The organism is Histophilus somni (assembly GCF_014202395.1).
In the GTDB taxonomy this organism is placed as follows: Bacteria; Pseudomonadota; Gammaproteobacteria; order Enterobacterales; family Pasteurellaceae; genus Histophilus; species Histophilus somni.
In genome coordinates this window covers 115,343-173,013 of sequence record NZ_JACHGQ010000003.1, presented here as the reverse complement: position 1 = coordinate 173,013, position 57,671 = coordinate 115,343, and the positions used below count along the sequence as shown (strand labels likewise).

General features: G+C 36.3%; 52 protein-coding genes (2 of these 52 running past the window's edge). 16 read left to right on the top strand and 36 right to left on the bottom strand.

Features of this window, described 5'->3' with window-relative positions:
- Positions 1 to 691 carry the 3' portion of a pyridoxal phosphatase gene (locus HNR69_RS03080; protein WP_075293798.1) on the top strand. Its footprint begins 131 nt before the window's first position, so the window shows 691 of its 822 coding nt (coding positions 132-822); the start codon falls outside the window, past its left edge; the stop codon is at positions 689 to 691.
- Between the two features lie 42 nt (positions 692 to 733).
- On the opposite strand, the gene araD is transcribed toward HNR69_RS03080, so the two are convergent.
- From araD to HNR69_RS03050, 6 genes are all read right to left on the bottom strand, one after another.
- A complete protein-coding gene (gene araD / locus HNR69_RS03075; protein ID WP_011608926.1) occupies positions 734 to 1,429 on the bottom strand; it encodes an L-ribulose-5-phosphate 4-epimerase in 696 nt (231 codons plus the stop codon).
- Positions 1,423 to 2,283, bottom strand: coding sequence for an L-ribulose-5-phosphate 3-epimerase (locus tag HNR69_RS03070; protein ID WP_041605287.1), 861 nt, complete (start codon positions 2,281 to 2,283; stop codon positions 1,423 to 1,425). The genes araD and HNR69_RS03070 overlap by 7 nt, the downstream gene beginning before the upstream one ends.
- A 28-nt stretch (positions 2,284 to 2,311) precedes the next feature.
- Positions 2,312 to 2,959, bottom strand: a complete 648-nt coding sequence (locus HNR69_RS03065) for a 3-keto-L-gulonate-6-phosphate decarboxylase UlaD (protein WP_011608924.1) — start codon at positions 2,957 to 2,959, stop codon at positions 2,312 to 2,314.
- A gap of 10 nt (positions 2,960 to 2,969) precedes the next feature.
- Complete coding sequence (locus HNR69_RS03060; RefSeq protein WP_012340407.1) at positions 2,970 to 4,424, bottom strand: FGGY-family carbohydrate kinase; 1,455 nt, start codon at positions 4,422 to 4,424, stop codon at positions 2,970 to 2,972.
- 101 nt (positions 4,425 to 4,525) lie between these two features.
- Entirely contained in the window at positions 4,526 to 5,554 is a 1,029-nt protein-coding gene (locus HNR69_RS03055; protein WP_075293797.1) for an ABC transporter permease, read from the bottom strand.
- Between the two features lie 8 nt (positions 5,555 to 5,562).
- Entirely contained in the window at positions 5,563 to 7,053 is a 1,491-nt protein-coding gene (locus HNR69_RS03050) for a sugar ABC transporter ATP-binding protein (protein WP_075293796.1), read from the bottom strand.
- A 214-nt stretch (positions 7,054 to 7,267) separates the two neighbouring features.
- On the opposite strand from HNR69_RS03050, the gene HNR69_RS03045 reads away from it, so the two are divergent.
- Positions 7,268 to 8,206, top strand: a complete 939-nt coding sequence (locus tag HNR69_RS03045; protein ID WP_075293795.1) for a sugar ABC transporter substrate-binding protein — start codon at positions 7,268 to 7,270, stop codon at positions 8,204 to 8,206.
- A gap of 66 nt (positions 8,207 to 8,272) precedes the next feature.
- Here HNR69_RS03045 and HNR69_RS03040 read toward each other — a convergent pair whose 3' ends face one another.
- The 8 genes from HNR69_RS03040 to yiaK form a co-directional block, all read right to left on the bottom strand.
- Positions 8,273 to 9,160 (bottom strand): SMP-30/gluconolactonase/LRE family protein, encoded by an 888-nt coding sequence (locus HNR69_RS03040; RefSeq protein ID WP_075293794.1) that lies wholly within the window; start codon positions 9,158 to 9,160, stop codon positions 8,273 to 8,275.
- A 62-nt stretch (positions 9,161 to 9,222) separates the two neighbouring features.
- Positions 9,223 to 10,332 (bottom strand): ABC transporter substrate-binding protein, encoded by a 1,110-nt coding sequence (locus HNR69_RS03035; RefSeq protein ID WP_075293793.1) that lies wholly within the window; start codon positions 10,330 to 10,332, stop codon positions 9,223 to 9,225.
- A gap of 40 nt (positions 10,333 to 10,372) precedes the next feature.
- On the bottom strand, positions 10,373 to 11,422 hold the full coding sequence (locus HNR69_RS03030) for an ABC transporter permease (RefSeq protein WP_075293792.1): 1,050 nt from the start codon (positions 11,420 to 11,422) through the stop codon (positions 10,373 to 10,375).
- 42 nt (positions 11,423 to 11,464) lie between these two features.
- Positions 11,465 to 12,982 carry a sugar ABC transporter ATP-binding protein gene (locus HNR69_RS03025; RefSeq protein WP_075293791.1) on the bottom strand — a complete coding sequence of 506 codons (1,518 nt, stop codon included), beginning with the start codon at positions 12,980 to 12,982 and terminating at the stop codon, positions 11,465 to 11,467.
- Positions 12,983 to 13,061: 79 nt separating this feature from the next.
- A complete protein-coding gene (locus HNR69_RS03020; protein ID WP_011608915.1) occupies positions 13,062 to 14,048 on the bottom strand; it encodes a TRAP transporter substrate-binding protein in 987 nt (328 codons plus the stop codon).
- 19 nt (positions 14,049 to 14,067) lie between these two features.
- Positions 14,068 to 15,348, bottom strand: coding sequence for a TRAP transporter large permease subunit (locus HNR69_RS03015; protein WP_012340399.1), 1,281 nt, complete (start codon positions 15,346 to 15,348; stop codon positions 14,068 to 14,070).
- A complete protein-coding gene (locus tag HNR69_RS03010) occupies positions 15,345 to 15,827 on the bottom strand; it encodes a TRAP transporter small permease (protein WP_012340398.1) in 483 nt (160 codons plus the stop codon). Before HNR69_RS03010 ends, HNR69_RS03015 begins: the two co-directional genes overlap by 4 nt.
- Positions 15,828 to 15,931: 104 nt before the next feature.
- Positions 15,932 to 16,930 (bottom strand): 3-dehydro-L-gulonate 2-dehydrogenase, encoded by a 999-nt coding sequence (gene yiaK / locus HNR69_RS03005; RefSeq protein ID WP_075293790.1) that lies wholly within the window; start codon positions 16,928 to 16,930, stop codon positions 15,932 to 15,934.
- A gap of 222 nt (positions 16,931 to 17,152) precedes the next feature.
- On the opposite strand from yiaK, the gene HNR69_RS03000 reads away from it, so the two are divergent.
- Positions 17,153 to 17,941, top strand: a complete 789-nt coding sequence (locus tag HNR69_RS03000) for an IclR family transcriptional regulator (protein WP_075293789.1) — start codon at positions 17,153 to 17,155, stop codon at positions 17,939 to 17,941.
- A gap of 134 nt (positions 17,942 to 18,075) precedes the next feature.
- Here the strand turns inward: HNR69_RS03000 and HNR69_RS02995 are convergent, their stop codons facing one another.
- Entirely contained in the window at positions 18,076 to 19,293 is a 1,218-nt protein-coding gene (locus tag HNR69_RS02995) for an ROK family protein (RefSeq protein WP_075293788.1), read from the bottom strand.
- A gap of 202 nt (positions 19,294 to 19,495) precedes the next feature.
- Here HNR69_RS02995 and asnS point away from each other — a divergent pair, with 202 nt between their 5' ends.
- Positions 19,496 to 20,899, top strand: a complete 1,404-nt coding sequence (gene asnS, locus HNR69_RS02990; RefSeq protein WP_012340395.1) for an asparagine--tRNA ligase — start codon at positions 19,496 to 19,498, stop codon at positions 20,897 to 20,899.
- Positions 20,900 to 20,971: 72 nt separating this feature from the next.
- On the opposite strand, the gene HNR69_RS02985 is transcribed toward asnS, so the two are convergent.
- The 7 genes from HNR69_RS02985 to rbsK all read right to left on the bottom strand — a co-directional run bounded on the left by HNR69_RS02985 (position 20,972) and on the right by rbsK (position 26,563).
- A complete protein-coding gene (locus HNR69_RS02985) occupies positions 20,972 to 21,427 on the bottom strand; it encodes a ClpXP protease specificity-enhancing factor (RefSeq protein WP_075293787.1) in 456 nt (151 codons plus the stop codon).
- Positions 21,428 to 21,434: 7 nt separating this feature from the next.
- Positions 21,435 to 22,073 carry a stringent starvation protein SspA gene (gene sspA, locus HNR69_RS02980; protein WP_012340393.1) on the bottom strand — a complete coding sequence of 213 codons (639 nt, stop codon included), beginning with the start codon at positions 22,071 to 22,073 and terminating at the stop codon, positions 21,435 to 21,437.
- Between the two features lie 145 nt (positions 22,074 to 22,218).
- Positions 22,219 to 22,611 (bottom strand): 30S ribosomal protein S9, encoded by a 393-nt coding sequence (rpsI, locus tag HNR69_RS02975; RefSeq protein ID WP_011608906.1) that lies wholly within the window; start codon positions 22,609 to 22,611, stop codon positions 22,219 to 22,221.
- 16 nt (positions 22,612 to 22,627) lie between these two features.
- Positions 22,628 to 23,056: a 50S ribosomal protein L13 gene (gene rplM / locus HNR69_RS02970; protein ID WP_011608905.1), complete on the bottom strand. Its 429-nt coding sequence runs from the start codon at positions 23,054 to 23,056 to the stop codon at positions 22,628 to 22,630.
- A 268-nt stretch (positions 23,057 to 23,324) separates the two neighbouring features.
- Positions 23,325 to 24,338 (bottom strand): aldose 1-epimerase family protein, encoded by a 1,014-nt coding sequence (locus HNR69_RS02965; RefSeq protein ID WP_012340390.1) that lies wholly within the window; start codon positions 24,336 to 24,338, stop codon positions 23,325 to 23,327.
- A gap of 1 nt (position 24,339) precedes the next feature.
- Positions 24,340 to 25,632, bottom strand: a complete 1,293-nt coding sequence (fucP, locus tag HNR69_RS02960; RefSeq protein WP_041604145.1) for an L-fucose:H+ symporter permease — start codon at positions 25,630 to 25,632, stop codon at positions 24,340 to 24,342.
- 10 nt (positions 25,633 to 25,642) lie between these two features.
- The gene (gene rbsK, locus HNR69_RS02955) at positions 25,643 to 26,563 is read right to left on the bottom strand and encodes a ribokinase (protein WP_011608902.1); all 921 of its coding nucleotides are present in this window, start codon (positions 26,561 to 26,563) and stop codon (positions 25,643 to 25,645) included.
- Positions 26,564 to 26,732: 169 nt separating this feature from the next.
- On the opposite strand from rbsK, the gene deoC reads away from it, so the two are divergent.
- From deoC to HNR69_RS02935, 4 genes are all read left to right on the top strand, one after another.
- Positions 26,733 to 27,407 (top strand): deoxyribose-phosphate aldolase, encoded by a 675-nt coding sequence (deoC, locus tag HNR69_RS02950; protein ID WP_075293786.1) that lies wholly within the window; start codon positions 26,733 to 26,735, stop codon positions 27,405 to 27,407.
- Between the two features lie 24 nt (positions 27,408 to 27,431).
- Positions 27,432 to 28,163: a DNA-binding transcriptional repressor DeoR gene (gene deoR / locus HNR69_RS02945; protein WP_011608900.1), complete on the top strand. Its 732-nt coding sequence runs from the start codon at positions 27,432 to 27,434 to the stop codon at positions 28,161 to 28,163.
- A 130-nt stretch (positions 28,164 to 28,293) separates the two neighbouring features.
- Positions 28,294 to 29,679 carry a toxin/drug exporter TdeA gene (tdeA, locus tag HNR69_RS02940; protein WP_075293785.1) on the top strand — a complete coding sequence of 462 codons (1,386 nt, stop codon included), beginning with the start codon at positions 28,294 to 28,296 and terminating at the stop codon, positions 29,677 to 29,679.
- Positions 29,680 to 30,149: 470 nt separating this feature from the next.
- Complete coding sequence (locus tag HNR69_RS02935; protein ID WP_136122238.1) at positions 30,150 to 31,382, top strand: YadA-like family protein; 1,233 nt, start codon at positions 30,150 to 30,152, stop codon at positions 31,380 to 31,382.
- A 219-nt stretch (positions 31,383 to 31,601) separates the two neighbouring features.
- On the opposite strand, the gene rluB is transcribed toward HNR69_RS02935, so the two are convergent.
- The 3 genes from rluB to rsmI form a co-directional block, all read right to left on the bottom strand.
- The gene (gene rluB, locus HNR69_RS02930; RefSeq protein ID WP_075293783.1) at positions 31,602 to 32,648 is read right to left on the bottom strand and encodes a 23S rRNA pseudouridine(2605) synthase RluB; all 1,047 of its coding nucleotides are present in this window, start codon (positions 32,646 to 32,648) and stop codon (positions 31,602 to 31,604) included.
- A 60-nt stretch (positions 32,649 to 32,708) separates the two neighbouring features.
- On the bottom strand, positions 32,709 to 33,332 hold the full coding sequence (locus HNR69_RS02925; protein ID WP_011608895.1) for an L-threonylcarbamoyladenylate synthase: 624 nt from the start codon (positions 33,330 to 33,332) through the stop codon (positions 32,709 to 32,711).
- 76 nt (positions 33,333 to 33,408) lie between these two features.
- A complete protein-coding gene (gene rsmI, locus HNR69_RS02920; protein ID WP_075293782.1) occupies positions 33,409 to 34,254 on the bottom strand; it encodes a 16S rRNA (cytidine(1402)-2'-O)-methyltransferase in 846 nt (281 codons plus the stop codon).
- 85 nt (positions 34,255 to 34,339) lie between these two features.
- Here rsmI and HNR69_RS02915 point away from each other — a divergent pair, with 85 nt between their 5' ends.
- The 4 genes from HNR69_RS02915 (at position 34,340) to dolP (ending at position 37,698) form a co-directional block, all read left to right on the top strand.
- A complete protein-coding gene (locus HNR69_RS02915; RefSeq protein WP_075293781.1) occupies positions 34,340 to 36,100 on the top strand; it encodes a penicillin-binding protein activator in 1,761 nt (586 codons plus the stop codon).
- On the top strand, positions 36,097 to 36,459 hold the full coding sequence (locus HNR69_RS02910) for a YraN family protein (protein ID WP_011608892.1): 363 nt from the start codon (positions 36,097 to 36,099) through the stop codon (positions 36,457 to 36,459). The genes HNR69_RS02915 and HNR69_RS02910 overlap by 4 nt, the downstream gene beginning before the upstream one ends.
- A 5-nt stretch (positions 36,460 to 36,464) precedes the next feature.
- Positions 36,465 to 37,049 (top strand): D-sedoheptulose-7-phosphate isomerase, encoded by a 585-nt coding sequence (locus tag HNR69_RS02905; RefSeq protein ID WP_011608891.1) that lies wholly within the window; start codon positions 36,465 to 36,467, stop codon positions 37,047 to 37,049.
- Positions 37,050 to 37,110: 61 nt separating this feature from the next.
- Positions 37,111 to 37,698, top strand: coding sequence for a division/outer membrane stress-associated lipid-binding lipoprotein (gene dolP / locus HNR69_RS02900; RefSeq protein WP_011608890.1), 588 nt, complete (start codon positions 37,111 to 37,113; stop codon positions 37,696 to 37,698).
- Between the two features lie 117 nt (positions 37,699 to 37,815).
- Here the strand turns inward: dolP and rnd are convergent, their stop codons facing one another.
- The 8 genes from rnd to folP form a co-directional block, all read right to left on the bottom strand.
- Positions 37,816 to 38,961 (bottom strand): ribonuclease D, encoded by a 1,146-nt coding sequence (gene rnd / locus HNR69_RS02895; protein WP_075293779.1) that lies wholly within the window; start codon positions 38,959 to 38,961, stop codon positions 37,816 to 37,818.
- 105 nt (positions 38,962 to 39,066) lie between these two features.
- A complete protein-coding gene (gene fadD, locus HNR69_RS02890; RefSeq protein WP_011608888.1) occupies positions 39,067 to 40,749 on the bottom strand; it encodes a long-chain-fatty-acid--CoA ligase FadD in 1,683 nt (560 codons plus the stop codon).
- 225 nt (positions 40,750 to 40,974) lie between these two features.
- Complete coding sequence (tsaB, locus tag HNR69_RS02885; RefSeq protein ID WP_011608887.1) at positions 40,975 to 41,691, bottom strand: tRNA (adenosine(37)-N6)-threonylcarbamoyltransferase complex dimerization subunit type 1 TsaB; 717 nt, start codon at positions 41,689 to 41,691, stop codon at positions 40,975 to 40,977.
- Positions 41,692 to 41,695: 4 nt separating this feature from the next.
- Positions 41,696 to 43,618: a DNA repair helicase YoaA gene (gene yoaA / locus HNR69_RS02880; RefSeq protein ID WP_075293778.1), complete on the bottom strand. Its 1,923-nt coding sequence runs from the start codon at positions 43,616 to 43,618 to the stop codon at positions 41,696 to 41,698.
- Positions 43,619 to 43,745: 127 nt separating this feature from the next.
- Positions 43,746 to 44,705, bottom strand: a complete 960-nt coding sequence (locus tag HNR69_RS02875; protein WP_135026460.1) for an AEC family transporter — start codon at positions 44,703 to 44,705, stop codon at positions 43,746 to 43,748.
- Between the two features lie 4 nt (positions 44,706 to 44,709).
- Positions 44,710 to 45,177, bottom strand: coding sequence for a phosphohistidine phosphatase SixA (sixA, locus tag HNR69_RS02870; protein ID WP_012340375.1), 468 nt, complete (start codon positions 45,175 to 45,177; stop codon positions 44,710 to 44,712).
- A 13-nt stretch (positions 45,178 to 45,190) separates the two neighbouring features.
- Positions 45,191 to 46,525, bottom strand: a complete 1,335-nt coding sequence (gene glmM / locus HNR69_RS02865; RefSeq protein ID WP_075293776.1) for a phosphoglucosamine mutase — start codon at positions 46,523 to 46,525, stop codon at positions 45,191 to 45,193.
- Positions 46,526 to 46,615: 90 nt separating this feature from the next.
- The gene (folP, locus tag HNR69_RS02860; protein WP_087449194.1) at positions 46,616 to 47,443 is read right to left on the bottom strand and encodes a dihydropteroate synthase; all 828 of its coding nucleotides are present in this window, start codon (positions 47,441 to 47,443) and stop codon (positions 46,616 to 46,618) included.
- Positions 47,444 to 47,753: 310 nt separating this feature from the next.
- On the opposite strand from folP, the gene HNR69_RS02855 reads away from it, so the two are divergent.
- Positions 47,754 to 49,892 (top strand): TonB-dependent hemoglobin/transferrin/lactoferrin family receptor, encoded by a 2,139-nt coding sequence (locus HNR69_RS02855; RefSeq protein ID WP_157666561.1) that lies wholly within the window; start codon positions 47,754 to 47,756, stop codon positions 49,890 to 49,892.
- 345 nt (positions 49,893 to 50,237) lie between these two features.
- On the opposite strand, the gene HNR69_RS02850 is transcribed toward HNR69_RS02855, so the two are convergent.
- The 3 genes from HNR69_RS02850 to rlmE all read right to left on the bottom strand — a co-directional run bounded on the left by HNR69_RS02850 (position 50,238) and on the right by rlmE (position 53,957).
- Positions 50,238 to 51,035 (bottom strand): LicD family protein, encoded by a 798-nt coding sequence (locus tag HNR69_RS02850; RefSeq protein ID WP_075293774.1) that lies wholly within the window; start codon positions 51,033 to 51,035, stop codon positions 50,238 to 50,240.
- Between the two features lie 332 nt (positions 51,036 to 51,367).
- Complete coding sequence (gene ftsH / locus HNR69_RS02845) at positions 51,368 to 53,197, bottom strand: ATP-dependent zinc metalloprotease FtsH (protein WP_075293954.1); 1,830 nt, start codon at positions 53,195 to 53,197, stop codon at positions 51,368 to 51,370.
- 130 nt (positions 53,198 to 53,327) lie between these two features.
- Complete coding sequence (gene rlmE / locus HNR69_RS02840) at positions 53,328 to 53,957, bottom strand: 23S rRNA (uridine(2552)-2'-O)-methyltransferase RlmE (RefSeq protein ID WP_012340354.1); 630 nt, start codon at positions 53,955 to 53,957, stop codon at positions 53,328 to 53,330.
- Positions 53,958 to 54,159: 202 nt separating this feature from the next.
- On the opposite strand from rlmE, the gene hutX reads away from it, so the two are divergent.
- The 3 genes in view from hutX to HNR69_RS02825 are tightly spaced (at most 21 nt apart) and all read left to right on the top strand, a layout consistent with a single transcriptional unit that may run on beyond the window.
- Positions 54,160 to 54,654 carry a heme utilization cystosolic carrier protein HutX gene (gene hutX / locus HNR69_RS02835; RefSeq protein WP_011608876.1) on the top strand — a complete coding sequence of 165 codons (495 nt, stop codon included), beginning with the start codon at positions 54,160 to 54,162 and terminating at the stop codon, positions 54,652 to 54,654.
- 17 nt (positions 54,655 to 54,671) lie between these two features.
- Positions 54,672 to 55,193: a heme utilization protein HutZ gene (gene hutZ, locus HNR69_RS02830; RefSeq protein ID WP_011608875.1), complete on the top strand. Its 522-nt coding sequence runs from the start codon at positions 54,672 to 54,674 to the stop codon at positions 55,191 to 55,193.
- Positions 55,194 to 55,214: 21 nt separating this feature from the next.
- Positions 55,215 to 57,671, top strand: the 5' portion of a protein-coding gene (locus HNR69_RS02825) for a TonB-dependent receptor domain-containing protein (RefSeq protein ID WP_183405640.1). The gene runs 903 nt beyond the window's last position; the window shows 2,457 of its 3,360 coding nt (coding positions 1-2,457); it begins with the start codon at positions 55,215 to 55,217; its stop codon lies off the right edge, out of view.

Sequence of the window (57,671 nt, the reverse complement as noted above, 5' to 3'; positions counted from 1 at the left end):
AAGGCATCATACTGCCGCCTATCCTTATTACCATGAGCTGAATTTAACTACTCCCATGATTTGTTGTAACGGTACCTATATGTATCAACCACAAACAGATACCGTACTTGCAGCAAATCCTCTCTCTTTAGAACAATCCCGACAAGTCATTCAACTGGCAGAAAAATACAATTTACATTTATTAATGTATTCACGTGATACAATGAATTACTCAATAATGAATGAGCATCTGCGTAAATTTTCCGAATGGGTACAGCGTTGTCCTCCCCAAGTACATCCCAAACTACGCCATGTTCCTGATTTTAATGTGTTATTAAATGATCAGGAAACGATATGGAAATTTGTAATTAGCCATCCTGATCGTGCGTTGATGCAAACTGCGGTTAATCATTTATCTTCAATTGGGTTTAGTTGTGAGTGGTCATGGGTTGATCGTGTTGATATTGCCAATAGCGGAAATACAAAAGGCTCAAGATTATTGGAGTTACTAAACACATGGCACATTGACCCTCAATTTGTTGTGGCTTTTGGGGATAACCATAATGATATTTCTATGCTTAAATTAGTTGGACTGGGTGTCGCAATGGGTAATGCAGAGGACGAAATTAAACAACAAGCAAACCTGATCACTCTACACCATGATAAAGCGGGAATTGCTTCTGTCTTAGACGCTATTCTTAATAACATCTAAAACTCAGTGCTAAAGCAATTTACTTTAGCACTTATGTCATATTTACTGTCCGTAATAAGCATTCTTACCATGTTTACGTAAGTAATGCTTATCCAGCAATTCTTGTTGCATCGAAGATAAATTAGGACGAAGTTGGCGACTAAATAAATTCATATAGCCAATCTCTTCTAAAACAACAGCATTGTGTACGGCATTATCCGGATCATTTCCCCATGCAAAAGGACCATGTGAATGAACTAATACCGCAGGCACATCTTTAGGATCAATCCCTCGTACACGAAATGTTTCTACAATTACCTTCCCTGTTTCAAGTTCATAGTCACCCTGAATTTCTACAGGTGTCATTTTGCGTGTACAAGGAATAGCACCATAAAAATAATCTGCGTGGGTTGTGCCTGCAGCAATCAAATCTTCCCCAGCTTGTGCCCATATAGTAGCATGACGAGAATGAGTATGAACGATACCACCAAGTGTTGGAAATTCACGGTAAAGTATTAGATGGGTAGCAGTATCAGATGAAGGCTTTTTATTGCCCTCCACTACTCGACCTGTGAATAAATCCACAACTACCATATCTTCAGGCGTCATTACCTCATATTCCACTCCGGAAGGTTTAATCACAACTAGATTTTTTTCACGATCAATACCGCTTACATTACCCCAAGTAAATGTCACTAAATGATATTTAGGTAACGCTAAATTTGCTTCAAATACTTTTTGCTTTAATTGTTCTAACATTGAAAACCACCCTCTTTCATTTTTTGTTCAATCCAACGACGTGCATTAATAATTTCTGTGATTGGTTCTTCTGCTTTTTCTGTCCACATTTCAACTAAAAATGCACCACGATAATTTAATTCAGATAAGGTACGAAAACATTGTACAAAATCTACACAACCCGCACCGAAAGGTACATCACGGAATTGCCCTTTGCTAGTAGTTGTCACTTTATAAGTATCTTTTAAGTGGATTGCTGATATTTTATCAATGCCTAATTTGAGTTCTTCACTCACATTTTCATTCCAAGCAGAAAGATTACCTAAATCGGGATAAACTGTGAACCACGGTGAGCGGATTATATTATCCCACTTTTTCCAACGACTGATTGAGCTAATAAATTGTGTATCCATAATTTCAACAGCAATGGTAACTTGGTGACTTGCCGCAAGTTTAACAGCCCATTCCAATCCCTGCTGGAAGCGTTGAATTGTTCCTTCATCTTGTTCTTCATAGTACACATCATAACCAGCTAATTGAATAGTTCGAATACCAAGATCAACAGCAAGCTGAATTGCTTTTTTCATGATCTCAAAGGCTTTTTGGCGAGTTGCTTCATCCCGGCTACCAAATGGAAAGCGACGATGACCTGATAAGCACATAGATGGGATAGTAATGCCCGTTGAAATAATAGCAGTTACTAATTCAATACGCTCAGCTTTACTCCAATCTAATCGTGCTAAACGTTCATCTGTTTCATCTATTGAGATTTCGACAAAATCAAAGCCACATGCTTTTGCAATGGATAAACGGTCTTGCCAACTTAGGTTCTTAGGTAATGCTTTCTCATAAATACCGATTTTATGTGTTCTCACAATATACTCCATGTTTATCTCTGCAATATTAGGACCAATATTTATCAATTTCTAACCGCATTTTTTCTACAGTAAATTTTCCTTTTTCACCTGTAAAAGCCCGTCCGGCAATAAATGCTTTAGCATTGATATCTTTAAATAAATAGATATTTTCAGGCACAATTCCACCTGTAATTGAGAGCGATAATCCCATTTTTGATAATTTTTTCATTGTTACTAAGTCATCTTCCGTCCAGCCTTTACCTGCTATTTCCGCATCACGTGCACGGTGATAAATAGCCTGATTGATACCTAAATCGACCCAAGCTTGAGCATCATCGAATGTCCAATTGCCATAGATTTCGATTTGAATTTCTTTTTGATAGTAATCAGCTATTTTCTTACAACTCTCAATTGTTGCAATATGAGCTGCAGCAGAAACAGTAATCCAGTCAGCACCTGCGTTAAATGCCATTTCAGCTAAAATACCACCCGCATCTGTTGTTTTCATATCGCAAACTAAAATATGCTTTGGATATCGTGCTCGTAACATACGTACTGCTCCCATACCTTCTGCAAAAGCAAGAATAGTGCCTACTTCAATAACATCAACCGAGTCTGCTACTTGCTTAGCAGTAACAAGTGCGGTGTTTAAATCTGTTTCATCTAGTGCAAGTTGAATAAGTGGCTTTGTCATTTTTTCCTCATTAAATCATTGCTTTTAACGAATCTATAAGTTTTTGATAACGTTGATATTTTCTTTGATATGCTGTGAAATAAATAGGATTAGGCTCAACACTGAACATAGTTTGCGTTTGGAAAACATCAGTGGTTGACTCACTAGAACCCTGCTTCGCCATCAATGCAGCTCCAAAACATCCCGTTTCTTCAATTTGTGGTACTTCCAGTTTCATTCCTGTGAGATCAGCAAGCATCTGTAACCAGATTTTAGATTTTGTCGGACCACCTGTAACACGTAATAACTTCACATTTGGAAAGCGTTGTAACATCCGATTAAGATGATGCATTAAACTAAATAGTACTCCTTCATAAATTGCTTGCAATAAATGAGCTTGTGTATGATGTGCTTGGAGACCATAAAAGCCAGCTTGCATACCTAATCCTGCATTTGAACCATACAAAAATGGAACAAATAAAACTGAACTGGTAGCAGGTTCAAGCTCCCCGATAAGTTGATTAATTTGTTGATAATCAAGCTGCCATTGCTTCACAAACCATTCTAAATTACCTGCTGAAGTTGGACTGGCTTCATGAATAATTAATTTCTCAGATTGTGCATAGCGTCCATAAACAAAAGGAAGTGTTTGATTATCGTCAATACCATCAGTGATCCCACTTATCACTGACCAAGTGCCTAATACAGCATTAAGTTTAGTTTCATCATCCAAATCTGCACAAAGTGCGGTTGAAACAACATCAAATAATCCGCCAACCACAACTGTACCAACACATAAACCAGTTAAAGTAGCCGCTTCAGGCGTGATATAGCCTGCAATTTGATTGGACTCAATAATAGGCGGAAGTTTATCAATAATGCCTGATAAACCTAGTAAATCAGCCAAGGCAGGATCATATTGCCTTGTAAGTATATTATATAAGTTAGATTCAGAAATATTTGTTTCTTCACAAAAAAGCTTTCCTGTTAAGCAAAAACGCAAATAATCGTGAGACATTAATACCGCACCTATTTCCTCATAACGTTTTGGCTGGTGTTCTTTTACCCAACGCAAAATTGAGACGGGATGACCTGTCCATAAAGTCTGGCGAGTTATTGGATAAAGTTGTTCAGGAATACCATCAGCTTGCCATTGTTTCACGATATCAAGTGAACGTTGATCGGAAGATAAAATCGCACGCCCAAGAGGTCGATGATTCTTATCTAATAAAAAAGCACCTTTACCTTGTGCAGAAATGCCCACACCTTTGATATTACTAGGTTCAATTTGGCTATGTTCAATTGTCTTACGAATCACACTTGCACAAACTTGCCATAATTCATACATATCACGTTCGGCATAGCCGGCTTGCTCGCTAATCACATCAACATTTTCACGCACGCAACCAATCATTTTTCCAAAAGTATCAAAGAGTGCAGCCTTGATAAAAGTGCCTCCACAGTCAATACCAAGTGTGTAATTCATTTCACTATTCCTTATCCTAAATTTCAGCAAGCAATATATTTATTCAAATAACTGTGCATACCAATAATTAAAATTATTAACTATTTAGACTATCTTCTAAGTTATTCTCTAAAGAAAATACGCTTTAATTGTCCTATTGAAACTTTACCACGCCGTAATTGGTCAAAAAATACTGCTAGAATAATAACAACACCAATAATTAGGCGTTGTAAATAAGACGTCACATCTAATAAAGTCAGACCATTTTGCAGTACTCCCATAATTAATGCACCGATTGAAGTTCCAATAACTGAACCAAAACCACCCATCAAACTTGTACCACCAATAACAGTTGCAGCAATAGCATCTAATTCATAACCTGTACCTGCGATAGGTTGTGCCGCATTCAAACGTCCTACTAAAATTACCGCACCTACTGCAGCCAATGCCCCATTAATTGCATATGTTTTGACTTCTAATTTCTCAACATTTACACCAGACAAACGAACCGCCTCTCGATTTCCACCTAAAGCATAAATTTGACGACCAAAAATCGTTTGCGTTAGCACATAAAAACTAACCAACACAACCAAAATAGCAATGATTACTGGGATAGGTATAGAAAACGAATCTGAAATAGGTATTCTTCCATTACCAAAAAAACGCAGAGCATCAGGAAAGTTATAAATTGTTTTTCCATCTGATATCGTTAGTGCCAATCCCCTAGCAATCCCCATCATACCAAGTGTTGCAATAAATGAAGTAACTTTACCATACACAATGATAATTCCATTTATATATCCACATAGTGCACCAACTAAAACGCTCCCTAATATAGCAATTAAAACCACCGCTAATACGGCAAAATCTGATACTTCATCGCCTAACCACTTAAGACCTAGATGAGTAAATAATCCTAAGCATACGGCACTTAGTGCAACGATAGAACCTACAGAAAGATCTATCCCTCCAGTTAAAATAACATAAGTCATACCTACAGCAATAATACATATAACTGAAACTTGTAATAAAATATTTAGAATATTATGAGCTGATAAAAATGCATCAGATGCAAATGACATTCCAATAATCATTACAATTAATGCAATACCAATTCCTAATTTTGAAAAAATTAATTTTAAGTTATCCATTTTAGACCTCATACACCAACCATAGCTTTCATTAGGTTTTCTTCAGTAATTCTAGAACGATCTTTAACTTCTTCTACAATTTCACCATTCCTCATGACCATTACCCTATCTGACATTGTGATTAATTCAGGTAAATCAGACGATACCATAATGATAGTACCGCCGTTGTCTGTAAATTCTCTCATCAAGTCATAAATCTCAGATTTAGCACCAACATCAATTCCTCTTGTAGGCTCATCAAAAAATAAAATATCCACACCACTTTCTAACCATCGAGCAATTACAACCTTTTGCTGATTTCCTCCTGAAAGAGTTCTAGTGTGCTGTTCACCACTGTTAGACACGATTCTCAAGCGATCACGTTGAGTCTCTGCTACATTTTTTTCTTTTTCTTGATCTAATCTAATTCCTGTCCAGAAACGATTTAATATTGGTAATGTTATATTCTTCCGAATACTCTGATCTAATATGAGACCTTGTAGTTTACGATCCTCTGTAATAAATCCAATTTTATGTTTTACGGCTTGTTCCGGTGATCTAATGCAAACTTTTAACTTATCTATAAAAATATTTCCTTTAGCATCATCCGCTCCATAAATTGCTCTTAAAAGTTCTGTTCTACCTGCTCCAACCAAACCTGCAAATCCTAATATTTCTCCTTTATGCACAGTAAAAGAAGCTGATTTAATTTTTTTATTAGTAATATTTTCAACACATAATTTTTCCTGTGTAAATATTGTATCTCTTTGATAATGTCCTAAATTAATTTCTCGACCAACCATCAATCTGACAATTTCTTCTACAGATGTTTCTTTATACAACATCGTGCCAGTAATATTTCCGTCTCGTAATACTGTAACTTTATCTGAAATATATTGAAACTCTTCTAAACGGTGAGAAATATAAATCATCGCTACACCTTTTTCTTTTAACCGGTGAATAATTCTAAAAAGAGTTTCTGTATTTTTACGAGATATAGAAGAAGTAGGTTCATCAAAAATTAATACTTTATATTCACTAAAAATAGCTTTAGCAATTTCAACCATTTGTTGTTGTGCAATCGAAAGATCTGATACTAAATCATCCGGCTGTATATCGAGTTCTAATTCACGAATAATTTTTAGTGTTTTCTCTCTCATTATTTTCCAGTCCATGCGATTTCCTAAATTCGCATGTTCTTTTCCTAAAAAAATATTTTCCAGTACAGTAAGTTGAGGTACTAGCATTAGTTCCTGATGAATAAAACCAACTCCATATTTTTGACCGTCTTTTACATTACGAGGAGAATAAATTTTACCATGAAAAAACATTTCGCCACCATCTGAATTATAGATGCCAGCGATAATCTTGCATAACGTAGATTTTCCTGCTCCATTTTCTCCAATTAAACAATGCACTTCGCCTGAATATATATCAAGATTAATTTTGTCTAAAACCGCTACGTCATAGAAATTTTTACTAATATTTCTAAGTGACAGAATAGGTAAAGTATCTAACACAGCAATTATCCCTTTTTATCAATCTGTATATTAAGAATAACATAAAAATACTAATAAAATCGTGATAGGTATCACACAAAGTAAATAAACTTAAAAGCTGAGAAAATAGACTTTTAAAGTTTTATTTATTTTGAGAACTAGATCACAGTTTTTAGACAAGTTTTATTTTAGGATTGCTACCAATTTTTAACTACAAATTCACTGGAGATCAATTATGAAATCTAAACTATTCAAAGCAATGCTTATAACAAGTACATTGGCTATTTCTACCTCTCTTTTTGCAGCAGAAAAACCTCAAATTGCATTATTGATGAAAACACTAAGCAATGAATATTTCATTTCTATGCAACAGGGTGCTAAAGAAACTGCTAAACAACTAAATGTAGATTTGACAATTCAAGTTGCGGAAAAAGAAGACTCAACTGAACAACTTGTTGGATTAGTTGAAAATATGATCGCAAAAAAAGTAGATGCAATTATTGTTACACCAAATGATTCTATTGCCTTTATCCCTGCTTTCCAAAAGGCCCAAAAAGCAGGGATTCCAATTATTGATTTAGATGTAAGACTTGATGCAGAAGCAGCTAAAAAAGCTGGATTAAATTTTAACTATGTTGGCGTAGATAATTTTAATGGGGGTTATTTAGAAGCTAAAAACCTTGCAGAAGCGATAGGTAAAAAAGGAAATATTGCCATACTTGAGGGGATTCCTGGTGTCGATAATGGAGAACAACGTAAAGCCGGAGCTTTAAAAGCATTCTCTGAATATCCTGATATCAAAATTGTTGCTTCACAATCTGCGAACTGGGAAACAGAACAGGCTTTAAATGTAACCACTAACATCTTAACTGCTAACCCTAACATTCAAGGTATTTTTGCAGCAAATGATAATATGGCAATAGGTGCAGTTACTGCGGTTGAAAATGCAGGATTAGCAGGCAAAGTGCTTATAACTGGCTATGATGGTATTCCTCTCGCTATTGAATACGTTAAACAAGGCAAAATGCAAAATACAATTGATCAATTACCGAAAAAACAAGTTGCTGTCGCAATTGAACATGCAATTAAACAAATTAATAAGCAAGATATCCCCGAGGTTTATTATATTGATCCTGTAGTGGTTGACCAGGCTAAAGCTAAACAAAATTATTAATCCTCAATAAATATATAAAGCTAAAAGCCGGTAATGATTATTTTCTATAATCCTTACCGGCTCTTTTTATTTAAAGGTTAAACAATACAAACTATTAGTAGCTGTAATAAACAAGGTTTTTTGATCTAAACCAAAGGTACAATTAGAAGCGGTTTTATCTAGTAAAATTCTTCCTAAAAAAGTCCCATCAAGTAACAAAACCAGTAGTCCTGTTTCACAGCTACAATAAATCACATTGTTGTGATCAATACAGAATCCATCAGGAATACCTGGCGAAATAGCAGCAATGCTTGTACGGTTATATAACTGATTATCAATAACATCAAACACTACAAGATGGTGTAAGCCTGTTCTTTGAAACTCGACTACTGACATATCTGCTACCACTAGCTTAGTTTCATTTTCACAGAAAGCTAAACCATTTGGTCGCATGACATTAAAAGTTGCGATATGGATATCGTCAGTTATAGGATCATAGCAATATACATAACAGCCAATTATTTCACTAGGCGATTTTTTGCCCTCTGCATCACTTAAAATACCGTAAGGTGGATCTGTAAACCAAATTGTTCCATCAGATTTCACAACTACATCATTAGGTGAATTTAGTCGCTTACCTTCTAATTTATTGACCAACACTCGAATATTACCTGCATGATCCGTTAAGCTAATAGCTCGACGACCGTGTTCACAAGTAATCAAATTACCTGCAGCATCCACAGCATTACCATTGGCAAATTGTGATGGTTGTCGGAATATTTGTGTACCTTGTTCAGCCGTCCAGCGATACATTGTATTGCCTTTGACATCACTAAATATAACAGCTTGCTGTTTTTCTAGCCAAACAGGTCCCTCTGCCCAAATCGCTTTGTCAAACAATTCTTCTAATCTAGCTTCAGTGCCAACTAATTGGTAAAAGCGTGAATCATAAACTTCAATTTTAGCTGATAACATATACTCTCCTTACTAGGAAAGTGCGGTCTTTTTTGACAATTTTTTGCGACCACAATAGTTGATTACTTCACGTTCCAAATCGCCTTATAGGCTTCTTTATAACCATTTTGTGGATCATAAAGGTTCTTATTCCCACCATCAAATGCCACGTTGTCTTTAATCACTAGGTGAGCAGGAGTGACATAACCAGAGGGTTTTTCTCCAGCAAAAGCACGATTAAGTTCATCCACTAATTGCCAACCATGTAAATTCAGGGGTTCCGGTACGGTAGCAAATTGATGATTATTATTCCGAATACGTTGATAGGCAGTAACTGAACCATCTCCTGCAGAAATGTTGTATGGCATTTCTCCTTTGTTTGCAGAACGTAAGGACGGTGTCATAAAATCAAAATAGAGATCGTTAATAGCAAGTGTGTATTGTAAGTTATCACCATATTTTTGTAATAAACTAAAAGTTAGGCTCGGCATACGACTTGAGGTATCTGCAAGCGGCGTATCAATGAACTCTAATACCTGACATTCTTTACATTGTTCAATAATTTCTTTCATCACATTCGCTTTACGTAACGCAATTTCATATAGTGAATCGGTAAGAATAACCACTTTTGCTTTTCCATCTGAGTTTGCTACAGCAAGTTGAGCTGAAAGTTTAGCAATTTGGTCAGAATCAGAGGTGACATTATAGAAAATATTATATTTATTTATTGGCCCCGGTTCCGGTGTAGCATGCCATGCAACCAATGTGATTCCATTTTTAGTTGCCTTACTAAGTGGAATTTTTGCCACATTTGGATTCCACCCACCAATGACAATGGCATCAGGTTTACGAGCAATCGCTTGGTTTAAAGCAGAAAGTTGATTATTGACTGATCCCGCACCATCAAGTACCTCTAATTTCCAATCAACTACACCAGTTGCCTCTTTCATACCATCAATTACACCTAATACACCGCCATTTTTCATATCAGAAGCAATGAAAATAATATTTTTTCCTTGTTGTACTTTTGGACCTGTTGTTGGTCCATCCCAAGTTGTTTTTTGAGCAGTAGCTGTAGCAACTTGTTGTTTTGCTTCAGCGACAAATGGATCATTTGCCATAGTGTTGCCGGCAAAAGAGAGTGCGACTACAGAAGCCACTACACTTAAACTACAATGAAAAAACTGTTTCATAAATTTTCTCCTTTTAGTGGGTAATTAACACAACAACAAATTATTTTGTTGCTGCTTTCTTGTGTACTGCTTTTTGACCTAATAAACGTTTACGTTGTGCATAACCTGCGATAGTGATAGATAATAATAAAGTTGCACCATTAAATAATGGCTCGACCCAAAAGGCACCACCGAATTGTTGAATACCGGAAATACCAATAGCGAGAATAGCAATTCCAACAAGGGTTCCCCAAACATTAATCCGACCCGGTTTAATTGTTGTGCTGCCTAAGAACGCACCTACCAGTGCGGGTAAAAGATAATCCATTCCGACACTTGCTTGCCCAACACCCTGTTGTGCTGCGATGAGAACTCCGGTAAACCCTGTGATTAAACTAGATACAATAAATGGCACAATCGTATATTTCTTAATCGAAATACCATTCAAATAAGCGGCGGTAGGATTTCCTCCTACAGCATACATACAACGTCCTGTTGGGGTGTGTTCAGTCACCAGCCACATGACAATAGCAACGATTAACACATAAAAAGCCGAGATAGGAATACCTAAGATCTCAGTACTGTTAATAGCAATAAAAGCATCAGGTAAATCACCGACAATTTGGCGACCGCCTGAATGCCATAAAGCAATTGCATACAATACCGTTCCCGTTCCCAATGTAGCGACGAAGCTATCAATGTCAGCAAGTGCAACTAAAATCCCATTAAGTAAGCCATAAATTGCTGCCACAATGAGTACTGTGATAGTCGCCATTTGCCATGAAAAACCGAATTGAACTTGTAGTGTAATAGCTAAAATATGCCAAAGAACAATACCAAAGCCTACATTTAAGTCAATTTTGCCTACAATCATGGTCGTCGTCGCTGCGAGTGCCAATAGTGCAATTTTTGATTTACTTTCTAAAATCGCATGTAAGGTTAGCATAGAGGCAAAAGAATCTGTTGTCATAGAGAAAAGTATGATAAGTAAAAAACATAAGCAGAGTAACCCATATCGAGTGATCATTTGAGAAACCCACGCCCAAAACCCATCACGTGCAATAGATACAGCCTGTTCTAAAGCGGTTGATTTAATATTTGTTTGAGCCATGATGCTCTCCTATTGTTTAAGTGCGGTCTAAAAACACAAAAATTAATTTATGGTAGCAGATGCGTCCGAAGCGAGTGCCAGCAAATTCGCAAATGTGACTTGTTCATTGAATAATTCACCCACGATATCGCCTCGGTTGAATACCAAGGCTCGATTACAAAGATGTGCAATTTCTTCAAAATCGTTTGAAATCACAATAATTGCAACACCTTTTTTCAAGGCTTGATTTAATAAGTCATAAATTTCTGCTCGTGCACCAACGTCTACACCCGCAGTTGGATCTTCTAAAATCAGCACAGGTGTATTGAGCTGCATCCAACGTGCAAGCACAATTTTCTGTTGATTACCTCCTGAAAGCGAACTGACCTCAATAAATAAATTTTTCGGCCGAATATCAAAGAGCTGGAATTGATACCAACATTCAGACCTTTCTTTTTTGCTTGCATAATTTTTTAATGGAAAATGACCGTTTAAGATAGGATTGATAAAGAGATTTTCCATGGTTGTCATTGACATGACAAGACCTTCTCGGATACGGTCTCCGGCAACAAGTGCTACGCCTTTATAAATTGCCTCACATGGCGACTCGGCATGATAAGCACATTCATTTAAACTAATGTCTCCACTTTCCAACTTACGTAGTCCAAATAATAATCGTCCTATCTCTTCTTGTCCCGCACCTCGCAATCCTGCTAATGCAATCATTTCGCCCTGATGTAAACTAAAGGAAACAGGACCGGTATCACCAACAACAACTTCGTTAAGCCGTACCACTTCTGGTGTGTTTTTAGGCAATGGTTCACGTTGTTTTTCTCTTGTTTCTTCACCAACAATAGCCTTCACTAGAGCTTTCACATCATAATCTTTAGTCGAACCTTCTGCCACAGAATAACCATCACGCATGACTAAAATGCGATCAGAAAGCCTAATGACCTCATCCAATCGGTGAGTGACATAAATCATACCAACGCCCTGTTTACGTAGGCGATTAAGCACCTTGAATAAATGTTCAACATCACCTGCAGGTAGAGAGGCAGTTGGTTCATCCAACACTAAAATCTCAGCATTGACAGCAATCGCACGAGCAATGGTCAATAACGCTTTTTCTGTACGACTTAAGTCAAAAACTCGAGTTTGAGCAGAAAGGTGAATACCAACAAAATCCAATGCTTCTTGTGCTTGTTGATTAATTTTTTTCCAATCAATCAAGCCGAAACGGCGAGGAAATCCCATTACAAATGCCATATTTTCAGCAATCGTCATCCATTCAACCAGCCCTAAATCTTGATGAATAAAAGCAATAGGTTGTTTATTTTTATTGGTAAGAGATTGTGCCGATTGGATTTTTTGTTGATGAAAATAAATTTCACCTTCATCACGAGAATAGATACCTGCCAGAATTTTAATTAAAGTGGATTTGCCCGCACCATTCTCACCGAGCAATGCAACAATTTCTCCTTGGTGAATATTAAGGCTAACATCATTTACCGCTACCTGATTACCGAATCGTTTGATGATATGCTGTAGCTGAAGAATTGGAACGTCTCCATTTGCCAACATAAGCTCCTCCTTCCGAATAAGGAATAAGTAAAAGTGCGGTCAATTTAATAAAAATTCTGTTTCTTATCATTGAATATACTTATTTTGCTAATGCATCAATTTTTTTAACTAAATCATCACCATTTTTCTCAATGAATGCCTTGCGTACTTCGTTTTCAATGGCTGCCCTAAACGGTCCGGTATCAACACGCTCAATAATTTCAACGCCCGCTTTTTGCATTTTTTCAATAATGCTTTTTTCATTTCTAAGGTTAAGCTGGCGTTGATAAGCACCTGCTTCTTGTGCAGCTTCGACTAATGCTGTTTGCAATGCCGGAGACAGGGCATCGAATTTGGCTTTGTTCATAACAACAATCAATGGCGTATAACCATGGTTAGTTAAGCTTAAGTATTTTTGCACCTCATATAATTTGGCTGACCAAACGATACCAACAGGATGTTCTTGAGCATCTACCGCACGTGTTTCAAGTGCGGTATAAAGTTCGGATAATGGCATTGGAACTGGATTTGCCCCTAAGATTGAAAATGCTTGAATATACATTGGATTTTGGTTAGTCCGCACTTTTAACCCTTTAATATCATCAGGGGATTTTACAGGATGTTTTGAGTTAGTAAAAGATCGAAATCCTACTTCCCAAAAAGCTAAACCTTTTAATCCTTTGGCTTCTAATTCTTTTAATAAACTTTGACCAATTTCACTATCCAATACGGCATATACATGCTCGCGGTTTTGGAAAATGAATGGAATATCAATCACATTTAATTTTGGTACTAATCCAGAAAAATTTGGAGAACCTGACATTTCCAAGTCAATCGTTCCACCACGTACAGCACTGATCATAGTTTGTGCGTTACCTAACGTACTGTCTGGAAAAAGTGTTAACTTAATTTCTCCTTTTGTTTTTTCCTTTAAAAGGTCATTAAATTTCTTCGCTGCTTCATGTTGTGTATCACCACGAGGAGCTTCATAACCAAAACGTAATGTCGTTGCAGCATTGGTATTACCTGAGAATAGAGCTATGCTAGCGATTAACACAGAAAGCGTTTTAAAATTTAATAGTGTCATAATGTTCTCCTATGAAGATTTAAAGTTGTAACCAATTAAGTGGCATTAAAATTAAAGCAGGGAAGAAAATAAAGATAAAGAGCAACACAATCATCATCAATAAATAAGGAAGTATGCCCTTTGTCACTTGATCAAATGGCAATTTAGATACACCTGTAATGACATTAAGGACATTACCTACCGGTGGCGTAATTAAACCAATTGAAGTATTCAAAATAAAGAGCACACCAAAATAGATAGGGTTAATTCCTGCTTCCTCAACCAATGGCATTAATACCGGTGTGAGAATTAATACAGTAGGCGTAAGATCCATCACCATACCAATCAAAAAAACAAATAGCATTACGACAATAAGTAATAAAGTTGGTGTATCAATTAGTGGCTCTAACAATGCTGTCATCATATGTGGTAATTCAGCAATCGTGATTAACCAACCTGTAACTTGAGCAGCAGCAACGAGAAACATAACTACCGCAGTTGTTTTTGCCGCTGCGAGAAAAACTTGATAAAGTTGCTTGATTTTCAATTCCTTATATACAAAGAGTGCGACAAATAATGCATAAAATGCTGCAACAGCACCTGCTTCTGTTGGGGTAAAAATACCAGAACGGAAACCACCAATAATGATTACAGGTAACATTAATGCCCAAATACTATTTTTAAAGGAAGCACAAAGTTCTTCTTTTCTTGCCTTGGAAAAAGTCATTAAGCGAAGGTGCTTTGCTTGCCACCACCATAGGGCAGCTAAACAAATTCCCATTAGGATTCCCGGTACAATTCCCGCTAGAAACAGCTTAGTAATAGACACACCACTAGAGACTCCAAAGATAATAAACGGAATAGAAGGCGGGATAATAGGTGCAATAATACCAGCCGTACCAATCAAACCAGCCGAACGATCCAGCGGATAACCTGTTGTTTTCATCATAGGTAATAGCATCGCTGCCACCGCAGCGGTATCCGCAACAGCCGAACCTGACAAACTCGCCATAATCATCGCTGCAAGAATTGCAACAAAACCTAATCCTCCACATTTATGTCCTACTAATTTCATCGGCAAATCAATAATCCGTTTTGATAATCCCCCTTCATTCATAATTTCACCAGCTAAGATAAAGAATGGAATTGCCATTAAAGAAAAACTATCTGCACCACTCACGATTTGTTGTGCCAAAATTTGTGCATCAAATAAGTCTAAATACAACATTAATGCTATACCGCACAATAACAGAGAAAAGGCGACAGGAATACCTAATAAAATACCTCCTAATAAAGTGGAAAGAAAGATAATAACCGTCATTTGTTTTCTCCTTTTATCAAAGCACCAGCATTAGAAAAAAGTCGAATGATAAGTAGTATGGCAATAACTAAGCCTGTAATAAAACTAGCTAAATAAGTAATACCTGTTGGGATACCAGAAATAGGTGCCATATTAGTTAGATTAAGCTGAAATTGTATCCAGCCACCTGTAATTAAAAGATAACAGCAAAACAACATTAGGCTGTCCGTTAATAAGCGTAGAAAATTTCGCTGATGCTGAGATAAACGCTCGATAAAAATCGTAACATTAACATGACGATTTTCGTTAAAGGCTAAGATAGCACCAAGAAATGCCAACCAAACAAATAAGTAGCGTGAAACTTCTTCTGTAATATTGATACTGCTATTAAAGCCATAGCGTAGTACGACATTAAGGAATACCAAGCAAGACATCGTTGCTAAAATAATAACAACCAATGCTTCTAATAGTTTAGTTACGGTTAAACTAATCGATCTCATCATGCTACCTCTAATTCACATTTACCGTAATTTTAATAACAACTTTACGGGTTTAGTTGATTATTGATCAAAACAATGACCAGAGAACAAGTATTCCTTATAGGTTATAGGGATTTAATTTTTTCCCAAACAGAATCATCGACCGGAATACCATGAATTTTATTTTCAGCACGAACTGCCGCAAATTTATGACCCGGTAGGCGTATTGCAACATCAGCATCTACTCGTTCAGCTGTTTTCACATAGTCCATGATTTTATTAAGTTTCTCATCTTTTGTTTTACCATCAATTAAACGATCTACTTCAATAGCAATGAAGATTTGTGAAACACAATATTCATCATCTTTTTCTTCGGTAACTTCTGCAACAGATAAACCATTAGATAGTATGGTTGCAATCATATCTAGAACAATAGATAAACCTGATCCTTTCCAAAATCCCATAGGTAATAAGCGACGATTTTTTTCAACAGTACCGGGATCACGAGTTAAATTACCTTCATCATCAAATCCGGCATCAACAAATGTTTGTTGACCCGCTAAACGATGAACTTCTAACATACCGTAAGAATACATAGAACAAGACATATCAACCATTGTTATAGGGTTGGTCGGTACAGCAATAATCAATGGATTAGTACCAATACGACATTCTTTTGCTCCCCATGGCGGCATGACTGCAATTGAATTAGTCCAGCAAATTCCTATATAACCTTTTTCAGCTGCTTGCCAACCGTAGTCACCGCCTCGCATCCAATGGTTTGCATTTTTAAGAGCTACAACGCCAATGCCAAATTGATCCGCAATTTCCATGGCTCGATCCATCATTTTTTTTGCCGTGATATTACCAATCGCTTGATGAGCATCCCATTGTTCAATCGCACCTAAAGAAAGAACTTTAGTCGGAATCGCTTCCGGTACAATATCTCCTTTTTCCAGTTGAGAAATAAAACGAGGAAACCGGTTCACCCCATGAGAATATACTCCTGACTCAGTTGTATCTGCAAATATAGTCGCACATTCTTCAGCAATGTCTTCACGAACATTTCTTGCAAGTAATATACGTTTAAATTCTTGTTTGAGTATTTCGTAGCTGACTTTCATGTTTTAACCTCATTACGCCAATCTTTATTTCATATATTGAAACGATATTTTAAAAAATTATAGTCTGAATAAAATTTGTATGCAAATGAAAATAAGAAATAAAAGTTTTTATAAATCATATAGATATAAATTTTTTTATTTTTTGTGATCAAGATCTCATTTTTATTTTATCGATATATCACTAAAATAAAACTAACCAAAAAAGCTATTTAGGAATAAAAAATGAAAGAAGAGAATAAAAATAAACAAGCTAGCAGCAACCAAAGTTTAATTAAGGGTTTATTACTAATTGATATTTTGAGCAATTTCCCTAATGGTTGTCCATTAGCTAAACTAGCTGAATTATCTAATCTAAATAAAAGTACAACATATCGTATGCTACAAACACTACAAACCTGTGGTTATGTCAAACCTACCAATACAATTGGTACATATCGTTTAACAATGAAGTGTTTAACGATTGGGCAAAAAACCTTGAGTTCACTTAATATATTAAATATTACATCCCCTTACTTAGAGCAACTTAATTTGAATACAGGTGAAACAGTCAATTTATCTATGCGTGATCATCATCATGCTGTAATGATTTATAAACTTGAACCAACAACAGGTATGATGCGTACACGAGCGTATATTGGTCAGCGTTTAGAACTTTATTGTTCAGCTATGGGAAAAATTTTTATGGCATACGAAAAAAGACACATTCTAGATGATTATTGGGAGAAAAATCAAACGAATATTACAAAATTAACAGCTAATACAATTGTAACACTGAGTGCTATGGAGCTGGAGTTAAATAAGATTCGAGAATTAGGGTATGCCGTAGATAATGAAGAAAATGAAACAGGCGTAACTTGTTTAGCTTGCCCGATATTTGACATCAATAGCAATGTAATCTACTCCGTATCAATTTCTCTATCAACTGCACGTTTAAACCAAATCGGCAAAGATATATTGCTCATGCATCTCAAACAAACAGCACAATCCATTTCAAAAGAGCTGGGGGCGTAAATTCGCCCCCCAAAAGCCTTTAACTCTTAAAAGTTAAAAGCCTTGCTATGATACTTTCAGCTGAAACCTTTATTTATAGTCGACCAATCAAAAATGCTTTCTAACGCCTTTTTGACAGCTAAGTGAAGAAAATTTTAATACTTTTCCATATAAACTAACAAACTACCATCATAAATCTTTTGTTTAATAGCAGCAGCAATAACTTCATGACTATTCCATTCATACTGGCTCGTCATTACTTCACATATTTTTGAATTATGCAAATAATGTGCTAAACGCTGATTTATTTGATTAAGGAAAACATGTTTGACGGATAGCAAACGAGAAGTAAACATAATTTTCTCAGGTGAAAAAAGATTAACTAAATTGGATAAGATGTATGCAATAATATCGGCTATGTTAGCTAAAATTTCTAATGCTAAAGGATCTTGAAGCTGTGCTTTTTTACATAAAAAATTGATCTTTTCTGTCGTGTTAATTAAATTATTATTTGGATAATACAGATCTATAAATTGACAAAATGCTTTATAAGTCAATTGATTATGTATTTGATATCGCTCAAGTTCAGATAAATGTTGATTGATCTTATCTTGCATTGGGTAAAGGCGAGGAACAATTAATTTGTCAATATTCATACAAGCGTTATGGTTACTTTGTAGAATAACCCCTTTTGATAAAACACTCAAATTAATGACTTCATCAATTTGTAAGAAAATCACATCATCGTATCCTATCACGCTTCCTAATGTGCTTTCCGCCAATAACCAAGTTTCAAAATATTCCGTTACAATAATCGGTATATCAAAATAGCCTGCAAATAAAGATGTTAGATCCACATTTAATTCGATCTCCCCCAAACGTTGCAGAAAACCAGACAAATGGTGTAGTTTACCCGCCACTGCAATAGAAAAAGTAATCGGACGACTCAATTTAGTCCCAACTTTTGATAAAAAATCTTCAAAATAGCAAGGCAACATTTGTTCTAATGAAGATAAATCAGAAAGATCAAGAGGATAAACTTCTTGGGCTATTGTTGTGCCATCCAGCTCACATAGCAAAATATCAAAATGATCGTATGTCAGTGTTGCACAAAGAGATTGCCAGTAAAATGGTGAGACACATAATCCAACTGCCGGACGACCACGATTTTCCGTATTTTGTACCGCTCTTTCAATCACCAATTTTTTTTCTATAAGTTCTCTAGTTAAGGAGGTGATAGTTGCAGGAGCCAGTTGAGATAACTTGGATAAATCAATACGTGAAATTTCTTCAAATTGTTCAATTAAGCGATAAATTTTGCCTAGCTGCTTCATTCTCAGAGGTAATTTATCCTCTTTTCTCACTTTTGCCATATTTTCTACCTGTTCTACCTGATTATTTTAATTCATAAAATTGTTCATTTATACCAAGAAATTTTCCTAATAAACAAGGGACTTATATAAATTATGTGTGCTATCTCACAAAAACAAAAAGTTCCGATACATTTTGGTAATTTTAATGAGTTACGGTAAAATGACTAAGTTTTACAATTATAAAAACTGATTTGAGGTTTATATGACAAAAATTGCATCTGTGGCTAATATTCTAAAAGGAAAAATCACGGTCGGTGAAACTGTAACAGTACGTGGTTGGATTCGCACTCGCCGGGATTCTAAAGCAGGACTATCTTTCTTAGCTATTTACGATGGTTCTTGCTTTGATCCTATCCAAGCTATTGTAAATAATGATATTGAAAACTATGAAACGGAAATTTTACGTTTAACTACCGGTTGTTCCGTTGTTGTCACTGGAAAAATTGTCGAGTCTCCTGCTGAAGGACAAGCTGTTGAATTACAAGCCGATAAAATTGAAGTTTCCGGTTGGGTTGATGATCCTGAAACTTATCCAATGTCTGCAAAACGCCATAGTATCGAATATTTACGTGAAGTGGCACACTTGCGTCCACGCACTAATATCATTGGTGCAGTAGCTCGTGTTCGTCATTGCTTAGCTCAAGCTATTCATCGTTTTTTCCATGAACAAGGTTTCTACTGGGTAGCAACACCCTTGATCACAGCTTCTGATACTGAAGGTGCCGGTGAGATGTTCCGTGTATCAACTTTGGACCTAGAAAATCTGCCTCGCACAGATAAAGGTGCGGTTGATTTTAGCCAAGATTTTTTTGGTAAAGAGTCTTTTCTAACGGTATCGGGTCAATTAAATGGTGAAAGTTATGCTTGTGCATTAAGCAAAATCTATACTTTTGGTCCGACATTCCGTGCAGAAAATTCAAATACAACGCGTCATTTAGCTGAATTTTGGATGGTTGAACCTGAAATTGCTTTTGCAACTTTAGCTGACAATGCAAAATTAGCAGAAGATATGCTGAAATATGTTTTCCGTGCAGTATTAAATGAACGTGAAGATGACTTAAAATTCTTTGAAAAGCATGTTGATAAAAATGTGATTACTCGCTTAAAAGATTTCATCAATTCAGACTTTGCTCAAATAGACTATACTGATGCGATTGATATTCTGTTAAAATCCGGCAAAGCGTTTGAATTTCCTGTATCTTGGGGAATTGATTTATCTTCTGAGCATGAGCGTTATTTAGCCGAAGAATACTTCAAATCGCCGGTTGTAGTTAAAAACTATCCTAAAGATATAAAAGCTTTCTATATGCGTTTGAATGATGATGGTAAAACAGTCGCTGCAATGGATGTTCTGGCCCCCGGAATTGGTGAAATTATCGGCGGTTCTCAACGCGAAGAACGTTTAGAAGTGCTTGACAAACGCATAGCAGAAATGGGACTAAAAGCTGAAGATTATTGGTGGTATCGTGATTTACGCCGTTATGGAACGGTTCCACATGCAGGTTTTGGATTAGGTTTTGAGCGTTTAATTGTTTATGTTACAGGCGTGCAAAATATTCGTGACGTAATCCCATTCCCTCGCACACCTCGTAATGCAAATTTCTAAATACAAGAATTGATTAAATTACTTTTCATAAAAAAACCGCACTTTAAGTGCGGTTCAAAAAATTGCTTTAGTTTATTTCACAATACGCAAATGTGATGTTCCTTTCTGGGTTTTTGTTTCAGTCTTTTTCACTTTCTTTTGATCAACTGCTTCAGCAAAACCTAAAGGCTGTTCATCAACACTGTCAATATTTAATTCATCATAAAATGCTTCCGGTTCAAACATGACTCCATCGCCATTTTCTCGTGCATAAACAGCTAATGCCGCTCCCATAGGAATATAAATATCTCTAGATACCCCCTGAAAACGAGCACTAAACTGAATCGCCTCATTATTCAGCAATAAATTACCTGTCGCATTTGCAGATAAATTCAAAACAATTTGACCATCTTTGACATACTCAACAGGAACCTTTACGCCTGAATAAGTTGCATTTACAACAAGATAAGGAGTTAAGTCGTTATCAATCAACCAATCATAATAGGCTCTTAATAAATAGGGACGTTTAGGTAAAAATTTATACGACATATTAATCCTATTTATCCTCCATTAAATTTTTAGGTGTCATTTCACCAACAGATTGTAAAAATGAATCACGTTGAAACACTCGCTCCATATAAGATTTTATCGCTTTACTGCCTGTGCCTGTAAATACAACACCAAGTTGCTGCATTCGCCATAATAACGGCGCAATATAGCAATCAACTAAACTGAATTCTTCGCTCATAAAATAAAGTGACTGGCCAAATACAGGTGCTATTGCCAAGATTTCTTCTTTTAATTGTTTCAATGCAATAGCTCTTTCACTCTCTGAACCTTTTTCTGCTTTTTCTAATACAGGATACCAATCTTGTTCAATACGTAACATTAATAAACGGCTTTTACCACGAGAAACCGGATAAACCGGCATCAATGGAGGGTGCGGAAAACGCTCATCTAAATATTCCATAATGATACGAGAGTTGAATAAAACTAAATCACGATCCACCAAAGTAGGAATTGTGCCATAGGGATTTAATTCCATTAAATCTTCTGATATAGATTCAGAATCAACTATTTCTGTTGCATAAGCAACACCTTTTTCAGCTAAAACAATACGAACCTGATGGCAATAAATATCAACCTTATCTAAAAAAAGAGTCATTATTGAACGTTTATTCGCAGCACTTGTCATCTTTTCCTCCGACGACTTGAAAATTAATAAAGACTTTTCATTTTACCATAAATGAAAAGGCAATGCATAAGCCTCCATCATAATTTACTGACAAAATAAGAAAAAAAAATTGCAAGCCATTTGGCTTGCAATTTTGTATATAAAATTAACGTTTTGAGTATTGTGGACGGCGACGTGCTTTGTGTAAGCCGATTTTCTTACGTTCAACACGGCGAGCATCACGAGTAACAAAACCAGCTGCACGTAATGCAGGACGTAGTGTTTCATCATACTCAATTAATGCACGAGTTATACCATGGCGGATTGCACCCGCTTGACCGGAAATACCACCACCTTTAACTGTGACGTATAAATCTAATTTATCAGTTAATTCAACCAATTCTAACGGTTGGCGTACGATCATACGAGATGTTTCACGACCGAAATATACGTCCAACTCACGTTGGTTGATAACAATTTTACCACTGCCCGGTTTGATAAATACACGAGCTGAAGAGCTTTTGCGGCGACCTGTGCCGTAGTTTTGATTCTCTGCCATTTTCCTAACCTCGTGATTAAATATCTAGAACTTGTGGTTGTTGTGCTGCATGGTTATGTTCTGAACCTGCATACACTTTTAATTTACGGAACATTGCTCGACCTAACGGACCCTTTGGCAACATACCCTTAACTGCAATTTCAATCACTGCTTCCGGACGGCGTGCAATCATTTCTTTGAAAGTCGCTTGTTTAATACCACCTACATAGCCAGTATGCCAGTAGTAAAGTTTATCAGTTTCTTTATTACCTGTTACTGCAACTTTTTCTGCATTGATAACAACGATATAATCACCCGTATCAACATGCGGAGTATACTCAGCTTTATGTTTACCACGAAGGCGACGAGCTAACTCAGTCGCTAAGCGACCTAAAGTTTTACCTGTCGCATCCACTACATACCAGTCACGTTTAACCGTTTCCGGTTTTGCTACAAAAGTTTTCATTAATTAATTACCAATAAAATAATATTAATACCCAGTGCTTATTAAACTTAAGCACAACCATCAATCTTAATCTCCACCCCTTCGAGTGTGATCTTGATAAAATAATGTGCGGTGGGAAATCCAACACATTCACAGGGTCCGGCGATTATACAAGAGATTTTTATAAAAGCCAATTTTTTTAAACATTTCATTAGGATATTTTAACTAAATATGCATTTGGTAATACCGTTAAACTTTTGTCAACCGTATTTATGTTGTTCGCTATATGTTATTCAATACCCGTTATGACACTAAAATACCGCATTTCTTTTGGTTTTAGCATAATTAATGAGCCATTATTTTGAGCTGCCAAAAATCCTTCCGGACGACAGGTTGCTGGTAAGACAAAAGCACCCACTTGCTGATCGGCATTATATAAAATCCAGCGTGTTGCATAATTGAATTGTGCTGACGAGAATTTTACCAAATAATTATGACCTTTCGGGGAGTGCATACGATATTCAAGTTGTGACTGATATTGTTGCAAATTATCCATAAAAAACACTATCTCCGGATTATACATTTCATCATTTTCCAACGATGACAGTGTATAATTCCCTTTCTTAATCTCCTCATTAAACGATAGCCATTGCGGTGTCGGTTTCACATGAGCCGGAATAGTTTGGCGTAATTGCACCGCACTTTCAGGGATATTTTGGCTGAATGTTGCACCATGTTCATAGCAATAATTCATATGACACATATACTGTAACGGCATATCAACACTGGCAAGGTTTGTCACTGCCATATTGATATTAAATAATGTACTGTCAGCAGATAATATCACCTCCGGTCTAGCTGAATAATGCTCACCGAAACCTTTCACATATTCAACTTCACCACCAATCCCTAATTTGTCATCTTCAATAATCAACCAAGCCTTATCCATTACGGCACAAGGCATTTCACCATGCAAAGGATGCTCGTCTTTTGGACTTGGGCAACCATTACGAATTAAGCCTGAATGGAAAGCAAAACACCCGTAGGTATCAATAATAGTTGTTCCCCGCTTAGGTTCGTTGAACATATTTTTCATTGTGAGAGTTTGTCCGTTAAATTGAACGTCCCAAATGATTTGCCCATAAAAAGGTAAAACAATTAGAAAACCTTTACTATTGATCAGTTTGACCGCCTCAATACCGGATTGATATTGAAATGCGACCGCACTTAGCTTTTCATTTTTAAAAATAAGTTGTTCTTTATCTGTAAATTGTGATTTAGATAAATAAAGGTAGCTTTTCATACTATTTCTCCTTGTTTTCTTTTAATTTTCCATAAAAATAATAGCCAACATAAGCAAAACAGAATAAAGGTACAATAAATGCAAGTTGAAGAGATCCTAATGTATCTGAGACATAACCGTGAATTGCGGGAACAACAGCTGCACCGATAATAGACATGACGACAACAGCCCCACCCACTTCTCTATGCTCTTGATTAACAGTATCCAGTACGGAAGCATAGATTGTTGCCCAGCAAGGACCAAACAACAAACTGGCGAAAATAGCCGCATAAACAGCAGAAAAATCATGAACAAAAGAGGTATAAGCTAGAGTGATCACACCTAAAATGGAATACCAAAGTAAAACGAGATCTGACTTAAATTTAGTCATTAAGAAATTAGCGACAAATTTGCCAATAAAGAATCCAATAAAGCTATAAACCATAAAATTTGAGGCTTCACGTTCATTCATATCACTTAAATTGAGTGCCAAACGAATAGTAAATGACCATACGGCAACTTGCATACCAACGTAGAGAAATTGAGCAACAATTCCCTTTTTAAATTTTGTATTACTTGCTAGATATTTTAGCGTATCGGTAAATTTCACTTCTGATTTACCTGTTTGTGTAACTGCTTTACATTTAGGAAAAGAGGTAATTACGAATAAAAAAGTAACCGCAATCAATATGAAGATTAAGTATTTATATGGCGATAACGTATGTTCTAACATTGATAATTTAAATGAATGCAACTGTTCCGGTGTCATTCCTACCATTCGTTCTTCAAGACTGGCACCTTCTTGGAAGATGAGGTATTTACCTAATAAAATACCTGAAATAGCACCAACTGGATAGAAAGTCTGGCTTATATTTAATCTCAATGTTGCATGATCTTTATGTCCAATCATTGAACTATAAGTATTCGCAGAGGTTTCCAAGAAACTTAACCCAATCGCAATAGAGAAAATAGCCACTAAAAACATTGTGTATGTTGCCATATGCGAGGCTGGATAGAACAGTGAACAACCACCGATATATAGCATTAAGCCAATTAAAATAGCAATTTTATAGCTGGTTTTTTTGATCACCAATGATGCAGGTATCGCAATTAAAAAATATCCTCCATAAAATGCACTTTGTACTAAAGCACTGGCAAAATCACTCAGCGTAAATACACTTTTAAACTGAGTGATTAAAATATCATTTAAGCTGGCTGCTGCTCCCCAAAGTGGGAATAAACAAGAAAGCAAAATAAATTGGAAAATAGGTGTTTTATTGAGATAACCATCGGGCATTTGTTGAATATTTTTCATACCATACTCCTTATTTTAACGATTGTAGAAATTGTTCGAATTGTGCTTTATCCGGATAAGAAGATTGCGTACCTTGTCCGGTTACACTATAGGCTGAATAGGCTGATGCCATTTGCATTGCTTGTTTGACATCATTAGTTTGTATATAAAAATGTGCAAAACAACCAATGAAAGCATCTCCAGCACCACTAGTATCAATAGCATTAACTTTGTGCGAGGAGACATGTGTTACCTGATCCCGATGAAACCAAACCGATCCTTTTTCGCCTAAAGTCACAATCAGATTTTTTAATCCTTTCAAAAATAAGCTATTAGCTGCTGCTTGAATCTGTTCCATATTGTCAACTGGCATACCGGTTAGAATTTCCAATTCAGTTTCATTCGGCATAAAGAAATCACATTTACAAGCATAACTAATGTCTAATTCCTTACTTGCAGGAGCAGGATTAAGAATGACTGGAATTTGATGTTTATTGGCAAAATCAATTGCGTAATAAACTGTTTCTAAAGGAATTTCCAGTTGTAAAATAAGCAGCTTGCAGTTTTTCAACTGAACTTCAGCATGATCAATATCTGCCGGTTTCAAGTAAGAATTCGCACCTTTAATAATTAAAATGCGATTTTGTGAAGAACGATCAACAAAAATAGGGGCTACACCACTCGATACACCCACCACTTTTTCGACAAAATCGGTATTCACACCATATTGCTTGAAATTATTAATAGTATTATCTGCAAATACATCATCACCAACCTTAGTCATCATCATTACTGATGCACCTAATTTAGCGGCTGCAATAGCTTGATTTGCTCCCTTTCCGCCACAACCCATTTTAAAATCATGAGCTTCTAGCGTTTCACCCATTTTCGGCATATCATTAATATAGCTAATTAAATCCACCATATTTGAGCCAATGACTGCAATATCCATAATGTTTTTCTCCGTAATAAATGTTATAATTCTCACAAAATTTATTTTATTCAGTATATAAAATTAAAAATGTTAAAAAAGTGATTAAAGTCACAGTTTTTAATTTTTTTTGCAGTATCATATAAAAAAGTGAAAATAATCACATAAACCTAAAATAAGGAGGATATTTATGCAATCTTATGACATTGCTCAATTCATTGACCATACAGCATTAACTGCGGAGAAAACAGAACAGGATATACTGGATCTTTGTAACGAAGCGATTGAACATAATTTTTTTTCTGTTTGTATTAATTCAGGTTATATTCCGCTAGCAAGACAAAAATTACAAAATACAAATGTTAAAATATGCACAGTAGTTGGATTTCCATTAGGTGCTAATTTATCTACTGTAAAAGCTTTTGAAGCTAAAGAAGCAATAAAAGCCGGTGCAACGGAAATAGACATGGTGATTAACATTGGTTGGATTAAATCAAATCAGTGGGAATCCGTAAAAGCAGACATTCAAGCGGTTTTAGCTGCTTGTGAAGGTGCTTTACTTAAAGTTATTTTGGAAACTTGCTTGTTAACCAAAGAGGAAATTATCACTGCTTGTAAAATTTGTCGTGAACTGGGGGTCGGATTTGTTAAAACATCAACCGGTTTCAATAAAGGCGGTGCAACGGTTGAAAATATCGCACTAATGCGTCAAGTGGTTGGAGAAAATATCGGTGTCAAAGCTTCAGGTGGTGTGCGTGATACTAAAATCGCAATTGAAATGATTAAAAATGGTGCGACAAGAATTGGATCAAGTTCAGGGATTGCTATTATTAACGGTTTAACAGACAATAACGCTATTTATTAACCGTTTTAATTAATAGAGCCTGTTATGGATAAGAAAATACAATCACGCATTCAAAAATTAGACTTTTTGCTCAAACAAATGGATAAAATTCACTTGCGTGATGCTGCCACTATTTTAAATGTATCGGAAATGACAATTCGCCGTGATTTGGCTTCAGATACAGGCTCAGTTGTTTTACTTGGTGGCTATATTGTCAAAAATCCACAAAAAAACACCGATAACAGCTACCAAATTTTTGAGCAAGAAACAAAGCATATTGCCGAAAAAATGGAAGTGGGTCGCATTGCGGCTAATTTCATTAAAGACGGCGATGTGTGTTTTTTTGACTGTGGTTCAACAATTCCTTTCGTCGCCTCACAAATCGATCCTGCCATTAAATTCACCGCACTTTGCTGTTCAATTAATACCTTTATGGTGCTACAGGATAAACCTCATTGTGAAGTCATTTTGTGCGGTGGAAATTATTCAAAGAATAACTCTTTTTTAATTCCTATTCAGCTAACTAATGAACTGGATGCAATTTGCACAACAAAAGCGTTCATCTCAGCTGCAGGGATTGATGTAAATAAAGGCGTAACTTGCTTTAATTTTGATGAAGTAAAAACAAAACAAAAAGCAATGGAGAAAACCGAGCAAGCTATTTTGGTAATTGATTCATCAAAAATAAATCAAGTTCAAAAAGCTTATATTGATAAGATAGATAAATTTGACATAATCGTATGTGATCAGGAACTACCAAGCCATTTTTTAAAGTAAATATACCTTCAAAAAGGCATCTAAATTAAACTCAATTTCCTCTCTGACACATGAATAAAAACATGATAAAATTTGCAGAAAATGCGGAAAAAAAGACCGCACTTTTCTGCTTACAAGATAAGGAAAACTTATGTTAAAACTTTCTAAAATGACGTTTGGAATAGTGGTGTCTAATATATTAATCGGTTGTGCAAATATTGATGATAGTTACCATGCAACATTACAAGATTTTCAGCAATATGAAGCATTGACTCAACAATATAACATTCAGGAAAATTGGTGGACACAATATAATGACGAGCCGCTTAACCAACTGGTGAAACAAGCTTTGGAAAATAATAAAGATCTTGCCAAAGCCACTATTGCAGTAAACACGGCTCTGTACAATGCCAATTTGGTTGCGGCGGATTTAGTACCAAATTTCACACGCCAAACAGGTGTTAATTCTTCAGCCGCCAAAAATATTAACACAGGGAGCAACTCTAAAATTACTCACGGCGGTTCACTCAATATTAGCTACACCCTAGATTTATGGCAACGTTTAGCCGATAAAACCTCTGCTGCAAAATGGACACATTCCGCTACGCAACAAGATTTACAAGCAACAAAACTCTCTCTGATCAACTCAGTTGTCACAACTTACTATCAACTTGCCTATTTAAATGATGCCATTGCAGTAACAAACCAAACGATTAATTATTACTCAAAAATTAGTCGAATTATGCAAAATAAATTCAACCAAGGTATGGCAGATCGGGCAAGTACAGATCAATCACAACAATCAATTCTTAAGGCTCGTAATAATCTGATTAATTATCAAACACAAAAAAAACGTGCCGAAACTACCCTGCGTAATTTGCTTAACTTAAAACCGAATGAAGATTTAAACATCAAAACACCACATATCTTGGAAGTCAAAAGTGCGGAGGTAAATTTAGATATTCCATTATCAACCATTGCCAATCGTCCGGATATTAAAGGCTCTTTATATCGCCTCAATAGTGCATTTAAAAATGCGAAAGCAATGCAAAAAAGTTGGTTTCCATCAATCACACTGGGAGCAGGATTATCATCAAGCGGTAATAAAATTGACAATGCTTTCAACATACCGATTGCGACAGGAACGGTAGGCATAAACTTACCTTTCTTAAATTGGAATACAGTAAAATGGAATGTTAAAATTTCTGAGGCAGCTTATGAAAATGCAAAACTGAGTTTTGAACAAAACATCACCAAGGCTCTAAATGAAATAGACAACCTCTATTTCTCTTATACCCAAGCAAAAGAAAATGTTGCAAATTTACAAGAGACTTACCGTTACAACAAACGTATTACGCAATATTACAAAAACCGCTATGATGCCGGTATCGCAGAATTAATAGAATGGCTTAATGCAGCTAATATAGAAAATACCTCTCAATTAGCTATTCTGAATGCGAAATACAGTTTAATTCAAAGTCAAAATGCGATTTACAGTGCGATGGGCGGATATTATTCTACTAATTCCTCCCGCTAAATTAAGAGACTAGCATTCCTCTTTTTTACGCAAAATACTTTCAATGAACTTTCAGAACTACTCTCCAATGAATATCATTGGAGTTCAACCAAATGAAAGAGAAGGTAAAAAAATCTTAATGGATTAAACGTTACTTATAAGCCACAAGCCAAAACTATCATCATAGCTTCTCGCTTTCTATATAACCCGAAATTTCCCAATCCAACCCGCACTTTTTGTTAAAAAGTGCGGGCTTTTTTTACTTGTACTTCTCACTTTTTAAACTCTTGTCTTCATTTTTTACTTTTTTTTATCTTTTTTCACATTTTTTCATTTTTTTATTGACAGTACCCCCCCCCCGCTTAAAATTTCGCCCGCTTTGGTAGGTCCCCTACCTCTTTTTAAGGCGTGTCATAAATTATCGCCTCTTAGTGCGGTTAGCTTTTTTATGATTTTTCTATGTTAACTCTTTTTTTAAGGATTTCTTTTAAGTGAAAATTTTTTATTTATCTTTAACTGCGGTAGTTGTTTTAACTGCTCATTCGGCTATGGCTCAAGCTCAAGCTCAACAATCAAGTAATGGTAATAATCATATTAAGATTGAAAACGGTGGGGTTTATATTGGTGAAAATACTGGCTATCCTCAAAAAAATTCTCTTAAGGGTGAAAGCAAAGCCGTTGCCATTGGAAAAGGCTCAAAAGTCGGCGAGTCCGCTGTTGCTGTAGGTTATGAGGCAGATGCAGGAAAAGAAGGGGCTACTGCGGTTGGTCGTGGAACTAAAACTCAATCTTATGCCGTAGCAATGGGCTTCCAAGCAAATGCAGGTGTACAGGCGGTTTCTATAGGTAAAGATTCTAAAGCGACTGGAAATTTTGCAGTGGCGTTAGGTGATGAAGCGAATGCGAAAGGAGAATCATCTTTTGCTATCGGTAGAAATAGTTATGCTAATAGTTGGGCTAATGCATTTGGGGCAGCTGCTAAAGCCACAGGTCAAATTTCTACCGCACTTGGTTGGAGTGCACAAGCAAGTGGTGAACGTGCTCAAGCTATTGGTCCTGAAGCAAAAGCATCCGGTAAGCGTGCATTGAGCTTTGGTAGTGGTACAAATACAACTGCTGAGAATGGTGTATCGATAGGATCTCAAACTAACAATTATGCTATGGGAGCTGTTTCCATGGGGCATAATAACATCATACAAGCAAGTTCTAAAAACGCCGTTGTTATAGGTAATAATATTCATAATACCGCTAATAACTCCGTCTTCCTCGGTGATTCTTCTGCTTATGTAGAAAAAGGCGAAACAACGGGCGGTATCGGTAAAGTCAACGGCAATTACGCCGGCGTTGATGCAAAAGGCGTCGTTTCCGTGGGCAGCAAAGGCAATGAACGCCGTATTCAAAATGTTGCCGCCGGTTTGCTTTCTCATCGCTCAACTGACGCAGTAAACGGTAGTCAATTACACGCAACTAACCAACGTGTTGAAGAGGTCAATAAAGACGCTAAAGCCGGTATCGCCGCCGCGATGGCTTTTAAAGATGTGCCTTTCGTCCCGGGTAAATGGTCTTATGCCGCCGGTGCCGCTCGTTATAGCAGCGAAAGTGCGGTCTCTTTAAACCTCGGTAGAACTTCCAATGATGGTAAATGGGCTGTCTCCGGCGGTATGTCCTCCGACAGCCGTGGTCGAATAGGTTTCCGTGTCGGCGTCAGCGGCGTGTTTAACTAATTTATTTATCTAACCTAGCGATAACCTTTGAATTGCTAGGTTTTTTGTTTTATTCAAACACAAAAAAAGTGCCTCAAAAGAGGCACTACTCGGAAAGCAAAATATGTTGGCTACTTTTTTATAGCACTTTTTATAAGGTGCAATGTAAAAAATCATGTTCTATAATGCAAATACGTAATTTAAAATTTGTGAGTTAATTCACACTTTTAAATAAGTTTTTTATTTCTTATAACGTTTATTCAATTCAGTATAGCGTTTAACAGCTTTACGAATTTGTCCCGTTTTTATACGACGAGGTTTTTTAGTATCAATTTTGCTATCTGTTTCAGGCGGTAGCCCAACAAGTTTCCGTAAATAATTAATATTGGTTAGATCCATTTCTTCCCAACCGCCACGTGGTAACGATTTCGTTAATTTAATATTACCGTAGCGAATACGAATTAAACGACTTACTTGAATGCCTTGTGATTCCCACAATCGACGAACTTCTCGGTTTCGCCCCTCTATCAAGGTGACATCGAACCATTGGTTCATTCCTTGCCCGCCTGTTGCTTTAATACTGGTAAAGTTAGCAGGCCCATCTTCTAATTGAACGCCTTTACGTAAACGAGCAATCATTGCATCATCTACTTCCCCAAAAACACGCACGGCATACTCGCGTTCAACTTCGTGTCGTGGATGCATTAAACGATTAGCTAACTCACCATCAGTCGTAAATAAAAGTAGTCCGGATGTATTAATATCCAAACGACCAACCGCAATCCAACGAGATCCGTTTAAACGGGGTAAACGATCAAAAACCGTTGCTCTTCCTTCCGGATCATGTCGAGTGCAAAGTTCTCCTTCCGGTTTGTAATAGAGTAAAACTCGACATACTTCTTTTTGTGCTTGCGTTAAATTGACAATATGTCCATCAATTCTGATTTTTACGCCGGAATGTATATCAACACGATCACCTAAAGTCGCCATTTTTCCGTCAATACTAATACGATTGGCACTAATCATTGCTTCAATTGTCCGACGTGACCCTTGTCCTGCTCTAGCCAACACTTTCTGTAGTCTTTCCCCTTCGACTTTTTGCTGATTGACAGCATGAGTTGATTTTGTTGATGTTAGAGAAATTTGAGTGTTTTTTACCGCACTTTTACGTTCAGATACTGTTTCTTTGTTTGCAAATCGCTTCGTATTATCCCGCATAGACTCGTTGGTAACCTGCTTTGCAAAGTGCGGTTTAGTTGGACGGGATTTTTGCTTATTTACTTTCATTTATTTTCCTTACTGTCGCTTTCACAAGCGTCTATGATAATGGGAATGAATAAAGTTAATTTATATAAAAGGGCGAATATCACCGCTTCCTTCTCGTAAAATAACCGGGTTATCTTCTGTCAGATCCACTACTGTTGTCGGTTGCTGACTTAAATATCCGCCATGAATGATTAAATCTACTTGGTGCTCAAGGCGATCTCGAATTTCCTCCGGATCGGATTGTGTTGTATATTCTTCTCCGGGCAACATTAAAGAGCAGGATAAAATTGGTTCGCCTAAGGATTTTAATAGATCTAACGCAATTTGATTATCCGGAACACGAATACCGATGGTTTTACGTTTTGATGTCATTAAACGACGAGGTAATTCTTTTGTTGCACTTAGAATAAAAGTATAACGACCCGGTGTATTATTTTTAATCAAACGATATACCGAATTATTCACTACTGAATAAGTTGATAACTCAGACAGGTCGCTACAAACTAAGGTAAAATTATGCCCTTCGGGTAGCTGGCGAATTTTCACAATACGATCCATTGCATGCTTATCTCCAATCATACAACCTAGTGCATAACCGGAATCGGTCGGATAAACAATTACGCCGCCTTGACGTAAAATCTCCACTGCCTGATTAATCAGTCTGGATTGTGGATTTTCTGAATGAACATAAAAAAATTGACTCATATTTGTCCTTAAAAATCAGACCTAAAAAGTTTGGCGATTATACCCAAATTAAACCTGAGATTATAGCCTCATTATATTAGTAACCTTGAATAAGACCAAATTGGTAAAGTGCATTTTTCTTATAGCCATAAATTTCAGCAACAATAGATGCTGCTTTCTTTAAAGGTAATTCTTGGCTAACCAATTGTAATGTTTTAATCGCTTGAGGGGAAAATGTTTCATCTTCTCTTTTTGATTTGCCCTCAACAATTAGCACCATTTCTCCTTTCGTTCGATTAGGATCTTCTTGTAGCCATTGATGCAACTTTCCAACTTGATCTCCTCGAATTGTTTCCCAAGTCTTTGTGATTTCACGTGCAAGCACTACATAGCGATCGGCTCCCAATTCAAGTTCAATATCAGTCAAGCAATCCAAAATACGATGCGTTGACTCATAAAAAATCAAAGTGCGGTCTTCATTTGCTAAGTTTGCCAATTTATCTCGTCTTGCTTTACTCTTGGCAGGTAAAAATCCCTCGAAGCAGAAACGATCGGAAGCGATGCCTGATGCACATAATGCGGTTATTGCCGCACAAGCTCCAGGTAATGGGACTACTCGGATATTTGCTTGGTGACATTTACGCACCACGTGAAACCCCGGATCACTGATTAAAGGTGTACCAGCATCAGAAATAAGTGCTATATTTAACCCTTGTTGTAATTTCTCAATCAGTACATCTGCTTTTTGTTGTTCATTATGATCATGTAACGCAAAAAAATTTCTTTTAATGCCGTAGTGATTCAGTAATAAACCGCTATGACGTGTATCTTCCGCAGCGATCAAATCAACTTTGGTAAATACATCTAAAGCACGTTGAGTAATATCTTGTAAATTGCCGATTGGCGTTGCAACAACGTATAGAATTCCTGTCGAATTATTCATTTTTCACTTCTTTTATTTGCTTTTAATTGGTGAGATAAGTAAGATCACCGTGCATTTTACATTGCACATACTCAAGGAGCAATTTATGTTATCTATTTTAATGCAAGGTTTACGCTTAAAAAAATGCTTTCTCCCGATTTTAGTTATGTTTTTTTTAGCAGGCTGTGTCAATTTATTAGGCAGTAGCTTTACGGCAAGCTTAAAAAATGATGCCAATGCAAGTTCTGATTTTTACATTCGGAAAATTGAACAAACACAAAATCAACAAGATTTACAAACCTATAAACTTTTAGCTGCTCGAGTTTTAGTAACAGAAAATAAAATCCCGCAAGCGGAAGCATATCTTGCTGAATTGATAGATTTAAATGATGAACAAAAACTAGATAAATCCCTGATTGAAGCTCATATTTCTGCCGTTAAAGGCAAAAATGAAACGGCAGAATATCAATTATCTTTAATTCACTTGACATTACTTAGTCCTTCACAAAAATCACGTTATTATGAGATTGTTTCTCGTATTGCAGAAAATCGTCATGATAATATTTCAGCGATAAAAGCTCGAATTCAAATGGATAATTTTTTAAGTGATATTCAACGAAAACAACAAAATAATGACCGCACTTGGGCATTGCTACGCAATACAGATAGTGAAGTACTAAATAATACTGATGCGGAAGGAAATATTACATTGAGCGGTTGGTTAACATTAGCTCAACTATACAATGATAACCTTAATCAACCTGCACAATTAATTCAAACATTACTGACTTGGAAAAATTATTATCCAACACATACGGCAGCACATTTATTACCTACAGAATTACAAGGGCTTGCCAATTTTCAACAAACTACTTTAACGCAAGTCGGTCTAATACTCCCTTTAAGCGGCAATACACGACTTATCGGTGAAACAATTAAAAACGGGTTTGATGATGCCAAAGTCAATTACAATGTTCAAGTTCACGTATTTGACTCAATGAAAATGTCTATAGAACAAATTATTAATCAAGCAAAAAAACAGGGAATTAACACTCTTGTCGGACCATTACTCAAACAAAATGTTGATGTTATAGTCAATAATCCGTATTTGGTACAAGATTTAAATGTGTTAGCGTTGAACTCTACGCCTAATGCACGGGCAATTGAACACCTTTGTTATTATGGATTATCGCCTGAAGATGAAGCTGAAAGTGCGGCAAGTAAAATGTGGAATGATACAGTACGTATTCCACTTGTTTTAGTACCGCAAAATAATCTGGGGCGACGCACGGCAGCGGCATTTACTCTACGTTGGCAACAACTATTGGGTACTGATGCCAATATTAAATTCTATAATCAAACCGCAGATATTAATTTTGCATTAAAATCGGGGTTAAGTGAAAGTACTGACAGCGTGTATATTATTGCTAATAACAAACAATTAGCTGAAATTAAAGCAGTGTTGGATAATATTAATCCGACCCTAAAACTTTATGCAAGTTCACGTAGTAATTCGCCTAACAGTGGTCCTGAACATCGTTTGTTTCTGAATAATCTGCAATTTAGTGATATTCCGTTCTTCAAAGATAGGGAATCGGAACAATATAAAAAAATTGAAAAAATGACCAATAATGATTACTCATTAATGCATTTATATGCTATGGGTTATGATGCTTGGTTATTAATAAATCAATTTAATGAATTCCGTCAAATTCCCGGATTTACCATTGATGGGTTAACAGGAAAACTCAGTGCCGGCCCTAACTGTAATGTTGAACGTGATATGACTTGGTTCCAATATCAAAATGGCAGTATCTATCCGCTTAACGAGCAAGATGACAGCATCTATCTGATTAACGAAGAATGATACAATCCAAACGTCAACAAGGTGCGAGTTTTGAATATCAGGCTCGCCTCTTTTTAGAGAGACAAGGTTTAACCTTTATTGCTGCTAACCAACGCTTTAACTGCGGTGAATTGGATTTGATTATGCAAGATCGGCAAACGATCGTTTTTGTTGAGGTTCGTCAGCGTAAAAATCAAATTTTCGGTTCAGCAATTGACAGTGTAGATTGGAAAAAGCAGCAAAAATGGCTTGATGCAGCCAACCTATGGTTAGCACAATATGATTCCAGTTTAGAAGATGCGGACTGCCGTTTCGATCTGGTCGCTTTTGGAGCAACAACAAATGATATCCAATGGATACCTAATTTTCTTGATGAATAAAAATTATGTTAGAAAAAGTTAAAGATATTTATACGGAAAGTATTCAAACTCAAATTTCTTCCTCCAGCTTACTTGCAACAAAAATCGTAGAGGCAACTCAACATATTGTAAATTGCCTGCTGAAAGGTAATAAAATTATTGTCAGTGGGCATGGTAGATCCTATGCTAATGCACAATTTTTAGTAGCAAATTTACTCAATAGATATGAATTGGAACGCCCTAGCTTTCCTTCCGTTCTGTTAAGTTTGGATAGTGCGGTCGGTTCTGCCATTATTTCCGAAAATTGTCATACTATGTTGTATCAAAGACAATTTAACGCAATTGCACAACAAGGTGATCTATTAATTATTTTTTCTCCTTTCGGCAATGAAGAAACGATGCTAAATATATTGCAATGTGCATTAAATAAAGATGTACAAATTATCGCTTTAACCGGTGAAAATAACGGTCATATACAAGGATTTTTAACGGCAAATGATTTAGAAATTTCAGTACCGACCGGTAAGGAAAGTCGTATTCTTGAAAATCATCTGCTAATTATTAACACATTATGTGAGCTTATTGATTATTCATTATTTTCACATTCATAGTTCTTGACAAAAAGCCATGTTTCAACCCAAACTAGACAAAATTTCAACAAGGAGAAATCAGATGAAAATAAATAAAACGTTAGGGCTATTGCTGAGTTCAGCTCTTTTATTACAAGGTTGTGCAACAGCCACTGTGATTGGTATTGCTACCGGTACGGCAGTTGCGGTAAAAGTTGCAACGGATCCGAGAACAGTAGGTACTCAAATTGATGATGAAACACTGGAAGAAAAAGTCTTGTCAGCGATTAAAAAAGATGCACAAATAAAAGCTGAAGGGCGTGTTAATGTAGTTTCTTATAGCTCCCGAATTTTATTAATCGGACAAGTTCCGAATAATAGTTTAAAAGTACAGGCAACTAATTTAGCCAGAGGGGTGGAACTTGTTGACGAAGTATATAATGAGTTACGCCTTGCACAACCAATTACTATTGGACAAATTAGCAAAGATGGCTGGATCACTACACAAATTAAATCTAAGTTATTCGTCAATTCAAATATTAAATCAGCGGATATTAAAGTGATTACTGAAAATGGTGAAGTATTCTTAATGGGAAATTTAACTCAATCTCAAGCAGATGCGGCTGCAGAAGTCGCTCGTCATGTTTCAGGGGTAAATAAAGTAATTAAAGTAATCAAATATCTTGATTAAAGATTGACATATAGGGAAGAGATCAACATTCTTCCCTGTCTAAAAATATAGAGGGTATCAATTTGTATACCCTTTGATTTCTTGAATTCGTTCCAAAAAATTTAAGAAAGTATCTAATTAATGCAAAGCCTTTAATAACAATAATCCAAACTCCCTACGCCATCCGCAAAGCAAATCAGGTAAATCATGAGGATTGTCTTGTTTAATCCAATGCCACTTTATCAGCTGATCTAACATACGCTTAGTTGACAAAACTTCAGTCGGTAAATCTGCCGGAGTGATTTCCCGTAACGTTGCTTGTAACAATTTAATTGCTACACGATAACGATGATCATCAGTGACTCGCAAAATTGGTGGTGGATAGTCATACGCCGGTGCTTTGTTTGCTTTCTCTAAGAGTTGTAATATTTTTTTACCATGAATACGCACTTCCAGCGGAGATAAACCAATGGATAACAGCTGTGAAGTATATTTTGGATTATGTTGTGCTAATAAAATCAAATGCTCTGCACGAACAACAAAATTTAATGCAAGATTACGCTTTATCGCTTCTTCTTGTCTCCATTTTGCTAACAGCTTTAAACGCATTAATTCCTGAGAGTTTAATTTCCACGCTCCGGATATAGAAAAATAAGCATTGTCACTATCTTTTATCTGAGTATATTTTTTCAACAAATTTTCACAATCATTTTGCACCGCACTTTGCCAAGAGGTTTGAGCTAATTTTTGTTGCATACGTTGACATAATGGCAATAAATACCATACATCGGCAGCAGCATAGTGCAATTGTACGTCAGACAAAGGGCGAGCAAGCCAATTAGTGCGAGAAATCCCTTTATCTATTTCCAGCTTGAAATAATGTTTTAGCAATGTAGCTAAACCAATGGAATTGCCATGTTGCAAAAATGCCGCCATAATTTGAGTATCTAACATTGGCGTTGGCAACTGCTGAAAATAATGTTGAAAAACTTCCAGATCCTCACTGCAAGCGTGCAATACTTTTGTGACCTTTTGATTGGCTAAAAGTTGAATAAAAGGAGAAAAATCACTCAACTCAAAAGGATCTATTAAGCTCACTTGCTCACCGTCATAAAGTTGAATCAATCCTAGTTTGGGATAAAAACTTTTGGTGCGAACAAACTCAGTATCCAAAGCAATCACCGTTTTTTGTTGTGCCTGTTGGCAAATCTCATATAAACGATCATTTGTAGTAATCAATTGAAACTGCGGTGAATTTTGGATTTCTTTTATTAAAACGGACATACTTGCTAATTATCTATTATTCAATAACCTTTCTCATGGCTACATCATTGTGGGTAAAACGATACACAAAAAGTGGGCGTTTAATCGCCCACTTGATATTTATTTTTACGCATGTTTTGCCAGCTCTTCATCACGTAATACTCGACGCAAAATTTTACCTACATTACTTTTCGGTAATTCATCACGAAATTCAATATATTTCGGAATTTTGTACCCTGTAAGATATTGACGACAATGCTGGCGTATTTCATCACGAGTTAAACTATCATCTTTTTTCACAACAAAAATTTTGATTTTTTCACCTGAAACTTCATCCGGAATACCAATAGCAACAACTTCCGCTACTTTAGGATTAAGCATTACAACATCTTCAATCTCATTCGGATAAACATTAAAACCAGATACAATAATAATGTCTTTTTTACGATCTACTATGCGTAAACTATAAGTTTTATCCATAATAACGATATCACCCGTTGCCAGCCAACCGTCTTTTAACACTTCTTCCGTTGCCTCTGGACGTTGCCAATACCCTTGCATTACCTGCTCACCTTTAACCCAAAGTTCTCCAGGTTCATCAAGTTCAGCTAAAGAACCGTCATCTTTGACAATTTTAATATCTGTATTCGGTACTGGAACACCAATAGTTCCATTATGTTTAACTACATTGATTGGGCATGCTGCAATTAAAGGCGAACATTCTGTCATTCCATAGCCTTCAATAATATTGCAACCAGTCAATTCATGCCAACGAGTCGCTACAGATTGTTGGATAGCCATACCGCCTCCCACAGACAACTTCAATGCGGAAAAATCAACCTCTTTAAAGTTTTCATTATTCAGCAAGGCATTAAATAAAGTATTCACCCCTGTTATCCCTACAAAACGATGTTTTTTTAATTCTTTAATGAAACCGTCAATATCACGAGGATTAGTAATTAAAACTGCGGTAATACCTAATTCAATAAAAAGTAAACAGTTTGCTGTTAATGCAAATATATGATAAAGCGGTAAAGCTATAATGGCTTTACGCTGTTTTTTATGATCGCCTACAAAGGGTGAGGCAATCCAAGCCGCTTGAAAAATATTTGTAATAATATTGCCATGTGTCAACATTGCACCTTTTGCCACACCTGTTGTGCCACCTGTATATTGTAAAAAGGCTAAGTCAGTGCGTTCCACTTGTGGACGTACATATTGACGGTTTTTACCGACAGCCAAAACTTCACGAAATGTTACCGCACTCGGTAACTTATATTTTGGCACCAATTTCTTAATATATTTCACTACAAAATTGACCAAAGTACGTTTACCAAAAGAGAGCTGATCCCCCATTCTAGTGAGGATGACGTGCTTGATATTCGTATTAAAAACGACTTTTTCTAAAGTTGACGCAAAATTTGATACCACAACAATTGCTATTGCACCGCTATCCTGTAATTGATGCTCCAGTTCTCTCGGTGTATAAAGTGGATTAACATTGACCACAACCAAACCTGCACGCAAAGTTCCAAATAATGCAATGGGATATTGCAATAAATTTGGCATCATTAAAGCAACACGCTCACCTCGCTTTAATTTTAGTTCATTTTGTAAATAAGCAGCAAAAGCTCGACTACGTTCTTCTAATTTACGGAAAGTTAAAACCTGCCCCATATTTACATAAGCCGGACGATCAGGATGCTCACGAATAGCTTTATCAAGCATGTCTAACAAACTTTCATATTTTGAAGTATCCAGTTCCAGCGGTGAGCCCTCAGGGTAATTTTGAAACCAAGGTTTTTGCATGGTATTTATCCTCTTTAATTAACTGATATTTCTATCATTTTTACTATTTTTCTGTGAAAAATCGGGTGCATTATACTTCAATTTTTTATTTTGAGCAGATTTATTTCTCTTAGCAAAAACCTCAATGCAATAAAACATCTTTCAATCTTCCCCTATAAATCAAGATTTTCTTCAAAATAAAATTCAGCAAGTACACGAGCAATAGAAAAATAAACACATCATGAATTATTCACGTCCTGGAAGCTTCTTCCAAGTTACTTCATTACGCAAATAAACAGGCTCAACTTCTACCGCACTTATCCAGTGTTTTTGATGATAAAAAGGCAAAGCCAGAGAAAGCATATAACGGGCAGATGGTAAATCAATTTGCGTCTTCTCACTCAATCCCGCTACGGTGAATTCAGCATATTCCCAACCGGTACCGACCATTGTCCAATCTTCAATCTGGATATCTTTTAATTGAGCTAAGGCCTGCTGTGGCGAACAAACTTGTTCGTTGACTAACTCTTGCCATTGAACAAAATCAGTATTTTCCAACCGCACTTTTTCTGCCTGTAATTGACTAAAATAAACTTCGTTCATTCTGGCATCAATTGCACACAAAACTTGTTCCGCTCCATATTGCTCATAAGCCTGTTGTGCCATTGCGGTTAAATTAGAAATAGGAATCACAGGCAAATCCGCCCCAAAAGCTAAGCCTTGCACAATCCCCGCACCAACACGTACACCGGTAAAACTCCCTGGTCCACGCCCAAATACCAAGGCATCTAATTGATTTAGTTGAATACCGGACTGCACCAAAATCTCATCGATCATTGGTAAAATGCGTTTAGCATGAGTGCGTTGTGCCAACTCATCAAAATAGGTGACTTCTCCTTTGTATAAAAGTGCGACTGAACAAGCTTCTGTTGATGTATCAAGTGCTAATAAAGTTGTCATCATTCTGTTATTTCTCCTTTTTAATTTGAGCCAGAAATTGTACCACCTTGTTTAAATCTCGGGTACGTTTTGCGTTAGGCAAGCTATGTAAAAATAGTTCACCATAAGGTCGAAAAACCAACCGACTATCACAAATAATCACCGCACCTCGATCAGTAACATCTCGAATTAAACGACCAACACCTTGTTTCAGGGCAATGACCGCTTCCGGAATTTGAATATCATTGAAAGGATCTCCACCTTGTAAACGACAATCTTCAATTCTTGCTTTAAGTAAAGGTTCATCCGGTGCAGTAAAAGGTAACTTATCAATAATCACTAAAGATAAAGCTTTTCCACGCACATCAACACCCTCCCAAAAACTCGACGTTGCCACCAAAACGGAATGATCTTCTTTAATGAATTGCTCTAACAGTTTTCCTTTAGAAGTTTCCCCTTGAAGCAGAACACTTAATTGACTATGTTCACGAAAATACTCAGCTAATCCTTTCATCATCAAATAAGAAGTACAAAGGACAAAACAACATCCATTATTACTTTCAATCACCGGCAATAACATTTCAGCCAATTGATTTAATGTGTTACGATGATTAGTGACGGGTAAATAACGAGGTACACAAAATAGTGCTTGTTCGGTAAAATTAAATGGGCTGGGTAAAACTTGCTGTTCCGCCTTTTCAATACCTAAGCGTTTGCAGAAATGAGTAAACGTTCCTGCCACCTCTAAAGTTGCCGAGGTAAAAATCCAAGCGACTTCTTTAGCTTTCATTTGTTCACCAAATTTATCGGCAACGGTTAAAGGTGTAATATGTAAACCGAATTGCCTTCCCATGGTTTCATACCAATAACAAAATCCTACGATATCTGTTGCTTGTAAGCGTTGAAGCATTGCTTTCAGCTGAATAATACGCTCAAAAATACTGTCTAACGCTTGTGAACGTCCTAACCCTAATTTGATAACTTCCGCTGTAAAATCTACTTTTTCTTGTAACAAACTGAACGATTTTTCTACCGCACTTTGGCGTAAAACTTCACGCCAATTGCCTCTTAAATTCCCTTCACCCAGCAATAAGCGAAAGTCTTGCACCGCTTTTAACAGCGTGTCGGAAGCTACACCAAGCTGTGCCATATCTTTTATTTCAGTTCGATAAACAATATTAATGTCTTTACATAAATCAAAAAATTGGCGAGAAGTAATGCTTTGACCGAAATATTGACTTGCAATGTCGGGAAGTTGATGTGCTTCATCAAAAATAATCACTTCAGCTTGCGGAATTAATTCACCAAAACCACTTTCTTTCACGACTATATCGGCAAAAAATAAATGATGGTTGACTACAACTAAATCAGCATTAAGTGCTTTTTTGCGTGCAAGGGCAATATAACAATCTGCATAATGAGGACACTCTGCCCCTAAACAACTTTCTGCCGTACTGGTCAGTTGCGGTAAAATAGGGCTATCTTCCGCAAGTTCAACACATTCAGTTAAATCGCCCGTTTTTGTTGCATTATTCCAGCGACGTACGCTTGCCAAATCCGCCAACACTTCTCTATTCCCCAAAACGCCTTGAGCAATAACTTGTTCCAAGCGTTCCAAACATAAATAATTGGCTCGTCCTTTTAATAAGGCAATTTTACCGCTATAGTTCAAGGCTTTTTTTATAGTGGGGAGATCTCGACTAAAAAGTTGATCTTGTAAATTCTTTGAACCTGTGGAAATAATCGTTTTCTTTTTTGCCAATAACGCCGGGACTAAATACGCAAATGTTTTTCCTGTTCCTGTACCGGCTTCCACAACTAAAGTACTTTTTTGACGAATTGCCCGAGCTACAGCTTTTGCCATTTCCGTTTGTTCAACTCGAGGACAAAAACCGTTGATATTTTTACTTAATACGCCGTTGTCGGAAAATGTTTGAATGATTTGTTGCATTGATTTATAAATTTAAACCGCACTTTTATAGATAAGTCCAAAGTGCGGTTATATTTTGCCAAAAAATAAATTCACGATATAAACGTTACCGAATAATAACAAAATCAAATAAAAACGAAAAAATTATTTAAATCCAGCCTATTTGATTCAGTAATAACAGACCTGTAACAGAACTAAACATAGATCCAAAAGTTGTCAACCCAATAATATTCGCAGCTGTTACAGCATTGCCTCCCATTCCTCTGATCATGGCATAAGCCGCAGTTGCTAAAGGTGTTGAAGACATCAATAACACGATACCTAAATGTATACCGGTGATACCTAAAACTTTGCCAATCACTACCATAAAAATAGGTGCGACCAGTAATCGTCCGATACTCGCCCATAAAGATACCGCATTAATCTTAAATAATCCTTTCACATCAATACTGGCACCGGTACAAATTAATGCTAAAGGTAAGGTCATGCTCGCAAGATAATCAGCGGTCGTCAAGATTGCTTTTGGAAAAACCACCTGATTAAAACTTGCCAAAATACCGAGTAAGATACCAATAATTAATGGATTTTTTAAAACATTGAAAACAATTTTTTTGACACCGACTTTACCATCGGATAAAGAACGACTTAGCGTAATAACACCTAAAATATTATATAAAAAAGTTAATGCAGCCGCATAAATTGACGCCGGTGCCAACGCTAAATCCCCATAAGCATTAATGCAAAATGCTAAACCTAAAATGCCGTTATTACCTCGATAAACACTTTGCACAAAAGTGCCTCTTTCACGTTTATCGACAACAAATTTTGCGGCAAAAATCTCAGCACCAACAAATAAAATTAATGTACCAACCACTCCTACCAATAAAAGAGGCACTTGTTGGCTATAATCCACAGGATTTTTAAAAATACTTAAAAATAATAAAACAGGCAGGGTAATATTAAAAATAATTTTAGTCGCTTGTCCGCTGAAACGATCATCAATGACTCGTTTTGCTCGTAACGTAACACCCAACATCAGCATTAACAATGTCGGCAGAGTAACGCTGGTTGAAAAAATAAAGGCGGATAAGAAATCGTTATTTTGCATATTACTACTCCGGATATTTTATCTCCGTAATGACCGCACTTTGCTCACAATCCCACTGTAAACCAACAATTGTAGAGGGATAAAAACTGATAGGGCTACGTTTAGAACACAATTCTGTGACAATATCCCACACTAAAGGTAAATGTGAAACAATCAAGACCTTATCAACACCTTTATTTGCCAATACGGATAAATAATCTATCACCAAATGACTACTTCCATAAGGTGTAATACCTTCCCAAATTTCCTGTTTTGAACTTAGTTGATGATGATAAGCCTCATCGATTTTTTCAAAACTTTCTACCGCTCTTCTATAAGGACTTACCAAAACCTTATCAAAATCAGGAATAACCGTTTTTAACCAATAACCTCGTTCGCTAACTTGCAACCGACCTCGAGAGGTTAAACGGCGTTCTTTATCCGAATTAGCCATCACTTCTGCTTCGCCATGCCGCATTACAAATATTTTCATTATCCTATTACACCTAATTAGATCTAACTGCCTCAGCAATTTTTTCTGCACTGAGCTGTGCCAGTTCAGCATCCTCACATTCCACCATCACTCTAATTAATGGCTCCGTTCCGGATTTGCGTAATAAAATTCTGCCCTTGCCTGCAAGTTGTTTTTCGACCTCTGTTGCAACTGCTTTTACTGCATCACTTTCCAATGGATTTGCACCACCTGCAAAACGTACATTAATTAACACTTGTGGAAATAATTTCACCGCACTTGCTAATTCGTTTAAAGACAATTTATGTTGCACCATTTCAGCTAATACCGCCAAGGAAGCGATCACACCGTCTCCGGTAGTATTTTTATCCGCAATAATAATATGACCTGAATTTTCACCACCCAAAATCCAATTATATTCTTGCATTTTTTCTAACACATAGCGGTCACCTACATTTGCACGAACAAATGGAATTCCCAATTGCTTTAAAGCGAGCTCTAAGCTCATATTGCTCATTAACGTGCCCACCACGCCACCTTTTAAGTTACCTGAACGTAACGCCTCACGAGCAATAATAAACAAGATCTGATCGCCATCAACTTTATTACCAAAATGATCAACCATAATTAAGCGATCACCATCGCCATCATAGGCTAAACCGATATCAGCTTTTGTTTCCAATACTTTATTTTGTAATGCTTTGATATCTGTTGCACCGCAGTTTTCATTGATATTCATACCATCAGGTTGCGTACCAATTTCAATAACTTCTGCACCAAGTTCACGCATGACATTCGGTGCAATATGGTAAGTTGCACCATTTGCACAGTCCACCACGATTTTATACTTATCTAAACTTAAATGTGCCGGAAAAGTACTTTTACAAAACTCAATATAACGACCTGCCGCATCATTAATACGGCTTGCACGCCCCAATTTAGCTGATTCAACACAATCCATAGGCTGTTCCAGCATAGCCTCTATTGCTTCTTCCACATCATCAGGTAATTTTGTACCTTGTGCAGAAAAAAACTTAATTCCATTGTCATAAAAAGGATTATGTGAAGCAGAAATAACAATTCCCGCCTCCGAACGAAAAGTACGTGTTAAATAAGCAATTGCCGGTGTTGGCATTGGTCCGGTAAATGCGGCAGATAGTCCTGCAGCCGCCAACCCGGCTTCTAATGCAGATTCCAACATATATCCGGAAATACGTGTATCTTTACCAATCAAGACGTTACCCGTTCCTTTCGTGGCCAACACTTTACCTGCCGCCCAACCTAATTTAAGCACAAAATCGGGAGTAATAGGATAACTTCCTACTTTGCCACGCACACCATCAGTTCCAAAATATTTACGTTCCGCCATTTTTCGTTCCTTGATTATTCATCAACGCAAGAGAAGCAAAATTATCCTTCACTCTGTGAAATCAACTTATTGTAGAACAACTCTTTAAAACTAAGCCTGTTCTGTTGCTTGCCAAATTTTCAATGCATCTAATGTTTCATCAACATCATGTACACGCAAAATTTTTGCACCATTCATTGCCGCAAGTAATGCACCTGTCGCACTTCCTATTACTCTCTGTCCTACAGGTTTATCCAACACCGCACCAATCATAGACTTACGTGATAACCCCACTAAAACAGGAATATCCTGCTGACAAAATCGGGCAACTTGCTGTAATAATTTATAATTCTGTTGCACAGTTTTACCAAAACCTAAACCGGGATCCCAAATAATATTTTCTTTTTTCATGCCCGCTTGTAAACAAAGTGCGGTGTGATTTTGTAAAAATTCCAATACTTCCTGCCCTACATTATTATATTGGGGATTTTGTTGCATTGTACGAGGTTGCCCTTGCATATGCATAATACAAGTCGGTAACCCTAATTTTACCGCTGTCTCTAAGGCATTAGGCTCTTGTAATGCACGAATATCATTGATTATATCCATACCGACTTTAGCACTTTCCAACATTACTTCAGCTTTAGAGGTATCTACTGAAATCCAACAATCAAAACGTTTTCTTACAGCTTCAACTAAAGGCACAACACGATCCAATTCTTGCTCCAAACTTACTTCTGCCGCATTAGGACGGGTGGATTCACCACCAATATCAATAATTGAAGCACCAGCTTTCAGCATTTTTTCAGCTTGGATAAGTGCTTTATCCAGCTGAAAAAATTGTCCGCTATCAGAAAATGAATCAGGGGTAAAATTTAAAATTCCCATGATTTTAGGTAAAGTAAGATCCAAAGTTTTATTGTTTGCTTGTAATTTCATTTGCTCTGCTACGCAATCAAGTTAAAAGTGCGGTCAATTATAGCGGAATATTGGAATGAACAAAAATAAAAAAATTTTTGAGAATAAATACAAAAATAATGAATAAAACACTGAAAAACGCCCAAAGTAGCTTACCTTTGAACTCTATATTGAATGTTTATGCAATTCATATTCTTTTTTATTCTCTCGGATAAAAATCTTTACATTAAAATGATAATTAGTTATATTCCCAATTATTTACATTAATTACGATAGTCATGTGCAATAAATTTGTTAAATTCCCCCCCCCCCTTCATACATCATCACTATATTGCTTTCATCTACGTTTTATACAAGCAAATTAATCGCTCAACAATACGACGCTCTTCCTGTCATCTTAGTTCAAAATGAACAGTATGATATCGGACGTTCAACACTATTAACAAAACATATTGACCGACAGCAAGCTGACAATGCCGCAGCCTTGGTTAATGTTTTGCCCGGTGTCAATATGTCCGGTTCACCTAGACCGGGAGGTCAAAATATCAATATTTGGGGATTTGGTGATAGTGAAGATGTCCGTATTGAATTAGACGGTATACAAAAAAACTTTGAAAGATATCGTCAAGGATCTGTATTTATAGAACCGGAATTACTGCGTCGGGTGGAGGTTGATAAAGGCAGCTTTTCTACAAAATATGGGAATGGCGGATTTGGCGGAACCTTAAAATTTATGACTAAAAATCCGAGCGACTTTCTCAATGAAAATCAAAATGTTGGTGGATTTGCTAAATATAGTTACCATACGAATGATAAACAGAATATTTGGAGCGGTGCAATTTTTCTACGCAATCAAGCAAAAAATCTAGAGGGCTTATTTTACACAACCGTTCGTAATAGCCAGAACATAAAACGCCCCGATGGTTCTCGTTTCTTATACTCTGAAAATGACAATAAGAGCTATCTATTAAAAGTCAATTTTTATCCTTCAGATAAGCAACAATTGACGCTTTCAGCTGTACGCTCCAATAACTCCGGTTGGACACCATTTGCCGCTATGCGTGATAATTTACCCTCACCAAGTATATCCGACATACAAAAATGGGGAGAAGATATTGCTTGGAAAAGGAAACTGGTATACCGCAAACTAACTGATGAAAGTGTTGCTCTAGACTGGACTTACATATCAGATCATCCTTTAATTAATCTAGAAGCAAAAATTGGATGGGCAAGAACAAAACAAGTGGATAAACGTCATAAAGAGGCTGCCAAGTTCTTTGTTGCCAGTATGGGAAATGCAAGCAACACAGTATATCAAGATACTCAATTTGAATTAAATAATACGTCACAGTTTGCCACCGGTATTATGCTACATACCTTACAGACAGGAATACAATATCATCGGGGTAAACGAGATATCATGATGTGGGATCCCTCAAAATCGACACGTGCAGAGTATAATTTTGGTTGGTATCAGCCTTATTATATGCCATCTGGGGTACAATATAGACGCAGTATATTTATTGAAGATAACATGGAATTAAATAATTTCATCATCAAATTAGGACTGCGTTATGACCATGTTCGTAATGCGGGTAAAGAAAATATTGCTCCAATATATAATAATTTGCCGGCAGGGCACGATTATACAGCAAAAACCTATACCGGATGGTCGCCGTATATAGGTTTGCAATGGAAAATTTCAGATAATTTTCGTTTCTTCGGTGATTTCGGTCGCTCATGGCGTGCTCCTGTAATTGATGAACAATATGAAGTACAATATGCCAAAGCAAAAATTACCGGTACAAGCCGTAATTTGGATAAAGAAAATTTAAATGCCTTAAGGTTTGGAGCCATCCTGAATTTTACAAATCTATTGATTGACAATGACTATTTACAGTTTAGAACCACAGCATTTAATAATCATGGTCAAGACGAAATATTCAAGACAAGAGGTGTGGTTCATGATACCAAACCTATCAGTAATTATCGTAATTTACCCGGTTATGACATTTATGGTTTAGACTTAGAAGCTTATTATGAGTCTAAATATTTGTTTGGTAGCATCGCTTATTCGTACATTAAAGGTAAACGAGAGGCATCTCCTAGAGATCCCAATTTTGCCAGCAAAACTTGGATAGCAGAGATCCCTCCTCGTAAGGCAATAATTACATTAGGTACAAACCTACCCAAATGGAATATATCAATTGGTTGGCAAGGTGAGTTTTTCCGTCGCCAAGATAGATCACCTATCGATAACGATCCTGAAGCAGGGTATTGGTCACTTCCTAAATCCAGCGGCTACTCATTACATCATCTATTTGCCATATGGGAACCTAAGAAAATACACGGAATGAAGCTTTCTCTAAGCATAGACAATATCTTTAATCGCAAGTACAACCCTTATCTAAGTGCAAAAGTTTCAGGTGTTGGACGTAATGTTAAGATGAGTATTTCAATGAAATTTTAATAATAGGAAACATGACCAATTTTACTGGCTATACCTAAAAATCGGGCTAAAATCTAATGGACGAAGGTGATACTTTTTCAATTAACTAAAAATGTATCACCCCACTAACCTTTTAATAGCATTACACATGTTATTTCAGCTCTACATTATCTTTAAAAAATAAAAATTACAGAAATTTATTACAAATATTATTTGTATCAAACTAAAAGGACTGGGTCCATTTAACATACAAAATCCAGTCCTTCAATTAATCTAACTTACAACATTTTGTTTCTCTAAGTTATCTATTGTTTTATTGTTTGCTGTTAATTTAGATAAAAAAATAAGCCATAAAATTTTGTAACCTCACTCTTTCCAATATACTTCTATTCCATGCTTAGGAGATCTTTCATCTTCCGGCGGTAATGTCATATAATCACCGTAATAATCTGTTAAGTGCTGATGATAATATTCCGTTACATAAAAATATTTATTCTCAAACTTAACTTTTTTAAACGACCGAAAATATTCTTTAGGCATATAAGATTTTTTCCAGCAAGCATAATCAGATAAAAAAAGACCGATATTATCACTGTTTTTTTCATTGTACGTTTCTCTTAATCGACTGAGATTAGCTTGCATTTTTTCATAATAAATTTGTGATAATTTACCAAGTATTTTTTTACAACCGCTCTTATCTTTAGCTCGATAAAAACGTTTCCTTAAAGACTTGAACCTAAGTGTTAATCTACGATGCTTCTTCATAGATTTATACAAAATACCTAAATCACTAGGCACATAATCTAAAATAAAAATATCTATAAATATATGACTTGCCCTATGTTTTTCTGATAAATAAGTTCTCTCATCATAAATTTTAGCCATTTCCCCCACAACATCCCCATCAAAAGTTTCAATAGGAGATAGTTTATAGAAATTATGTGATAATTTATTCCAAACTGAGACAAATTTTTGGTATTCACTCCACAACATATATACATCAATATCATCGTCCCAAGGAATAAAACCTTGATGCCTAATTGCACCAATCAAAGTTCCCCCCCCCAGTGAATACTGTATATTATGTGCTTCACATATATGATGAAAATAATCCAAAATATCTAAAGAAATCATTTGTAATTCTTTTAAAAAAATTTTTTTCATAACTATACTCTCAGTCTTTATATTTTTTAATCACATTTATTTTTCAATAAAAAACTCAGTAACGATAAAAAATAAACTTTATCTAAATTGCAATAAAAATAGGGGCTATAGTAGATAGCCCCAATTATTATGTTTTTTGTAATATTATTAACTGTTCTTCCACCGTCTCGTAACAAAATCCCAAATTCATACTCTACCAAAAATAAAGAATAATTGTTTGGGGTTACTTCTGTTACATTACCGACGTTTAATCCCTTTTCCTTATTAAAAAATCAGAACCTACAACATAGTCGGAAGATTTTACTAAGCGTTGCCAAAACTACAAATAAATTTTACTCATTATTAGTCCAACCTGGAGGAGCGACAACCGGTTCTCTATTCATTAATTGCTTAATTTGCTCTTCTTCAATAGTTTCATATTTTACTAACGCATCTTTCATTGCATGTAAAATATCCATATTATCAATCAGAATTTGTCTTGCTCTTTGATAATTACGATTCACTATTGATCTTACTTCTTCATCTATCGTATGTGCGGTTTCATCAGACATATGTTTAGCTTTCGCCATTGACCGACCTAGAAACACTTCGCCTTCATCTTCTGAATATAAAATCGGTCCCAATTTATCTGAAAAACCCCATTGCGTTACCATATTACGAGCAATATTAGTTGCTACTTTGATGTCATTAGAAGCACCTGTTGAGATATTTTCTTCACCGTAAATAAGCTCCTCAGCTAAACGACCCGCATATAAAGTAGAAAGTTTACTTTCCAATTGTTTCTGGCTAATACTAACTTGATCACCTTCCGGTAAAAAGAAAGTTACGCCTAAAGCACGTCCACGAGGAATAATAGTCACTTTATGTACGGGATCATGTTCAGGTACTAAGTAACCAACGATTGCATGCCCTGCTTCATGGTAAGCAGTACTCTCTTTCACTTTATCGGTCATAATCATAGAACGGCGTTCTGGTCCCATGTTAATTTTATCTTTTGCTTTTTCAAACTCTAACATGGTAACCAATTTCTTATTAGTACGTGCGGCAAATAGTGCGGCTTCATTCACAAGATTAGCTAAATCCGCACCTGAATATCCCGGTGTACCACGAGCTAATGTCATTGCATCAACATCATCCGCCACAGGCACTTTTCGCATATGAACTTTTAAAATATGCTCACGACCACGTACATCCGGCAATCCAACAACGACTTGACGGTCAAATCGTCCTGGACGAGTCAACGCAGGATCAAGTACGTCAGGGCGATTCGTTGCCGCAATCACTATCACACCTTCGTTGCCTTCAAAGCCATCCATCTCAACAAGCATTTGGTTCAAGGTTTGTTCACGTTCATCATGCCCTCCTCCAAGACCTGCACCACGTTGACGACCGACCGCATCAATCTCATCAATAAAAATCAAACAAGGTGCATTTTTCTTCGCTTGTTCAAACATATCACGGACACGGGAAGCACCTACACCAACAAACATTTCTACGAAATCAGATCCTGAAATCGTAAAAAATGGTACTTGTGCTTCACCGGCGATAGCTTTTGCTAATAAGGTTTTACCTGTACCGGGAGGTCCAACCATTAAAATTCCTTTTGGAATTTTACCACCTAACTTTTGGAATTTGCTTGGATCACGTAAGAAATCAACGATTTCACCGACTTCTTCTTTAGCCTCATCACAGCCTGCAACATCGGCAAAAGTAGTTTTAATTTGTTCTTTCGTTAGCATTTTGGCACGACTTTTACCAAAACTCATTGCTTTGCCGCCACCGCCTTGCATTTGACGCATAAAAAAGAACCAAACGCCAATTAATAAGATCATTGGAAACCAAGAAATTAAAATTTGCGATAAAAATCCCCGTTGCTCAGGCAATGCACCATCAATTTTCACCTTTGATTTAATCAGATCATCTAATAACTTACGATCTTCTAACGGTGTAGGAAGAACTGTCGTATATTTTGAACCATCTTTTTTAGTTACAAAAATTTCACCGACCTCATTAAATTTAGTGGCTGAAACTTGGTTATTTTCTACATCGCTAATAAAAGTGGTGTAATCAATTGCGTTATTTGATGAGTTTCCGCTAAAACTCTGATAGGCTGTCATCATGACAACAGCGACTACGATCCAAAGGACTATATTTTTCACCATATCGTTCAAGGTTTGAACTCCATATTTCAGTAATTAAAAATTTTTCATAAGATACTATAAATCTATTTGGATTTAAAGTTATCAGATTAATTGGCCATTATTTATTAATAAGACAACAGACCAGTTATTTCTATCCCATATAACCCATAGCTACGATATATACCTCACGGGATCGTCCACGTGATGCCTCAGGTTTACGTACTTTAACTGTGTTAAATAATGATCGAATTTCCTTTAAATAGTCATCAAACCCTTCTCCTTGAAAAACTTTAACGACAAAACATCCATTTGTTGCTAACACTTGTTTACACATATCAAGGGCAAGTTCAACTAAATACATTGCTCTAGGAATATCTACCGCTGGCATACCGCTAAAATTTGGCGCCATATCAGACATAACCACATCTACTTTTTTCTCACCGACACGCTCCAATAAAGCCTGTAATACATTTTCATCACGGAAATCGCCCTGTAAAAAATCAACACCGACGATTGGATCCATTTCCAAAATATCACAAGCAATTACTCGACCCAGATCTCCAATTTGTCTAACAGCATATTGCGACCAACCTCCCGGTGCAGCACCAAGATCAACAACCGTCATACCATGTTTAAATAAACGATCTGATTGCTGAATTTCGTCCAATTTAAAATAAGCTCTTGAACGAAGTTTTTGCTTATGTGCCTTTTGCACAAAAGGATCTTTAAAATGCTCATTTAACCAACGGCTGGAGCTTGCTGAACGTTTTTTCTTTCCCATAATTTTTTAATTCTTGTAGCAGTTTTCGTAATATAAGGTTGTTATTTTAGACTTCAAGTATCTAAAAAACGTTAAATTAAAAAATTATAATAATTATCGATTCAACTCCACTTCTCCCCTCTTTTCAAAGTAGATAAATTCAAATACAATTAAGAATAATTATCAGTTATGAAATAAAATTTCTAATTTAAGTAAAACTTATATGCACACATTAAAACAGCAAATCGCAGATTACATTGCTCAAAACCCTCTTTCTATCACGCTTGAGATGGCGGAACATTTTCAGCAACCGGAAGGCAATATTCTTTGTGCATTACCTGAGGAATTTGTGCGAATTTTCTCTGCTGAAAGAGCGGTGGAAATTATGACTGAAATTAGCGAATGGGGAACTTTTACAACCATTATTGAAAAAGAAGGTTCAATTTTTGAAATTAAAGATCGTTTTCCAACAGGTATGGTTGGGCGTGGTTATTACAACCTCAACATGAAAGATAATGAAGGCACCTTACATGGCCATTTGAAACTCAGCAATCTCGCCCAAATCGCATTTGTCAGTTTGCCATTTAGAGGCAAAGAAAGTTACAACATCGCCTTTATTGCTAACAACGGACAAACCATTTTTAAGGTCTATCTTGGTCGTGATGAACAACGTCAGTTATTCCCGCACCAAGTAGAAAAATTTAAGCAATTTATTTAATTAACGAGGAAATCAAAATGACAGCAACAAACCGTCAAGAAGTATTACAAAATCGATTAGGCCCAGAAATTCAAGAATTAAAGGCACAAAGCAAAACCATTATGTTAGCCACCGTTGGACAAGATGGTACACCTAATGTGAGCTATGCCCCATTCGCCATTTCTAATGGAGAATATCAGGTTTTTATTTCAACTATTGCCCGTCACGCACGTAATTTACAGGAAGTACCTAAAGTTTCCTTAATGCTTATTGAAGACGAAAGTAAAAGTCGTGAGATTTTTGCTCGCCGTCGTTTATCTTTTGATGCCACATCTCGTGTGATTGAACGTGAAACCGAAGAATGGAAAGCAAGTATTGCTGTTCTTAGAGAACGCCATGGTGCATTAATTGATGAAATTAGTACTTATAAGGATTTTTATTTATTTAGTTTTAAACCGATTCAAGGTTTATTTGTAAAAGGTTTTGGTCAAGCTTTCCAAGTAAGTAATGAAGATTTAGTGAGCTTCGTTCATTTGGTTGAAGGCCATCAAAATACTTAATTTTTAATGCAAGGCAGAAATATGTTTGAAATTCATGCACCTCATAAAATAAAACTCTCTATCGTAGCCACAATGGTATTGTCCGTTTATGGCTCACTTCCCCCCTCTCAGGCTCAAACTAACTCAACTATCACGGAGTTAGGTGAGATTAAAGTTGTATCAGATTTAGATGACCAAGATATACAACAAAAAAAGGTCGGCGAAACAATTAAAAGTGCAAAACAACTCAAACGTCAGCAAGTGCAGGATGCTCGTGATTTAGTGCGTTATGAAACGGGAATTACTGTTGTGGAAAAAGGACGATTCGGTACCAGTGGTTATGCAATGAGAGGTGTCGATGAAAACCGAGTTGCCATTACGATAGATGGTTTACACCAAGCGGAAACGTTGAGTTCTCAGGGCTTTAAAGAATTATTTGAAGGCTATGGTAATTTTAATAATACGAGAAATAGTGCGGAAGTTGAAACGCTGAAACAAGTGCAACTTGCTAAAGGAGCTAATTCAATCAAAGTGGGCAGTGGTGCATTAGGCGGTGCTGTCATTTTTAAAACGAAGGACGCCAGAGATTTTCTCACAGAGAAAGACTGGTATGTTTCTTACAAAAAAGGTTACAACAGTGCGGATCGTCAACATATAGATTCCATGACCTTAGCCGGTCGTTATAAATGGTTTGATGCCTTATTAGTGAAAACAAAACGTAATGGTCATGAACTACAGAACTATGGTTATAACCATTTTGATGCCACAGTACAAGGTAAAAGAAGAGAAAAAGCAGATCCTTATCACAAACATTTAGACAGTACATTACTAAAATTGTCTTTTCAACCCACAGAAAATCATCGCTTTACTGTTGCCGCCGATTTATATGATAGCCGCTCTAAAGGAGCAGATCTTTCCTATACATTAAAAGCAACCGGTCTCCAAAAATCAAATGATCCTCCCGAACTTGAATATCGTCATAATGATGATCAGGTAAAACGAACCAACTATGCATTCTCTTATGAAAATTATTCTAGCAATCCTTTATGGGATACGATGAAATTTACTTATTCCGAGCAAAAAATTAAAACAAGAGCTAGAAATGAAGATTATTGTGATGGGAATGATAAATGTATTGGTTCATTAAATCCATTGGGAATTAAATACGATAAAAATAATGAATTAGTTGATAAAGATGGAAATCCTATTACATATAAATATTCAAATCAGCAACGCACTTATTATGAATATATTAGTCAAGATGTATTTGATACTTGGAACGAGAAGATACCTGATGATATAAAAGAGAAATATGAAAAATTAAGAGTTTTAAAGGATGTCCCTACTAATGTAACAAGTTGTTATAAAGATAAATCTTCTCAACACCCTGATAAGTGTAGGATATCTATATATGCAAAAACAATTACGGAGCAATTAATTTCAAATGGTCAAATTTATTCTGACTTAACTCTTGAGGAAAACAATAATTGGATTAAGAAACACCAAACAAATGTACCTCTTTTATTATCTTGTGATGGCATTAATTGTGATTCCACAGACAAAGATGCAGAGGGTGACTCGACAATAACTGTTATTGATAAAGACAATAAGCCCCAAAGATTGGGATTTAAAGTAGATAAAGAGCGTAATTTAGCGATATTAAAAAGTGGTGGCTCGGGACTAGATTCACATAGATTAATTTTACCTTCAACTTTGGGTTTTAACCAAAATCTTTGGACAGACCGCTCTTTGAACACAAACACCAAACAATTTAATTTAGATTTCACAAAATATCTTGCGTTAGGGAAAACGGATCACAATATAAGTTACGGTGGCTCTTTGTCTAAATCCCAAAAAGAAATGGTTAATCAATCGGGTGATTCAGCTATCAATGTCAAATGGTGGGCATTGTATCCGGAGAATTGTAAAACAAGTTATTCTAGTCTATGTGGTAAAAGCAATATTTTCTCTTTCTTAGTTCCTGTTAAAGCAACTTCAAGGGCCCTTTATTTTGCGGATGATTTTAAATTGAATGATCGTATTAGTTTCGAGTTGGGCTATCGTTATGATCAAATTAAATATCAGCCTAGCTATACTGCCGGTGTCACCCCAAAAATTCCAGATGATATTGTCGGTGGATTCGCTCATGATTTTAAAGATCCCTATCCACTAAAACCAGAAGTCGCACTACCAGAAAAATTACCTGAACCTAAGATCTGGGAGTATGGTTATAATAATGTAGATAAATATAAAGATAGCCACAGGAAATATATGGCTTCTGTAGCAGCGTATGATAACGCTGTTGCACAAAATAAAAAAATTGCGGAAGAAAATAAACTTATTCGTGAGAAAAATAAATTGGCTCGTCATCAAGCGAATATTGATGCCTTTGTTAAAGAAAAAAATTTTTCTGCACATTCCTATTCTTTTGGTGTAAATACAGATCCTTTTGATTTTATGCGCTTACAATTTAAACACTCAAAAGGTTTTAGAGCCCCA

What these genes read in the sequence shown, in the direction of transcription:
- yoaA (WP_075293778.1), bottom strand. Translation starts at nt 43,618, where the DNA reads ATGCAACAAATCATTCAAACATTTTCCGACAACGGCGTATTAAGTAAA.
- rbsK (WP_011608902.1), bottom strand. Translation starts at nt 26,563, where the DNA reads ATGGATATTGCAGTCATTGGCTCAAATATGGTGGATTTAATTAGCTAT.
- HNR69_RS02925 (WP_011608895.1), bottom strand. Translation starts at nt 33,332, where the DNA reads ATGAGTCAATTTTTTTATGTTCATTCAGAAAATCCACAATCCAGACTG.
- HNR69_RS02905 (WP_011608891.1), top strand. Translation starts at nt 36,465, where the DNA reads ATGTTAGAAAAAGTTAAAGATATTTATACGGAAAGTATTCAAACTCAA.
- araD (WP_011608926.1), bottom strand. Translation starts at nt 1,429, where the DNA reads ATGTTAGAACAATTAAAGCAAAAAGTATTTGAAGCAAATTTAGCGTTA.
- rpsI (WP_011608906.1), bottom strand. Translation starts at nt 22,611, where the DNA reads ATGGCAGAGAATCAAAACTACGGCACAGGTCGCCGCAAAAGCTCTTCA.
- HNR69_RS03055 (WP_075293797.1), bottom strand. Translation starts at nt 5,554, where the DNA reads ATGGATAACTTAAAATTAATTTTTTCAAAATTAGGAATTGGTATTGCA.
- HNR69_RS03035 (WP_075293793.1), bottom strand. Translation starts at nt 10,332, where the DNA reads ATGAAACAGTTTTTTCATTGTAGTTTAAGTGTAGTGGCTTCTGTAGTC.
- deoR (WP_011608900.1), top strand. Translation starts at nt 27,432, where the DNA reads ATGGATAAGAAAATACAATCACGCATTCAAAAATTAGACTTTTTGCTC.
- rnd (WP_075293779.1), bottom strand. Translation starts at nt 38,961, where the DNA reads ATGTCCGTTTTAATAAAAGAAATCCAAAATTCACCGCAGTTTCAATTG.
- yiaK (WP_075293790.1), bottom strand. Translation starts at nt 16,930, where the DNA reads ATGAAAGTCAGCTACGAAATACTCAAACAAGAATTTAAACGTATATTA.
- rplM (WP_011608905.1), bottom strand. Translation starts at nt 23,056, where the DNA reads ATGAAAACTTTTGTAGCAAAACCGGAAACGGTTAAACGTGACTGGTAT.
- sixA (WP_012340375.1), bottom strand. Translation starts at nt 45,177, where the DNA reads ATGAAAATATTTGTAATGCGGCATGGCGAAGCAGAAGTGATGGCTAAT.
- HNR69_RS02915 (WP_075293781.1), top strand. Translation starts at nt 34,340, where the DNA reads ATGTTATCTATTTTAATGCAAGGTTTACGCTTAAAAAAATGCTTTCTC.
- HNR69_RS02965 (WP_012340390.1), bottom strand. Translation starts at nt 24,338, where the DNA reads ATGAAAAGCTACCTTTATTTATCTAAATCACAATTTACAGATAAAGAA.
- fadD (WP_011608888.1), bottom strand. Translation starts at nt 40,749, where the DNA reads ATGCAAAAACCTTGGTTTCAAAATTACCCTGAGGGCTCACCGCTGGAA.
- rsmI (WP_075293782.1), bottom strand. Translation starts at nt 34,254, where the DNA reads ATGAATAATTCGACAGGAATTCTATACGTTGTTGCAACGCCAATCGGC.
- HNR69_RS03045 (WP_075293795.1), top strand. Translation starts at nt 7,268, where the DNA reads ATGAAATCTAAACTATTCAAAGCAATGCTTATAACAAGTACATTGGCT.
- HNR69_RS02850 (WP_075293774.1), bottom strand. Translation starts at nt 51,035, where the DNA reads ATGAAAAAAATTTTTTTAAAAGAATTACAAATGATTTCTTTAGATATT.
- rlmE (WP_012340354.1), bottom strand. Translation starts at nt 53,957, where the DNA reads ATGGGAAAGAAAAAACGTTCAGCAAGCTCCAGCCGTTGGTTAAATGAG.
- HNR69_RS03020 (WP_011608915.1), bottom strand. Translation starts at nt 14,048, where the DNA reads ATGACACTATTAAATTTTAAAACGCTTTCTGTGTTAATCGCTAGCATA.
- HNR69_RS02875 (WP_135026460.1), bottom strand. Translation starts at nt 44,705, where the DNA reads ATGCAAAATAACGATTTCTTATCCGCCTTTATTTTTTCAACCAGCGTT.
- deoC (WP_075293786.1), top strand. Translation starts at nt 26,733, where the DNA reads ATGCAATCTTATGACATTGCTCAATTCATTGACCATACAGCATTAACT.
- HNR69_RS03040 (WP_075293794.1), bottom strand. Translation starts at nt 9,160, where the DNA reads ATGTTATCAGCTAAAATTGAAGTTTATGATTCACGCTTTTACCAATTA.
- HNR69_RS03065 (WP_011608924.1), bottom strand. Translation starts at nt 2,959, where the DNA reads ATGACAAAGCCACTTATTCAACTTGCACTAGATGAAACAGATTTAAAC.
- rluB (WP_075293783.1), bottom strand. Translation starts at nt 32,648, where the DNA reads ATGAAAGTAAATAAGCAAAAATCCCGTCCAACTAAACCGCACTTTGCA.
- tdeA (WP_075293785.1), top strand. Translation starts at nt 28,294, where the DNA reads ATGTTAAAACTTTCTAAAATGACGTTTGGAATAGTGGTGTCTAATATA.
- HNR69_RS03010 (WP_012340398.1), bottom strand. Translation starts at nt 15,827, where the DNA reads ATGAGATCGATTAGTTTAACCGTAACTAAACTATTAGAAGCATTGGTT.
- HNR69_RS03025 (WP_075293791.1), bottom strand. Translation starts at nt 12,982, where the DNA reads ATGTTGGCAAATGGAGACGTTCCAATTCTTCAGCTACAGCATATCATC.
- hutZ (WP_011608875.1), top strand. Translation starts at nt 54,672, where the DNA reads ATGACAGCAACAAACCGTCAAGAAGTATTACAAAATCGATTAGGCCCA.
- fucP (WP_041604145.1), bottom strand. Translation starts at nt 25,632, where the DNA reads ATGAAAAATATTCAACAAATGCCCGATGGTTATCTCAATAAAACACCT.
- HNR69_RS03030 (WP_075293792.1), bottom strand. Translation starts at nt 11,422, where the DNA reads ATGGCTCAAACAAATATTAAATCAACCGCTTTAGAACAGGCTGTATCT.
- HNR69_RS03060 (WP_012340407.1), bottom strand. Translation starts at nt 4,424, where the DNA reads ATGAATTACACACTTGGTATTGACTGTGGAGGCACTTTTATCAAGGCT.
- HNR69_RS02910 (WP_011608892.1), top strand. Translation starts at nt 36,097, where the DNA reads ATGATACAATCCAAACGTCAACAAGGTGCGAGTTTTGAATATCAGGCT.
- HNR69_RS02995 (WP_075293788.1), bottom strand. Translation starts at nt 19,293, where the DNA reads ATGGCAAAAGTGAGAAAAGAGGATAAATTACCTCTGAGAATGAAGCAG.
- ftsH (WP_075293954.1), bottom strand. Translation starts at nt 53,197, where the DNA reads ATGGTGAAAAATATAGTCCTTTGGATCGTAGTCGCTGTTGTCATGATG.
- tsaB (WP_011608887.1), bottom strand. Translation starts at nt 41,691, where the DNA reads ATGATGACAACTTTATTAGCACTTGATACATCAACAGAAGCTTGTTCA.
- HNR69_RS02985 (WP_075293787.1), bottom strand. Translation starts at nt 21,427, where the DNA reads ATGTCGTATAAATTTTTACCTAAACGTCCCTATTTATTAAGAGCCTAT.
- folP (WP_087449194.1), bottom strand. Translation starts at nt 47,443, where the DNA reads ATGAAATTACAAGCAAACAATAAAACTTTGGATCTTACTTTACCTAAA.
- sspA (WP_012340393.1), bottom strand. Translation starts at nt 22,073, where the DNA reads ATGACAAGTGCTGCGAATAAACGTTCAATAATGACTCTTTTTTTAGAT.
- HNR69_RS03015 (WP_012340399.1), bottom strand. Translation starts at nt 15,348, where the DNA reads ATGACGGTTATTATCTTTCTTTCCACTTTATTAGGAGGTATTTTATTA.
- asnS (WP_012340395.1), top strand. Translation starts at nt 19,496, where the DNA reads ATGACAAAAATTGCATCTGTGGCTAATATTCTAAAAGGAAAAATCACG.
- hutX (WP_011608876.1), top strand. Translation starts at nt 54,160, where the DNA reads ATGCACACATTAAAACAGCAAATCGCAGATTACATTGCTCAAAACCCT.
- dolP (WP_011608890.1), top strand. Translation starts at nt 37,111, where the DNA reads ATGAAAATAAATAAAACGTTAGGGCTATTGCTGAGTTCAGCTCTTTTA.
- HNR69_RS03000 (WP_075293789.1), top strand. Translation starts at nt 17,153, where the DNA reads ATGAAAGAAGAGAATAAAAATAAACAAGCTAGCAGCAACCAAAGTTTA.
- glmM (WP_075293776.1), bottom strand. Translation starts at nt 46,525, where the DNA reads ATGGCGGAACGTAAATATTTTGGAACTGATGGTGTGCGTGGCAAAGTA.